Raw genomic sequence first — 49,947 nt, 5'->3', positions numbered from 1 at the left:
GGGAGTGCGGTACTGGGTGCTAATAATTCGGCGGTTGCTTCTTTCAGTTCTCCCGGAGTATGGGGGTCGGCTTTCTCATTGCAGGAGTCGGGTTTTGTTTTCCGCTGGACGGACAATGCATCATCCGGTTCGGTATCGTTGTGGGATGGAAGCTGGAGTGATCTGAATGAGGGGCGGTCTCTGAATGAAGTCTACCTGACGACCATGCCAATGGGCGTTATGACATCACAGGGGTTGGTCTGATGCTGACAGGACATTCGTTAGCAGATGCGGGTGATGGCGCAGCCATTGCCCGGCTTCGGGCTTTGGTTGACGATCAGCACTATGAGCACCTGCTGCAACAGGTTAAGGGCTTGTTACTGCAGGCACCGGACGATGATGCCTTGCAAGTACTGCAGGCGCTGGCCTATGCACAACTGGGGAATCACTCCGAGGCGGAGCGTTTGATCGCTGGCCCGGCTGCTCGTGTTGCGAGTTTGACGGAAGATGTTCAAACGGATCTGGCGGCAGTGTGGTTGCTGTTGGGCCATATTGAGGTTGCTTGTGAACGTCTGGAGTCAGTGCTTGAGCAAGAACCACAACAGGATCTGGCATTGGCCCGGCTGGCCTTTGGTCGGGTTCAGCAAGGTCGTATGGAAGATGCCATTGCGTATTATCGGCAATCATTGCTGCTCAAACCTGGGCGTTTTTCGTTATGTCAGGCACTGGCCTCGTTGTATTTGCAACAACAACAGTGGCCGGAAGCCCAGCAGATGCTGGATCAGGCCATTGCCGGATTACAGGCCGCTTGTGAGCGCTTGCCGGATAGCGCTCTGCATGGCACAACAGCCCGTTTGCGAGGGCTTCAGCTTGAGCTGTGGCTGGCCAGTGGTGAGCCACAGCGAGCCGAGGCCTGGCTGCAACAGGCGGGACAGGATCTGTCGGAATCAGAATGGCTGGTGCTGGTATCGGGCTATGCCCGTTTATTGGCTGGTCAAGAACGCCATGATGATGCCGAAGCCCAGTTACGTTTGGGGCTGAAAGTTTATCCTGAAGCGTTGACACTGGTGTCGCAATTGGCGGAACTGCTCTGTGTGCGGGGGCGTATTGCCCAGGCCGGATGGCTGCTGCAGAAGGCGTTGCGGGTGGCGGCGGACAAGCAGTTACCACGGGCGGGGTTGTGGGTTCAGCTGGGGCAAACCCTGTTGATGACGGCGCCGGAGAAAGCACATGAAGCGGCCACTAAAGCTCTGGAACTAGTGGCCGTGGAAGAGCCAACCGAGTGGTTAACTGAGGTGGACGGGGCCGTCGAGTCGTTGCATCACACGGCATTACACTGGCGAATTCCCTTGATGGGACGTGCCCGTCATTTGCAGGCGATGGCAGATTTACAGCGGCAGCATTATGACGAGGCAGAACATGCGTTGCGCCAATTGTTGCTGGATTTTCCAGACTACACTGCGGCCATGCAAGGGTTGGCGCAGCTGGCGATGCAATTAGGGCGGGTCGATGATGCCATTGACTGGTATGAGCGTATCCAGCGGTTTGACCCGGCTGCGGGTTTTGCCGGGCTGGTCAATGCCCACCGTTTCCCTGAAGACGAGAACACCTTGCACCGGCTGGAGAAGCTGGCACAGCGGCCCGGTCTGTCTGGGTCGGTATCAACGTCCTTGTTGTTCCAGCTGGCTACGGCCTGGGAAAAACGGGGTAATTACGACAAGGCATTGGCGTTGGTTCGACAGGCCAACGAAGCCAGCAAGCTGCATATTCCTTACGACCCGGTTGCCCATCGGCAGCAGTGCGCACGTATTCGTTACGCTTTTTCGCGCAGTTTTTTCCAGCATCGGCAGTTGTATGGTGGTCAGCCTTATGGGCACCCCTCTTCGGCGCCGGTGTTTGTGGTCGGTATGCCGCGCTCTGGTACCACTCTGGTTGAGCAGATGCTGGCCAGCCATAGTGAAATCTGGGGGGCGGGTGAGTTGGGGGTTATTCCCCAGCGTATCCGGGGGCTGAATAATTGGGAGCGTCATATCGGTTCTGGCAGGCGCTATCCGGATTGTGTTGATGATCTGACGCCTTATGTTTGCCATGGTATTGCCGAGGGTATTTTGCAAGAACTGTTCGATCTGGCTCAGGCTGACAAGCCGGATGCCCGGTTTGTGATCGATAAATTGCCACATAATTTTGAACATATTGGTCTGATCAAATTCCTTTTCCCTAACGCCCGTATTATTTCGGTACGACGAGACCCGCGTGATATTGCTCTGTCCAACTATTTTATTGATTTCCAGGCCAAGCACGGTGGTATGGGCTTCGCCTATGACCTGCGTTGGATTGGCGAGCAACTGGCAGACCATAACCTGCTGATGCAGCACTGGCATGGGCTGTTTGGAGATGGCATTCTGGAGCTGCAATACGAACAGCTGTTGCAGGACCCGGAAGGACAGGCGCGGCGAATGCTGGAATATATTGGTGTGGCGTGGGAGCCACAAGTGCTGGCGTACAGTGATCTCGAACGGCCGGTGAAAACCGCCAGTGTATGGCAAGTACGGCAACCGATTTATCAGACCTCAAAAGCCAAATGGAAACATTACGCCAATCAGCTTGGGCCTTTGACTGAAGGCACCAATGCCAAAATCATCTGGGATGAGATTTCGATGCTGTCGTTGCCGGAGCCGGGCTTTTTGAGCGCGGCAGTGGCGTTGTATCACGCAGATGATCTGGATGGCGCAGAAAGGAGCTGCAAAAAAATGCTGTACCATAATCCACAACATGCGGCCTGCCAGTACCTGGTGGGGCTGATTTATTGCCGCAAGGGCCATCTTCAGGACGGTATCGGTCTGATGCGTCAGGCGTTACAACGGGTGCCATGGCAGCGGGCCTGGCAACATAACCTGGCTCTGGCGCTGACGTTGTCGGGCCAGAAAGAAGAAGCGGCTGCTATCCGTGAACAGCTGGGGCGTCGCTCATTGTCGCCGTTTGGTCCGTTGGATGAACCCCAGGACTGGGTTGATGGCGATTTGCCGGAACAGGCTTGGTAATGGCGGATACATTCAGAAAATATCGTGCCCTTTTACTGATTTGCAGTGGGCTGTTGTTCGCCGTTACGCATTCCGTGGCGGCCGAAACCAGCCAGTATCGCGGTATTTGGGGGGCGATTGAAGCGGCGCTGAAATTTCATCCGGCCATTGCCGGTCAACAAGCCTCGCTGGAAGCCAGCAGCTGGGGTGAGCAAGCGGCCAGGTCCGGGCGCTTACCCAACCTGTCGCTTTCGGCCGATAACCTCTATGACGATGATCTGGCCACGGTGACGCTCCAGCAGCCGTTGCTGACTTTTGGCAAGTTGAGCAGTGCCATTGAGCTGGCGCAGGCCGAAAGGCGAGCTGAGGATGTTGGCCTGTTGCAGATTCGTCGAGATCTGGTTGAAGCAACCAGTCAGGCTTATATTGCGATTGATGCCTTGCGTCGGCAGTTGCACATTGCCCAGCAGAACACCCGAGATCATCAGCAGCTGTACGACCGTATTGAACGACGTCGCGATGGCGGTCTGGCATCGGATGCCGATGTGCAGCTGGCGTTGGGACGTTTGTTGTGGGCGCAGTCGACGGAGCAGAATTATCAGGGGCAGCTGGCCGTTGCGGAGACGTCATTGCTGGCATTGACCCAGGTGCCGGTAGATTCGACGGAGGCGGTACCGGAACAGGGCTGGCTGCCAGGGAATGAGCAGCAGATCCAGTACGATGCCTTACAAACCAGTGCCGATCTGCAGTACCAGCGAGAGCAGGTTGTGATTGCGGACAAGACAGCCAATCAGCAACGTTACAGCTCGATGCCGACCTTGTATCTTCAGCTTGAGCGCGATATGCCTAACCAGACCAGCGATGAAGATGATGACCAGATGCGCTCGGGGTTATCGCTGGAAGCCAGTTTTGCCGGTCTGGGGGTCAGCAATTATGCCCAGACCAAAGCGGCGGTGGCCAGTAAACGGGCGGCCGAACAGTCATTGTATGTGACCGAAGTGAATTTGCGCCAGCAGGTGAGCTCGCTGCTGCTGAACCGGCAAATGCAGCAGCTTTTGCAGCATTCTCAAGAGCTGACGGTCGATGCGTTGAAACAAACTCTGGATTCTTTTGTGCGTCAGTACGAAACCGGTCGCAAGACCTGGCTGGAAGTGCTTAACGCCCAGCGGGAATGGGTTTATGGGCAGCTGGAGCTGGCAACCATTAAATCGACCTTGCTTGATGCATCACTGCAGCTGGCCAGTATGGCGGGTTATCTGGATGAGCGTAGCGGGGTTCCTGCTCTGGCACCAGAGCCCGTCACGCCGGTACCGAAACCGATGCCAATCAATAGATACCACTGATTTGTTTCAGACTGCTCTGAGGGCAGCCCGGAATGCCAAAACATTTGAAAATAACGCGTGGACACGATGTCAGATATTGAACAATCTACAGGGCCTTCTGCGGAGGACGATATAGGCAAATCCTTGCCTCTCAGTCTGTTGCAACGGCTGTTGTTGTTAATCCAGGTCAGTGTTGCACCGGGGAAGCTGGAGCAGGCCTGGAGTGCCAATACACAGGGCATCATGGGGCCGGTGTCGCTACCTCAGCGCATTCAGTTGTTGGCGCAAGCATTACAACTACGAGGGTTGCGGGTGGCGCAATTACGCTGGGCGCGGATGGATCAGCGGCGGCTGCCGGCCTTGATGCATTGGCAAGGAGAATGGTGGCTGGCAGAACGCCAGTTGCTGGAACAGCCAACCACCAGCGCATCGTCTCAGGCAGAGGATTCCGCTCCGGTCGACTGGCCAGAGGATGGTGTGGTACCGGCAAGCCATGAGATTTCTCTGACCGGTGTGGACGGTGTGGCGCATTTGCATGCACCGGAGGTGCTGGAAGACGGGGTGGTGCTCTGGCTGGACAATCCCGCCGCCAAGGCGCAAGAAAAAATCTCGCTGACGGGGAGTCGGTCCATCCGTCTGGTGGTGGCGGCGCTGTTGCGCCGTCGTCGCTGGATTGGTCATGTGGTGGTTGCCACTCTGGTAATCAATCTGATGGCGGTTGCGACATCCCTGTTTGCCATGCAGGTGTATGACCGGGTGGTACCGACCCTGGCCTGGGCCACCTTGTGGACTCTGGTGGTCGGGATGGTGATTGTGCTGTTGCTGGACTGGGGCTTGAAAATTTTGCGTGGACGGGTGCTCGACAGCGTCGCCTGTGAGGTCGATCAGAGGGTCAGTCAACAGGTGTTTGATCACCTTTTACACTTGCAGATGGATACCCGGCCACGCAGCCTGGGAACCATCGCTGCGCAAGTCAGTGGCCTGGAGTCGGTGCGTCATTTCTTTTCATCCGGGGTGTTTTTTACCCTGGTTGATACGCCGTTTGCACTGCTGTTTATAGTGTTTATCGCCATGATTGGCGGTCCCGTAGCCTGGGTGTATACGGCGCTGTTACCGGTGGCGGTGTTACTGGGCTGGCTGGGTCAACGCAGCATGCGGCGCTTGATGAAAGACGAAATGCAGCGCAGTAATGAGCGTCAGGGGTTGCTGGTCGATAGCATTCAGGGAGCCGAGACCATTCGGGCTGCGAATGCCAGTTGGCGTTTTTCTGAAATCTGGCAATCCATCAGTGAAACCGTGGCCGGGTTTGATATTCAGCATAAAGCGCTGAATAACCTGATTCAGCTGACGACTGCCAGTCTGTCACAAGTCGCTTATGTGGCGGCTGTTGTGGTCGGGGTTTATGAAGTGGCTGAGGGACATATGACGATCGGGGCGATGATCGCATGCAGTATTCTGGGCGGGCGGGTGATTGCTCCGGTCAGTCAGGCGGTGCGTTATATGGCGCAGTGGGAAAATGTGCAGCAGTCGCTGAAAATGGTGGATCAGGTGCTGGATCTGGATACCGAGCGACGGGCGGAGCAATCGCTGCTGATGCCGTCGGAGCCTCCGGCGGAGATCGCGTTGCAAGCGGTGAGTTTTTCTTATCCGGATTCGCCGGTGTTGCAACTGGATGTCGGCTCATTGTCGCTCAAGGCCGGGGATCGGGTGGCGGTGGTGGGTCAAATCGGTTCGGGCAAGTCGACCTTGCTGAAAATACTGGCCGGTCTTTATCGGCCGTCCGCTGGTCGGGTGCGGCTGGGGCAAGGTGATCTGTGGGAAATGGACCCGGCGATTGTTGCCCAACAGGTCGGGTATTTGCCGCAGTCGGTGCATTTGTTCAAGGGGTCTTTGCGTTCCAATCTGATATTGGGTGGTGCCATCGCCGATGGTCATTTATTGGAAGTGGCCCAGCAACTGGGGATTGATCGTATTGCCGCCGATAGCCCCTACAGTATGGACTTGCCGATCAGTGAAGGTGGCGATGGTCTGTCGGGAGGTCAGAAGCAGCTGGTCGGTATGGCCCGGGTGGTATTGGCCCGGCCAACCATCTGGTTGCTGGATGAGCCGACGGCGTCGCTGGATCCGGATACCGAACAACAGGTATTAACAGCGCTGGAATCCCATCTCAAGCCTTCTGATATTCTGGTGGTATCGACGCACAAGCCAGCATTGGCCTCACGGCTGGCGCGTCGCGTGTTGCTGATGCAGCAGGGTCGGATTGTCCGGGATGACAGCCCGGAAGCTATTTTCCAGCGCCAGCGAGCGCCATCCGGTACGGCTCGTCGACCACCGGCAGGGGGCCCGATCAATGTTATCTGATAGCTTGATGGACGATCGTGATGCCAGTCGTGCCCAGCGGCTGGCGCGTTATCACCTGGATCGTAGTGGCTGGATCGTTTGGTTGATTGCGGCCACCTTTGTGGTGTTTATTGGTTGGGCCATTAAATTCCAGATCGATGAGGTAACCCGTGCGAATGGCGAGGTGATTGCCTCCAGCCGGGTACAAATTATCCAGTCGGTTGATGGTGGTGTGATCCGCAGCATCCAGGTGCGTGAAGGTGACCGGGTTCAGGCTGGCCAGGTGATTGCCGAGCTGGATGAAACCCGGGTTCGGGCCAGTGTGGGGGAAATGCGGGCACGGCTGGCGGGCTTGTTGGCCAAAGCAACCCGGTTGCGGGCAGAAGTGACCGGGAAACCTGAATTGGTCTTCCCACCGTTTCTGGAAACGTTCGATGAACAGAAACAGGTTGAACTGGCATTGTTTGAGCAGCGTCGTGATGGCCTGAAAGCCGAACTCGCCAACCTGACCCGGGCAGTGGAGCTGGCACAGGAAGATGCAGCTCTGGTGGCTAGGCTGCAGCACAGTGGCGATGTAAACCGCTCCGAGGTGATCCGCACCCAGCGTGCAATCAACGAGGCAGAGAACAAATTGCTCAGTCGTCGTAATCGCTTTTTTGAAGATGCCAGCGAAGAGTTGACGACTGCCGAGGACGAAATGGCACAAACCTCCGAAGTGCTGACCCAGCGACAACAGCAGTTGAATGACAGTGTGTTTCGGTCCAAGGTCGACGGTATCGTCAAAAACGTACGGGTCACTACCATCGGTGGTGTGTTGCGCGCCGGTGAGGAGTTGATGCAAATCGTTCCGGTGAATGACGAACTGATTGTGGAAGCCAAGATCAGTCCGACCGATATTTCCCGCGTTGAAATAGGGCAGCTGGCGACGGTGCGGTTTGATCCGTTTGATTACACGATTTACGGCGGCGTTGAAGGCAGCGTGGTGTATGTCAGTGCGGATACCCTCAAGGAAGAAAGCGGTGATAACGTTGATATTTATTATCGGGTGCATGTGCGTTTGGCAATGCATGACGGCAAGGTGCGCAGTTTGATTGGGCGGCAGTTGGAAATTCTGCCAGGCATGACTGCTCGCGTGGATATTCGTGCGGGTGAACGTAGTCTGATGGAATACTTGCTGAAACCGTTGCGTAAAACCTTGACCGAATCCCTGGGTGAGCGATGATTCGCCATTGGAATGGGAATGGATAGCCTTGATGGCAGCCTGCATCGCCCGGCTGCTTTGCAGTGATCAACCACAGTTTGGTACGCAGGGTGCCACCCGGTCACTGTCTATTGATTTAAAAAACTGAATAAAAGTTTTGAATAATTGATTTAAAAAATCAAAAGACTTGATACAAACTGCAAATCTACCCATAAATAATCGAACATGACAGCAGAGGCAGTGCATGATTATGCTCTGCTGCCGTGGTTATCGATGCATTGCCCGGCCACTTCCCAACGATGAAGCAAGGAGAAAATAATAATGGCAGGTTTCGATAAAGTCGTAGGCAGCTACGAAGAAGCAATGGCAGGGCTCGAAGATGGCATGACCATCATCGCCGGTGGTTTTGGTTTGTGTGGCATCCCTGAAAACCTGATTGCGGAAGTCAAACGCAAAGGCAGCCGTCATCTGACCATCGTCTCCAATAACTGTGGGGTCGACGGATTTGGTCTGGGTGTGTTGCTGGAAGACAAGCAGGTCAAAAAAATGATCTCGTCATACGTTGGCGAAAACGCCATGTTTGAACAGCAGTTGCTGAACGGCGAACTGGAGGTTGAGCTGACGCCACAAGGCACATTGGCTGAAAAAATGCGTGCCGGTGGGGCTGGTATTCCGGCGTTTTATACGGCTACCGGGGTGGGTACTCCAGTAGCCGAAGGCAAGGAAGTGCGTGAGTTTAATGGCCGTGAATATTTGTTGGAAGAATCCATTCGCGGCGATTTTGCCATCGTCAAAGGCTGGAAAGCCGACCGTTATGGCAATGTGATGTACCGTCATACTGCACAGAACTTTAATCCGATGGCAGCCACTGCGGGAAAGATCACTGTGGTTGAAGTCGAGGAATTGGTAGAAGTGGGTGAGCTGGAGCCTTCGCAGATACATACACCGGGTATTTATGTGAATCGTCTGATTGTTGGCAGCTTTGAAAAACGTATCGAAAAACGAACGCTATCTGACAGCTGATTCGACGACTTAACCCATTAATAACAGGTGATGATCATGGCCCTTACTCGTGAACAAATGGCACAGCGTGTAGCCCGCGAATTGCAAGATGGATTTTATGTCAACCTGGGCATCGGCATTCCGACGCTGGTGGCCAACTATGTCCCAGATGGGATGGAAGTGATGCTGCAATCCGAAAATGGCTTGCTGGGCATGGGACGCTTTCCGACTGAAGCCGAGCTGGATGCGGATATGATCAATGCCGGGAAACAAACGGTAACGGCGGCGCCCGGGGCGTCTATTTTCAGCTCGGCGGAATCCTTTGCCATGATCCGTGGTGGTCATGTGGATTTGACGGTGCTGGGGGCTTTTGAAGTGGATATCAATGGCAATATTGCTTCCTGGATGATCCCCGGCAAGCTGATCAAGGGAATGGGGGGCGCGATGGATCTGGTGGCTGGTGCGGATAACATCATTGTTACCATGACCCATGCTTCCAAACATGGTGAGTCCAAGTTGTTGCCTGAGTGCAGCTTGCCGCTGACGGGCAAGGGGTGCATCAAAAAAGTACTGACTGACCTGGCCTGGCTTGAAATTGAAGATGGAGCCTTTCATTTGAAAGAGCGTGCCCCTGGCGTGTCGGTAGAAGAAATTGTTGAGAAAACGGCGGGCAAGCTGGTTGTACCAGACGACGTGCCGGAAATGCAGTTTTAGGCACTGCCGGATTCTGGCTGGAGCGAACCGGCTGGCCGGTCTGTGACGATCATCCGTATCACTGCTATCAGTAGTAACACCCAGCTCGGCATATGACCGGGCTGGGTGCGTATAGACATTGCTGTCTCTGCCGGGTATTAACTGACGGCCAGAATCACACTGTCGGGGCTGAAGGTCGCATAAACCGGCAGGTTCATGGCCAGTGCCAGGTCGTCAGCCTGCTGGTTGCTGACGGCGGCAACCACACTTTTTCCACTGGGTAAATCAACCCGGACTTCCGTACTTTGTTCTCCGCGGATCAGATCTGCTACCACCCCGGCAAAACAGTTGCGCTGCTCGACAGATTGGGTGTGAACACTGGCATAGGAGGTTTTGACCAGTGCAAACAATTCGAGACCAAGCCGCAAGTCGAGGTTTTCTGCACTTTCGTTGGTAACGATGGCGACGATCTCGGTGTGATCGTCAAGTCTCATCCGCACTTCACAATTAACCATCCCTTGTATCAAGGCTGTTACGACGCCATGAAACTGGTTGCGGGCACTGGTGCGCATCGAGAAACGGTTCATCATGCGGTGAAACTGCTGCATATCGCCGAGGCTGCTGTTCATCCGATCCAGCAGGCTCTGGTACTCGGCTTCAACAGTGCGATAGAGCGTGATTAATGCACGACCTTGTTCGGTCAAATGGCTACCACCACCACGACGGCCACCCACCTCCCGAATAACCAGAGGTTCATCGCACAGGTTATTCATGGCATTGACAGCATCCCATGCTCCTTTGTATGACAACCCCATTTCCTGGGCGGCTTTTTGAATTGTTCCATGGCGAGCAATGGCCTCGAGCAATATCACTCGTTTTTCTGCCAATAACGAGCCTTCATCAGTATCAAGCAGGATTCGTCCAACCAGTTGCATGCTGGATCTCCTTGTCATTTGTATGGTTATTTCTCGAGTATACCTCTGACGGAAAAGAAAAGGAGTGCCGTTGTAACACGGATGCCACTTTTAGTGGCAGTGATGGCTAGATTGAGGGGATGTTTGATTCCGTTAGGTAGCTTGTCTATATACAGACACAGTCAGTACCAGGCTCAAGCTGTGAGTTTTCCGCCCTTGCCCCGCATGTTGAGCGCTAGCGGCCGTTCTTGCCGTCGATATCAAACCAACTACTGACTGTTACTGGCTTTTTGTTGATTTTGTTTTATATAAAAAATCATAGTGTGTATTTTTCATGTTATTGATTTTAAATGTAATTATTTGTTTTTGATATTTTTATATGGTTTTGAACTATTGATTACAATTGTCAGCTATTGAACAACCATGACGTTTTGAAGTCGGCTGCTGTGAGCTGTTGCTATCTGAGTGCTTTTGAGAAATATCTTTAAAATCAAATAGTTATGCTTGGTGTTGAAGGATGGCTCGTTCTGCTTTTCTCTGGTACGTGCATTGCTCCTGGTTTTCGTTGTGTAGTTTTAGGTTATTTATTGTATCCGGTGCTGACTTTGCTGATTATTTTTCAATTCTCGTGATGTGTATGGGGATGCCAATGGTGTCCCTGGGCGAGAACCTGGTTCTGTTTGGCTGTCGGCTCTGGTTTGGCGATAGATCCCTGATGCGACTTTTTCACAGTGATTAATCAGGAGTCATAAGATGAATGTTTCAGATGGCGGTACGTGTTTTTATCGTGTTACCAGCCCGGTGTCGGTACCGCTTGCACCGCTGACCTGGGCTGTACTGATGGTGCTTTCAACCCGGTGTGCTCTGGTGGTGGCAGAAGATAAAACAACCGCGGATGCCCACTTGCCGACTGAAGTTGAAGACGCGATTGTGGTTGTGGGGCAACAGGAGGCCGCTATGTGGTATCCGTCAGATCAGGCGGCATCACAACGAACCGTAAGCCAAGAGGAGCTGGATATGTTTGCCGCACCGGGGGCAGGCAGCCCTTACAGTGCTGTGTCGGCATTGCCGGGAGTACAGGCAGAAACCGTCGACCCTTTTGGCTTTGGCAATCTGATGGGAGGGAACAAGGGGTTAAGGGTGCGCGGGGTGAATGCCTCTCATGGTGCCAATGGTACCGTCGAGGGAGTGGCGGTGACCGGCATGGGACCTGGACCTGGTTACTTGTGGATGTTCGAGCAGGAAAATATCGCCAGTGTGTCGCTGCACCAGGGGCCGGTACCTGCCGATCAGGTCGATCTGTTTAATAATTTTGGGGCGCTGGATACCCGGCTGTATTGGCCCAATATCGATCCTGAGGTGCAACTGTCCTACAGTGCCGGTAGTGACGATCTGGCACGCTGGTTTGCTCGGGCAGACTCGGGTGCCATGAATTTTGGTGGCCGGGTGATGGCATCGCTATCAAAATCCAGTGCTGATCAATGGCGAGGCCCAGGTCAGGCTGCTGACCAGAATAATATCAGTCTGGCCGGAGAGCAGCAGTTTGGGGCCTTGACTGCCCGGCTGTGGTACACCCGGAGTGAGGGAGAGCAACATGCTTACCGGGCCTTGAGTGCTGAGCAGGCGAATGATTTGGAACAGTGGTATGACTATGCCTATAGCTCGGACCTGGAAGACCTGCATCTTTATTACGATCATAACCGTCAGCAGTTCAACAGCGACCTGTGGCTGCTGGAGGCTCGTTATCAGCTGTCTGACCAGAGTTATATCAGTGTCCAGCCTTATCAGAGTAACGAAGAGGGTGATTATTGGTCGGCGACCAGCTCCGGCATGATCCGGAACTGGTCGATTGATCATAAGGCCCGCGGGGTGCGGACAGAGTGGGTCCGCGAGGTGAAGGATACGCGTCTGAGTGTGGGGCACTGGTATATGACAATGGAACCGCCGGGGCCGCCAACAGCCTGGAAAATGTACCAGCCACAAGCGGATGGCAGTCTGATGTTTAGCAAGTGGTCTCTATTGGCCAAGGTGACGAATGAGCACCAGATGAACAGTGTTTGGACTCAGCTGGATCGCTCGCTGGGGAATTGGCACTGGTCAGCCGGGCTGCGCTATGTGCGTGAAACCCTGGTCAGCCTGGATTACTACAATACCGATGGTCTTGGGGATGTGTCTTATGCAGCAGCACTGCAACAATCGAGTGGCCCGATGGCGGATCGTAGTGTTGATGGTTTTGATCTGGATGTCTGGTTGCCTGTAGCCGGATTGAGTTATCGCTGGAATGACGACTGGTTATCGAGAATTCATGTTGGCCGTTCGATGGGAGCGCCGTCGTTTTCATCCTGGAATCAATTCCAGTCCAATTATTCCACTTTTGCTGCCGCGGGGTTGACGGCCCAGGACGTGATGGATAAGCAGCGTATTGAAACCCAGGACGGGATTGATCTGGGGCTGATCTGGACGTCGCGGTATCACTATATGGATCTGACGGTGTATTACGCCCGCTTCCGCAATAAAGGCATCAGCTATTACGACCCGGATGTAGCTGTTGTGTATTCGCAGAATGTGGGGGATGGGCATCAGCAAGGATTGCAGTTCGCCGGTGGTCTGGAAGTGACACCAGAGTTGAATTTATTGGCCAATCTGGCCTGGACACACGCCGTTCTTGATAAGGATGTGCTGGGCAGTGGCGGCACGGTGATGGATGTGTCGGGTAACCAGTTGCCCGATGTACCGGTATGGACTGGTGCACTGGGCGCCCGTTGGGAGCAAGACCGCTGGTTTGCGACATCGATGCTGCGTTATGTCGGCCAGCGTTATGCTGATTCCGGTCATGAAGAGTCGGTGCCCGGTTATGCCCGTGTCGATATGGGTGCTGGTTATCAGTTGCCATTGGCCAGTGGTGATCTGTCGGTGGATGTAAATGTGGTCAATCTGACGGACAAGCGCTATATCGGCCGGATTAATGCCTCGGATGTGCAAAGTACTGGCTCATATACCTATTACTCTGGTGCGCCGCGTTCATATCTGATGACGTTGGCTTATATCTGGTAATTACTGGCAATAGCGGATCTGGCTGGCTGTCTTTGGATGGCTGGCCAGAGAGGCCTGGTGGCTGTTTCAGGTATTGCCCCAGGCCATGATGATAATGCGGCTTGCTGGTTAGCAAACAAGTGTATTGTGGTGTTTGGTTTATTCTCGTTAGGTGGTTTGTCTATATGATTACAGGTGGTGGGTTTTGTCACAGAACACCTTGGGTCATCGAGTTTATAAAATAAATAAAAATCAATAGCTTAGTATTTTTTCCATGATGGTATCAGCCTTGCTCTGTCTTTATATATGAAGTTTGTATTAATATAAACATGAGCAGTAGGATGACCAGTGTCTCACCTCTTGTGGGCTGGCTTCTTGGTGTTCTGACAGGAGGCAAGCGATGAATAAACAAAGTGTTGACCAGGCCGTCTCGCTGATGGCTGACCGGGTAGTGGCCATCCATCATGATCAATGCAATATCAGCTGGCTGGCCAGTAATGATGGATGTTGGTTTGAGCAACAGGTATTGGCAGGGAAATGGTCGATGTCTCAGAGCAGCCAGCCTTGCAGTCATCAGTCTGTCTGTGTACGGAGTGATCTGGTGGCACGCTGGACCGACGTTTTTTTCTGAGGCCAGCGGGATCTTGCTAACCGTGACGTTGGGTTGGCGGAGTGACCAGAGTGAGCGATAGCGCTGTTACCGGTCTGCTGTGATGGTCTGGTTGTTGATGGTTCGTGACATTTTCAGGTGTTGGTCATAGCATGCCTTGGCATTGACGCGAGGGCTGAATGTCACAACTTACTGATTATCAACAACAGGTTGTTCAACACGTCGACGGCCACGCCCGAGTGGTGGCCGTTGCGGGTGCGGGTAAAACCACCACACTGACGCATTTTATTGCTGCGCGATTACAGGCCGGCGTATCGTCTCGCCGTATGCTGGTGCTGATGTATAACAAGGCGGCCCAGCAGGAGTTTCAACAGCGTTTATTTCGCCGTTTACCGGATCAAGCGGTACCGGAAGTACGCACTTTTCACTCGTTGGGATTGCGTATTTATCACAAGTTGATTGAACTGGAACAGTTGCCTGCTTTTGAGCGTAAATTGTTGGGAGATAGCGAAGTTGAAGGTCAGGTGTGGCGTTTGTTACAGCAATTGGCCGACGGTGACACCCGGCAGGAAATCCTGTCGCAACGAAAAAAATGGGTTGAGCCAGCGGTCGGTTTTATCGACCTGGTGAAATCCGGGCTGGCGCCTCCTCAGGCGGTTTATGAAGAGCTCGATTTACCCCCTCAGTGTCGTATGTTTATTGAGTTGTTTGAACGTTTTGAAGACTGGCGCAAACAGCAACGGCGTATTGGATTTTCCGACATGCTGTACGACCCGGTGATGCATCTGCGGCAAAATCCGGAAGCGGCGCGTTATTTTGGCGGCCATATGCAATGGATTCTGGTGGACGAATACCAGGATATCAACGGTATTCAGCAGCATTTGCTGGAACTGCTCCATGCTGGCCGGGGGTCGATGATGGTTATTGGTGATCCAGACCAGACGATTTATGAATTTCGTGGCTCACGGCCAGAGTTTATTGTCAGTGGCTTTGCTAGCCAGTTGGAAAACGTCACTACGTATCAGTTACCGGAAACCTTTCGGTATGGACATCGACTGTCGTTGATGGCGAATCATCTGATTCACCATAACCGGCAGCGAGACCCGGTGATGGGGTTGTCCCACATATCCACTCCGGCCACCCAGGTACAGTTGCACAGCTGCTCTGCCAATGCGGAAGCGCATCAGGTTCTGACGCTGGTGCGGCAGTGCCTGGAAACCATGCCAGCCCATCAGATTGCTGTGATCCATCGTCTTTGGGCTTTGTGTGCGCCGATTGAACTGGCCTTGTTGCAGGCGGGTATTCCCTATCAGCTGGATCATTCTCTCTCGGTACTGGAGCGCTGGGAGCTGGAAATCTTCTGGCTGTTACTGGAAATTGCCGCAGGCCGTTTTGGGGATCGCAGCCGGGAGCAGCGCCGCTCGGGCTGGTTGCAGATACTGACTACGCCGTTTCCCAAAGTACGCAGGGCGGTTCTGGAAGATATGGCCGATACGCTGGCGACGCACCGCGAGCACTTTGGCATTGCGTTACAGCAAGCGATTCCCGATACCCTGAGCCACTGGCAAAAAGCGCAGCTGCACGCACGGGCCGAGGTGCTCGACAGTGCCGAGCATGTGGTGGTACCGGTGCAGCGATTGCTGAACGCTTATATCGATACGACTGAATTGGAAAAAGGCATTGAAGACAGTGCTTTTTCTGCTCAACAGGTGGAAGACCGGTTACAAACCATCCGGGCGTTTGTGCGTTTTATGGCCGACTCCGGCGTGAACTCGAACGAAGCCCTGGAATTGCTGTTGGAACTGAGAGATCGCGCCCGGGCCCAGTCCCGTGAGCGACACGCCGGGGTCAGGCTGACGTCTATCCATAAAAGCAAGGGGCTGGAATGGCCGGTGGTGATTATTCCCGGCCTGAATGGCCATTACTTCCCGTACCGGCCAGAAGGCGAATTCAGCACTCCGGCCAGCGAGGAAAGTGAGCGGCGGCTGTTGTATGTCGCCATGACCCGCGCCATTCATCAATTACATCTGCTGGTGCCACTGCGATTGGTGCCGTCATCTTCGGGGCGTAAAAGGTCAGATGAGCGCCCTTCGTTACGGGAAAAGCCCAGCCCTTTTACGAGTGAACTGAATGTCAGTTGCAGTGATCAAGTGGCCAGTGCCCTGGAGCAAGGGCAATCCCGCCTGGTGTTGGAAGGCGAGGTAGCCAGCTGGCTGCCGGCGTATCTGGCAGCACAACCGGCGCCGGTTGTGCTGGAGGTGAAGCCGTCCCGGGTACAACCTGGGGTTCGCGGTGGTAACCGGTCGTTGCGCGATCCGGCCAAACCCACTGTGACCGGACAGCCACTGCCACGACTGGTGCATGCCCGCCTGGGAGCCGGTACGGTGATGGAGCAGGATGAACAGTATCTGATTATTCAGTTTGATGGTGAACGGACAACCCGGCGCCTGGATCGGGTATTTGCCGAGCCGCATATCCAGTGGTTGCATTGATAATCAGATCCGTCGGGTGGCGTTGCGGGCTGATGGAATCTGTGCTTTTGGCGGCCACCCCCGTCACCGACTGGCACTCAGCGGGGCAGTTGTTATACTGGGGGCCCATTTCGTAGAGAACGACTTTGGTCGCCGCTGGTTTCCAACGTCGCATCCTGTCGCCTTTGCGTAGAATTCACTGCCCTTAATCAGGGACAAAAAACGGACAATCATCATGACAATTGCCCAGCACAAAGTCGTTTCCATTCATTATAAAGTGGTTGACGTTGCTTCTGGAGAAACTATTGATTCTTCTGAAGGCGCAGCGCCAATGACTTACCTTCACGGTGCCCAGAACATCATTCCTGGCCTGGAAGCGGCGTTGGACGGCAAAAAAGTCGGCGACGAACTGGAAGTCACCGTAGAAGCCGCGAATGCTTACGGTGAATACAGCGAAGACCGTGTGCAGAAAGTTCCGCGTGATGCTTTTACCGGTGTTGATCAAATTGAACCTGGCATGGCATTTACAGCACAAACTGCACAAGGCCCGGTTAATCTGATTGTTACTGAAGTGGAAGAAGCAGAAGTAACGGTTGATGCCAACCACCCGCTGGCAGGCAAGGACCTGGCGTTCAGCGTAACGGTTGAATCCGTACGTGATGCCAGTGAAGAAGAACTGGAACATGGCCATGTACATGGCGCAGAAGGCCACCAGCACTAAGCTGATGCATTCTGCAACATAAAAACGGGCTGCCTTGGCAGCCCGTTTTGCTTTTCTGCTTTTTTCCTTCCTGGTATTGCCTGTTTCCTTCCTGGTACTGCCTGGCCTAGCGAGTCAATGCAGTCGACATGGAAAAGTCGAGCGGTTCGGGTGACCAGATCGCCAGCTCTGGCGCATAGTCCAGGGTACCGGCAACGCCGATATCAACCGCTTCCTTGCTGGTCAGCAAAGACATCAGGCTGCTGGCCATATCCGCAAAGCTCAGTGACAGTGGAATAACCAACTGCTGCTGACTGTTTTTTTCCAGGTTGGCTGGCTGCACCGAGCCGGATGCCAATGCGCTGTTGGCGGCAGTTACCTGATAATCCAGCCCTTTCAGATCAATCCCGAAGCCATTGGGGTTTTCAACATCAACGGTCAGTTGCAGCTCCATGCCACGCCAGCTCAAATCCGCAACACTGGCGCTGGCCAGGCTGATTTTAGGGCGTTGCGGGATCGGCAGGGTCGTGGTGTAGCTGGCGGGCAGGCTGATGTCTCCCAGTACCGGCAAATTAAACAGCAGGGCAGTATCAATTTGACAGGTTACTTCATCCTGGTCGGCAACCGCTTTGACAGCGTTATAAAGATCGCTGTAGCTGAAGCTGATGGGGAGCTGGGTGGTTGTGGTTTCGTTGGCGCTCAGGGTGAGGTCGGTGTCAGTTTGGTTGACGGTGGCCAAAGCATGATCTTCTACCGACATGGTCATGGTCAGACCGCTGGCGGGAATTGAAAAGCTGTTCGGGTTGGTAACATCCAGCGAGACCAGCAAGTCGGCTTGTTCCAGCCCCAAGGACTGGATCGACAGGCCACTGATCGTGGCGCTGGGTTTGTCGGCGGCGGTCAAGCTCTCTTTCAGAGCGGCACAGCCACTTAGCAGAATCAGGCCAGTGGCGGTCAGCGTAGGTAAAATCGGGTTCATAGGCACTCCAGTCTGCACATATTCAAGAGGTGCAGTGTAAGGCAAACCGGCGGTTAATGCAGGATCCCGATAGCTTTATGTGCTCTGGGGTATGATCGAAAGCAAATCAGAGGCAGTGTGAATAAAAATCACCTGAAAAAATGCTGATTGTTTTGTTGATAGGCTTGGTGAATGACAACGGAGCTGCGACAATAACCGGTCATTTGCTGCCGGATTGCTGTCGTGAACCTTGATCGCATAGATTTGAACCTGCTGGTGTATCTGGATGTACTGCTGCGTGAGGGCAGTGTGACCCGGGCGGCGCAACAGCTTGGTATTACTCAGCCAGCCATGTCCAATGGTCTGCGCCGCCTGCGTGATCTGTTTAGTGATCCGTTGCTGGTGCGTACTTCCGATGGTATGACGGCAACGGAACGGGCTCGTGAGCTGCAGCCGATGATCCGCAAAGCGCTGGCGGAACTGGAAGCTGCGCTGCAACCGCTGGGCGAATTTGATGCCCACAGCAGTAATCGGGTTTTTCGCCTGATGGTCAGTGATTATGCAGAGTCAACGCTGATTCCTGAGCTGGTCAAGCGCCTGCGGGAAGTAGCCCCGAACGTGATTCTTGATGTGTTGACGCCATCGGATGTGACCTTCAAGGATGTCGAAGCGGGCAAGGTTGATATGGCCATCAACCGTTTTGATGATATGCCGCAATCGTTCCACCAGATGACGCTGTGGCAAGACGACTTTGTCTGCCTGGTGAATCATGGCCACCCGTTGGCCGAAAAATTTGATCTGGAAGCCTACGTCGCCAGTAATCATATCTGGGTGTCTAAAACCGGTATGGGCGCCGGGGTAGGGATAGATCCTGAGAAAGTGGTTCGCCTTGGTTGGGTCGATAACGCGCTGGCCAAGTTGGGTTATAAACGGCGCATTTCGGTATTTACCCGCCATTATCAAATGCCCGCCTTGCTGGCTCACAATAACGATCTGGTGGCGACCTTGCCGCGTAAAGTGGCGGATATGCAGGCGGAATCAGCATCCTTGCTGGTGGTGCCACCGCCGTTCCCAATCCCGCCATTTGAGTTGAAAATGGCCTGGTCACCGCTGGTGCAGCATCATCAGGCGCATCGCTGGTTACGTCGTATTATTGTGGATGTGGCCCAGCATTGCTGAATCACATCCGTCGCAGATAGCCTCAGACGGCGCTTAAACGCATGCTCAGGCAGTGGCTTTCCCCAGTGGCCAGATTGACCCAGTCATCGGCGGCATTGGCTGTCTCAATACAGAGCATGGTTTGCCAGGCAGCATCGTCAAACTGGCTCAGGCGTTGGGCTTTTTCAATCCAGGGGTTCCAGACAATGGTGCTGTGGCTGCCACGGCTGTGAATCAGTAACGTGCGCTGCGGTGTAACCAGACGCAAGGGCGTTGCCTGCTGCAGATAGATACGGTCGGTTTCTCCCTGGAAGACGACTGCCCCTTGTTGCTGCTTGCGTTGCCAGCCAGTCATGGTGTCAATATACGAGTGTCCTGCCAGCCCGTCGATACGGGTGGTATGGATGTCTGGTGTCGGCAAGTAGGTGTGTAACGCCTGACTGAACGCCAGGGTGGAGCGTCCGGTGTTGGTGGTGATCAACTGCATTTCCAGGCCGTCGGGGGTCATAATCCAGCGCGCTGTGAGCTCGGCGTTGCCTTGCCAGACCGACTGGATGCAATGGCTTTGGGGTAACGTCAGTTCGATTTCGATACGGTCGGCGGCTTCATACAGCCGGGACAGCGTCCAGCGATTGGTTCGGGCAAAGCCGTGAGCGGGTGGTTGTCTTCCGGCGATGGCATCCCGGACTTCGGGCGGGTTTTTATCGGCGTTGCCAAACCAGGGCCAGCAGATTGGAATACCGCCGCGCAATGAGACTCCTTGCCGGTATTCTGCGGTTGGGCTGAGCCAGATCCAGGAGGTATCGTCCGTGGGGCAAAAGGAGAGCAGTTGCGCTCCTTGTGGCAGCAGGCTGGCACTGAACCCGGGGTGTTGAATTACGATGCAGGGCAGCTCGCCGCGTTGCTCGAAATGGCAAAAGGCACTGGTTGAAAGACGTTCTTTTAATGACCGGTTCTGATGTTGGCGCATGGCTTACCTTGCAGAAATCGCTAGAATGGCGGGTTGCACCCAATAATGAGTGTGATTTCTTTCTACTGTACCGGATTATTTTGTGTGAACAAAAGCCAACTTAAGCCCTGTTTGCTGGCGCTGCTGGATCAGGAAATCGAGGTTGCCCTGGCCGCTGCCCGGACAGCCCAGGAAAGTGCCGCACATGAGGGTAACAAACCCGAAAACCAGTACGATACCCTGAGTCTGGAGGCAGCATATCTGGCTCATGGGCAGTCGGAACGTATTCTGGCGTTGCAGCAGGAGCGTATCCAGATCGCTCGTTGGGTGGTGCCGCTGTTCGGCAATGGCGAGGAAGAAGATGCACCGTTGGCGCTGGGAACTCTGGTCGGGCTGGAACCCGCTGATTCGCTGGGCAGCACGACGGCAGACAGACGCCGCTGGTTTTGGCTGACCCCTGTCGGTGGCAGAACCTTGTCGCTGGAGGGCGAGACGGTGCAGTTGTTGTCGATCTCGGCGCCACTGGCCAAACGCTTGCTGAGCCTGGGGCTGGAAGATGAGCTGCTGTTGGGCTCGGGTCGCTGGCGTATTGTGGTGCTGAGTTGACATTGTTGCTGTTACGGGAATCTTGGTTCTGAGAATCATTCTCGTGTTTTTCAGGCAGGGCGTTACACTGTTTGTCTGTCACCTTGGTTGGATACACTGATCAAGTCCGTCTGTTTTTTATCTGGAGCGGTAATGTCTCGTCCTTCTCCCCGTGAATTGGTGGTTCATTCGTCATCACGCCTGACGACTAATATGCAACGGCTGGTCTTTTCCGGCGATGCGCTGGCCGATTTTCCGGTCGACAGTGCCAGTGGTTATATCAAATTGATGTTTACCGCCGATGGTCAGCCGCTGACCCCGGCAACGGCGCTGGAAGGCCAGCGGCCTCTGATGCGGACCTATACGGTGCGGGCCTTTGACCCGGACAAGCTCCAGCTTACGGTTGATTGCGCCTTGCATAACCATGGCCCCCAACCGGCAGGACCTGCCGCCAGCTGGGCTGCACGTGCCCAGCCAGGTGAGCGGATTCTGGTGGGTGGCCCAGGCCCAACCAAGCTGATTGATAACAGCGCCGACTGGTATTTCCTGGCTGGAGATATGACGGCTCTGCCAGCAATCAGCTGCAACCTCGAGCAATTGCCAGCAGAGGCTCGGGGTTATGCCGTGATTGAGATTGCCTCTGCCGAAGACCGTCAATCACTCGAATGTCCGGCCGGGGTTGAGGTGATCTGGGTTGTGGATGAGACAAGCCCGGAACTGGCGCAGGCTGAATCCATGGCAACGTCAAGCGCTCTGCTGCAGCGAGTGGTGGCGGCTGAATGGTTGCCCGGTCGTGTTGCTGTGTGGGCGGCGTGTGAGTTTCATAAAATGAAGGCATTGCGGCGGTATTTTCGGCAGCAACGCCAGACTGGGCGCAAGGAAACCTATATCAGCAGCTATTGGAAGTTGGGACGTAGCGAGGATGAGCACAAGGTCGACAAGCGTGCCGACCAGGCTCTTGTGGATGCGGCAGGCACCACACCCTGATACTTGGCCATGCGCCGTGTGAACGGTGGCTAACGGCTGTAATATAGCGTAAAGCTTGCCTTGTCGATGGCATGGGCATTCAGCATAAAGCCAATCAGCGCAGCACTGGCATCCGCCGGGATATCGAGGCTGGGCTGGTCGAGGGCAAACAGGGTAAATTGATAACGGTGGGGCTGGTCTCCCGCTGGTGGGCAAGCACCACCGTAAGCATGGCTACCGTAGTCATTACGCCCTTGCTGGGCAGAGGCCGGCATCAAAGGTGAATGCATGCTGCCAGCCCCTGCTTCCAGGGAACGACTGTTGGCAGGCAGGTTGAATACTTGCCAATGCCACCAGCCCGAGCCTGTCGGGGCGTCCGGGTCGTACAGGGTGATGGCGAAGCTTTGTGTCTCTTCCGGTGGATGAAACCACTCCAATGGCGGGGAAATATTGTCGCCGGTGCAGCCAAAACCAGAATACAGGTGTTGAATATCGAAGCGAGACTCCGGTTCTATGGTCGGGCTGCGAAAGTCAAAATGGCTGCCATCAGATCTGGCTGCCAGTGATGTTGCTGCGATGCTCAATCCGCCTATCATCGCCAGTGCTACTTTTTTCTTCTTATAGTTACTGGAATCACTCAACATGGTGTTCTCCCTTCGTTGAATCCATCGACAAGGCAATTGGCGTGCCTGTTCCTTTGATCATATGTCATCAAGCATTTACATACTATTTCGGTAAATGGCATAGACAAACTCGATTTTTTCGAAAAACAGTCTACTTTAGGAGGAGTGAGGTAAAGAAATAGCGTACGAAAGTCGCTGATTATTGTGATCGTGACAAAAATCTCAGAATAAATGACCGATTCCGCTTGAACTGTCACGTAGTATTACTAATATGCGCCATAAATTGTAAAGAACACACACATTGTTCACTTTGGAGAGAAATATGTTGACCAAACCACTATTGGTAGCCATGGCTGTTGCGAGCGCAACAATGGCACACGCCGACAAGGAAATGTACGTTACGGGTGGTATCGGATACGTTGAAAACGAAATTTATGACGAGCTGACTACCAGAACCGGTCATAACGTCAATGATTCCTGGACCAACGAAGTATCCCTGGGTTACATGGTTCTGCCTGCGCTGGCAGCAGAAGCATCCCTGACTTTCCCGTCGTTCTTGCAAGGTGATATGAAACCAGATGTATCACAGTATCAACTGAAAGGGTTGTACTTCTTTGGTGAGCGTCCCCTGAAACCTTACCTGACAGCAGGTTATGGTATCGAAATCCTTGATGTACCACAGGATGGTGCACTCGACCGTAAAACCCATGTATTCAGCTGGGGTGGTGGTGTGCAGTATGACCTGAATGACGAGCTGTTTGGCCGTGCCGAGCTGCATATTGATGAAATGACCGATGAAGGCAATGAGCACGGTGTGTTCATGATGGAAATTGGTTATCGCTTTGGTAGTGGCATGACTCGCACCAAAGAAACCATCGTTGAAGAATTCAAGCCAGTTGAGCCCGTTGTCGTAGAGCCGGTTATCGAAGAGCCAGTCATTGAAGAACCTGTGGTTGAAGAAGTAAAACCAGTGGTGATTCCTGAGCCAGCAGATAGCGATAACGATGGGGTTATCGATGACAATGACGAGTGTATGGACACGCTTGCCGGCGCCAACGTGAATGCCAAGGGTTGTGCTGTATTTGAAGGCAATCTGCACGGTGTTAACTTTGAAAGTGGCAGCACTCGTTTGACTGCCAACGCCCGTACCATTCTGGATAACGCAGCCGCTGAACTGCGCAACTACCCGGATGCCATGGTAGAAATCGCGGCATACACAGATAGCCAGGGTGCTGAAGCATTCAACCTGCGTCTGAGCCAACAACGTGCAGACTCCGTTCGTAACTACCTGATCGGTAAAGGTCTGAGCGCGGATCAGTTGACTGCCCGTGGTTATGGTGAAGCCAGCCCGATTGCCAGCAATGTGACTGCTGCTGGTCGTGCAGAAAACCGTCGTGTTGAACTGAGCGTCAAGTAAGTCTGAAAGCACCAGTGGCATTTTGCCGCTGGTGCTTGTCTGTTTTTCTCCTGCCTGTATCCGGCCTGTTCTGGCTGCTGTTTTCCTTCTGACTGTTTTCTTGCCAACGATACTGTTGCTGATGCTGGATTCTGTTTCGCCAGATCTTCCTGTTTGTTTTGCTTTTGCTTTTATGGATCACGACAGTTGTTCGTTATTGACCGGACGTTTTCTGTGCGATTGTGGTGGCAGGGGGTGTGCTCCGTTATGTAGCTGTGAACATTGTGAGCCAGCATTGGTGGAAATATTGACCCCCCGGAATCGTATACGCATTCTTTGCGGCGCCCGAATCCGGAAAAACAATAACAAGACGGGGGTGACCATGTCTGATAGAGCCTTTCAGTGGGCTGGGGCAGAGTTTTGGCTGCTGGAACAAGTTCAGTTTTGTCTGCAACATCAACTGAATGCTTCACTGCAAACTTCCCACCATGGCGAAATTATTGTCGCGGGTGGTGCGCAGCGTTTTATTGAACATGATATTCCTGAGTGCGTGACCCGTCATTTCAGCCCATCCAGTAGTTTCAAGCACCGCAGCTTGTCTGCCGATGACCCGATGGCACTGCAAGCGCTGATTGGACGGCCGGTCAGGGAACTGCTCTGGCGTTGTGGCTGGCAAGCCTGGCATGGTGAGCCACTGCCTGGAGCTTGTCCTGATTGCTGTGGACGCATGGTGCTGATGCCTGATGACAGCCTATTTGATGCGGTGGTTGAGACAGAAGGTCCTGTTATTCGGCAGCTGGCCTGGTTGTTATCGCGTCAGGCGATGACTGCTCGACAACTGGCCAACCGGTCTGGCGCGCCCACAGCTCTGGCAGAGCGTTTTTTTGCAGCTGCAGAGTGTGCCGGGCTGTTGGAATAAATAAACCTGGCTGTTCGCTTGCTGTTCGGTATTGTTCCCGGCGCCGTAGTGAATGGCCATCCTCGCCATATTTCCCTGTTCTGTTTGTGACTTTGCTGTCAAGGTTGTAAATAACGACTGGCAGTGGTGTGTTTCCTGATGAATTTCCTCTGATAACAGCACGGCGTGAGTGCCGTTATTCATGGCGCTTGATTATCGCCGACAGGGTAGCTCCGTGTTCTGACGACTATTACCGGCAATACCTGTGGGTGGATGTTGGGGTATTTGTTAGCATCGGCTGCGGGGTATTCGCTGGATCGACAGTAACAGATAACGGGAGTGGCAGGTGCAAGTGATGGTTAGGTATTCAGAGCGTATAACAGCGATTCTGACTCTGTTGGTTATCCTGGCAGGAAGTAGTGCTTTGGCGGGTTGCATGACCACGACGGTCAGCAGTCGATCCGGTTTTGAAGTGCCGACGGCCGGGCCTGAAACCCGTGGCATCGTACGTATGCTGTTTGCTGGTGATATTCAGCCGGCCATCCGCATTTTGCCTCACTACCCCGACAAGGAATTCAGACGTGGCAAAGAGGGGCGGGTTGTCATTGAGTTTACGATTCTGTCAAACGGCCAGGTTGGCCTGTTGCGGCTGATTGAATCCAGTGGCGAATCCTTCGCAGAAGCCGCCGGGCAATCCATGAGCAGCGTGCTGTTTCAGCCCCGATATGCGGGTCAGGTAATCAGAGTTGAAGTGCAGTTTATGATTCTCAGAACGGATACCTCAGACTAGGCTGCTTATGAACAGACACGGCCGATGGCCATTGTTTTTAACGTTATGGATTGCGTCTCTGAAACGGTCGTTTGCCGGGATGATTGGCGTGCTGCTGGTCGGTTGCTGTGGTTATGCTTCGTGCCAGGCGGACTCAATCCGGCCACTGGATGCCAGACAACAGCAGGCCGTTACCGATGAAATCCTGATGATGTTGTACCAAGGAAAGGATAAGCAGCTACAAGCCGCCAGCGATAGCCTGTTGGCGCAAGGTCCCCGGTTAACTCCACCGCTGCAGCGGCTGGCGCAATATGCCCGTGTCCGGTTTCTACTGGCGGAAGGCCAGCCGGATAGCCTGAGTGATGCCATGGATGTGTCATCAGGAATGGCGATTACCCATGGCGACCTGGCAGAAGGCCAGTTTGGCTTGGGCCTGTTGGCCCGACTGGATGTGATCCTGGCTGCGAGACAGCTGGGCGTCAAACCGGAATTACAGGTGTTTCTGCTGCAGACTTTGCAGCAGGCACTGGCGGATGCTGGCGGAGTGACGGAGCGTGAGACATCCAATCTGATGGCTTCTGTGCAAGTCATGGTGTGGATGGCGCAGTGGCAAGCCGGTGAGACGGTCGAAATGGAGAGGTTGTCGCAGCGGATTCCCCTGGATTCTCCCTGGTATGTGACGGCTCTGGTGTTAAGGGCGGTGCAGCCTTTGCTGCCGCTTGCCAGTGGCAGCAGAGATTGGTTGCAAGCGCTCTCTGCCACCACGACTGGATGGGTCGCAGATCCGGCCAGACTGGATCTGTTCCATCTGGATCAGGCGATGTTGCAGTTGCAGGTGCTGAATACCATGGGGGGAGCGTCGATGCGGCCGGTGTTGTTGCAGGCGTTATCCTTGCGATTACAGCAGCATATTGACGCTGTGCGGCAATGGCAGCACCCCGAACGTCTGGAGCAATTGTTACAGCACTGGTTGGGACAAGGAATGATGCCGGACAGCGCCGAAGCGGATGAACGTTTTCGTGCGTTTGTGGGGTGTCCGGCAGCCGGATTGATTGCTGCTGGGCGTCATGACAGTGGGCACTGCCAGAGTCTGCCGCTCCGTTATTTGAACCAGGCTGTACGGTCCCAGACGTTGCGTGCAGCCTGGGTCGATCGTCAGGAGTCGCAGGGGTTGCGAACACGCCTGGCAGCCCTGGCAGAGGTAACACAGCGGCTGGTGCCTGACGCTCGGGTATTGGTGGCCGGAGCGGCAGATGACAGCCGCACTGAGACGGTCAGTGAAGACAATGGCGAAGGGCTGGAGGATGAGACCCTGTTGCGTGGCAGGCAGGCGGCCTATCAGTCACAGGCAGATTACTACTATCAACTGTCACAGCGACACGTGTATCTGAGTTTGTTGGTGTACCTGGCAGAGGAGCATCAGCGTTTGGCCAGTTATCTTCAGGTTGTGCAACAACAACAGGCGGAGCTGGTACAGTAAAAATCGGAATTATACCGTTATCTTTCTGGCGCTGGTCTTGAAGTTCTTGTTTTGCTTGTTCTGCTATTATTTGTTTGTTGCCCGGGATTGGGGCTATGGGGCTAAGTGCTCTGCAAAGGCATACCGGACCTGTGTGGTATGCCGATGCAGAGCGACCGCCTGTTACTGGCGGTCGGTCAAATCAATAACCCACTATTTGCCAGCTGGCTGGGTGATGGTGATTTCTGGCAGATCCGGCATGTCGATGGTCATTTTTTCGCTTGGAGCCAGGATAAAAGCTTCTCCGGTTACGACCGCTTTATCATTCTGGTTGGTGATGGTGGTATCGATAACAACCTGGTTACGATCCCGCTTTTCTTTTACCGTCAGTGTCACGGTGACGGTATCTCCAATCATGATCGGGCGTTTGAACTGGGCATTCTGGCCCAGATAAATTGTGCCTGGCCCTGGCAGTTCCATTCCCAGAGCGGCTGAAATCAGAGCGCCGGAGTACATGCCGTGGGCGATTTGGCCTTTGAACTGGGTGGTCGCGGCAAAAACCGGATCAAGGTGGAGAGGGTTGTGGTCACCAGAGACGATGGCAAACAGCTGCAGATCGCGCTCATCAATGGTGTGGGTGCGCTGGCAGCTGTCGCCGATGTTCAGTTCTTCGTAGGTGCGATTGGTGATGGTTTCCATGATATACATCCGATGTCAGAGGTGAAAAATGACCAGTTCTGGTCGTTGGAATATAAGTGGACGGCAAGAGTGTAACGTGAAATCCAGCGCTCAATGCACCATTCACAGGTCATTTGCCATGCTATTGATCAGGATCACTTACTGCTGTTGATCCCGGTAGAATGGATCAACCCAAGTGGTTTTGTAGCCATGCCAGCAGGTCAGACTGCACTTGCCCGGCATTGGTTTCATTCAGCATTTCATGGCGTCCGCCAGGGTATAACAGCGTGCTGATCTGATCATGGCCGCTGCGATGTAAGGCATGGTCGAGCGCTCGGATACCTCGGCCATATTGACCGACCGGGTCCTGATCGCCAGATAACAATAAGACAGGCAGCTGCGGTGGGATCGATGCCAGTGCGTTCTCCCGGGTGATGTTTGTCAGAGCGGTGAACAGGTTTTGCCAGAAGCCGGCGCTGCAATCAAAGCCGCACAAGGGATCGGTACGGTATTGCTGGCGCTGGTTGGCGTCGCGTGTCAGCCAGTCCCAGCGGCCAGAAGCCTGTTTTATCTGCTGGTTGTATCCGGCAAATGCCAGTGCCCCGAGTAACGCTGAGGGTTTTTCCGCGGTATGCCAGTGTGCAATGACAGAGGCAACGATGTAACCCAGTTGGCAGCGCCAGCGTGCAGGGTAACCACTGCCCGATAATACCAAGCCTGCCAGACCTTCCACAGGGTGCATCGCTGTTGTTAATACCACAAACGATCCCATGGAGTGACCCAGCAAAATAACCGGGGTCGATTCCGGCAGTGTGGCCAAAGCTATCTGGCGAGCCTGGTTGGCATCGTTGATCAGTTGTTGCCAGCCGGTGCTGGTGTGGTGATGGCCGACGGGCAGGTGGCCGAGCGGCTGACGTTCTCCATGACCTTGATGATTATGTGCCAGCACAGCGTAACCGGATGCAGCCAGTTTGCGGATCAAGGGTTGATAACGACGCCAGTGTTCTGCCATGCCGTGATATATCTGGATCAGGGCCGTTGGCTCAGTGCCCGGCATAAACAGCTGGGCAGCAAATGTCTGACCGCTATCACTGGCTATACTGAAAGTATGCGCGGGGCTGACATCGTTCATGAAATATTCCTTTCCGTCGATAGTTGTCCCGGTTCGTGATTGTGTGGCAATCAAAAGCGGGGCGAAATGGTCGTGCAGGCGGCTGCAGGTTGTCTATATTGTACTATCCACGGGCCAGAACGGTATCGAATCGGTAATTTGGCATTGATTTGGGAAACAGTTTTTTGCCTGAAATTCAAAAGATGGTTACAATTCCAGATTCTGACTCACTAATTGTTTATGACGCGCTCCGCATTCTGAGCGTTATCGCGAAATAAACGAGCAGACAACGACGTATAAGAATAACCAATGTTGGGGTGTAAGGGGGCGGTATGAACGAGCAGTTCTTCCAGGAACGCTATCCGGAAAATTATCCAGGCACGATTGATGCCGATAAATACAATTCAGTCATCGAGCTGTTTGATCGCTTTGTGAAAAAATTTGCTGATCGTCCTGCTTTTATGTGCCTGGGACATACGCTGAGCTACCAGGACTTGGATGTATTGAGTGCACAATTTGCCAGCTATCTGCAGCATGAGCTGGGTTTGCAGCCTGGTGAACGTATTGCCATTCAATTGCCAAATATTTTGCAGTACCCCATTGTGGTTTTTGGTGCCATGCGGGCAGGGCTGGTGGTTGTGAACACCAATCCACTCTACACCGAGCGGGAAATGGAGCACCAGTTCAACGACTCTGGAGCCAAGGCGCTGGTGGTGCTGGCTAATATGGCCGACAAGGCCGAAAAGATACTCAGTGATACGGGGATCCAGCACGTTATTGTCACGGAGGTGGCCGATTTGCATCCAGGGTTAAAACGGATGCTGATCAATGGCATGGTGAAGTACGTCAAGAAACAGGTGCCGGACTATCATTTGCCCGGTGCGGTGACATTGCGGGCGGCCCTGGCGAAAGGTGCAAAGCGCCCTTGTCAGCCGTATCCGTCTGCCGGCAATGATGTGGCGGTGCTGCAATACACCGGCGGTACCACCGGGGTGGCCAAAGGTGCGATGCTGACGCACCGAAACCTGATCGCCAATATGTTGCAGTGTCATGGCTTGTTTGTGATGGCATTGGATGAAGGGGTGGAGAGGGTGGTAGCACCGCTACCGCTGTACCATATTTACGCCTTTACGGTGCATTGTATGGTGCTGCTTGAAACCGGGAACTGTTCTTTGCTGATTCCTAACCCCAGAGATATTCCAGGGTTTGTCAAAACCCTGCAGCAGCACCGGTTTTCAGCGTTTGTGGGCTTGAATACCCTGTTTGTGGCCATGTGTAATCAGGAAAAATTCCGGCAACTGGATTTTTCTGGCCTTAAATTGACGATCTCCGGTGGCATGGCGTTGACCACAACCGCTGCCGAACAATGGAAAAAAGTCACCGGTAATGATATTGCCGAGGGTTACGGCATGACAGAAACGTCACCGGTAGTGTCGTTTAATCCGCCAGGACATATCCAGCTGGGCAGTATTGGTATGCCGGTGTCGAGTACCCTCTGCATCACCGTGGATGATGATGGCCATGAGTTGCCGTTGGGAGAACGGGGCGAGTTGTGCGTTAAAGGGCCACAGGTCATGAAAGGCTACTGGAAACGGGAAGTGGCGACCGATGAGGCATTTTTGCCAGGGACTGATGGTTTGCCTGCCCGCGAATGGCTGCGCACTGGGGATATTGCCGTGATCCAGGATGATGGCTATATGCGTATTGTGGATCGCAAGAAAGACATGATTATTGTCTCCGGCTTTAATGTGTATCCGAACGAGGTTGAAGATGTTATTGCCGATCACCCCGAGGTGATGGAAGTGGCTGCTATTGGTGTGCCGGATCTGAAAAGCTCAGAAGCCGTCAAGGTCTTTGTTGTGGTGAAGTCTGAACTCAGTGAGGCGGATTTGCGCCACTGGTGCAAAGAGCGTCTGACCAATTACAAGGTACCTAAATATGTGGAATTCCGTACTGAATTACCAAAAACCAATGTTGGTAAAATACTCCGGCGTGAGCTGAGAGCAGAAGAGCTTGCCCAGTCCCGCTGAATAAGGTACTCGGCTGGTATGATGGCTAACTAAAAAAGCGGATAAGGGAGAAACCCTTATCCGCTTTTTTATGCGGGTCTGAGCCGCGATGGAGGCTTCAGAACGGCTGGCTCAGGACTGGTCCGGGCGTTCTTCCCCAACAATAATCGCTTCATACTGGCTGGTGATCTTATCCAGCTTTACCAGTAATGTTTCAGTCACTTCCTGAATATGTGGCACATCCTTACGCTTGTCGGCACTGTCCTGAAACAGTTTGAACGTCGCTTTGGATGCCATCCAGAAGGATGCAGCGGCTTCCAGCGATGCCGCCAGTTGTGGCGTGGTCAGACGGGAATGCATCAACTCACGCAGGGTGTGATCAAACAGCGCAATGGTGGCGTCGAGATCGTAATGGATCCAGTCGTTGTCATAGCCCCAGTAAATAGCCACACAGTTTCTGGCAATTCGCTGGGATAGCATACGCTGTCTGCCTGCGAGGTAGGCCATTTTGGCGATGTTATCGCCTTCATGTTCTGCCTTGCTGCGGGCAATATCATCACAGAGGGCGAGCAAGCGGTCATTATCTTGCATCAGGTTGCCAACCAGATTGAGGTCTGGCTGTGCCAGAATCTGGGGTTGGTGGATATCCCAAATGGCCTGCGTGTTGGCCAACAGCTTCTGCATCGCTTCGTCGTGATCTTCTTTTTTCAGTTGTTCCAGGCGCTGGTTAAACAGCATGACGCTCACATCGCGCTGGCTGTGGGCCGAACGAGTACTCACCCCTGCGCCAAGCATCAGATGATCTTTCATCATCCTCTGGCTAAGCATGATCAGACTGCCTGTTATAGCCACAACACTATTGGCTCTGTTAGCGGTGTAGTTGTTCTTTTTAGGTCGTTTGATCCAGAAAAACCAGATCAACACAACAATGAAGATCAGAAGCATTTGAATTCCTCCGCGAATTCTCTTCATGTGCCGTTTGGTCTTGACTACCAGGAGGGCTGGCGTTTGCCAACCTGGAGAAATAACAGTCAGGTGGTTTGATTGCTCTACAATGCAGCAAAAAATGATCTTATCGAAGGCCTGAGTCAATGAATGATTTCATCTGAGGTCATTTCGAACGTTAACTTTTTTTGTGGCCTGCCTTCTATCGCAACATGGCGGTATAGGTCTGATTTTTTGTCTATTACATGACCGACCCTGGTGCAAAATATCACTTTACATCAGGATGAGTAGGCCTGGATTGTTACATGCACCTGAGACGCTGGAATATCCCTGTTGTTTCTCAGGATGGATGTAATGCCTTGTTTTACATATCTTTACTGTATTTTGATACTTGTTGTGTCTCTTGTTGGGCAATGGATTTCTTGTCAGAAACCACCTTGCCAGCGGCGATGTATCGATGCCCAAAAGAACCTTTGCTGCTTACAAGGATAGTGGAATTATTCACCAGTCGGCTTAATTTTGCACGAAATGAGTGCTGGGTCTGATTTTGTAATTATCTTTGGGTGATGTGGTATTTTTCTGCTACCAGTAGCTGTAAAGAAGCTTCAACTGTTTGTTTTTTAATTAAAACTTAATAATTTTTATATGTTTTTGTCATATTTTCAGGTTTTTCCGGCTGTTTTATACAGCATCGAAATTAACAGAGTAAGAATTATAATAAGAATAAGACGCCTTTTTGGTTGGTGTTGTCTCGATGTGGGTGTTTTCTGTTGCTGTACTGAGAAGGCAGGGAAATCCTGCCGTGATTGGCGCGGACTGTTTGTGGCGAAGCAAGGCGGGATGACCGGTTGCGTCATGAAATGTCAGTGTTGACTGCTGTGAGGCGATGTGACGCGCATCGCCATAATGAGCGGTAACGCTGTGGCAGGTGATGACAGGTGATGCTGCAAGTGGATGGTAACTGGCTGAACCCCTGAATCGATTCGCTATCGTATGGTTTTTGCTTTGCTGATATAGTCCGGCGCTATCAAACAGGTGTTGGGCTGCTCTGGCGGCTTAACGTAATTGGGAATCCGGTGTGAGTCCGGAACTGTACCCGCAACTGTAATTCTGTGGCCGTGATGGGCCAGGAAAAGTCAGATACCTCCCTGGAATGGTTCTCTGCCCTGTCTCGACTAACGTCGTGCACGGGTGAATGAATGATTCAGTCTCTTGAATTTTGTTCGTGCGGGAAGACACGAACCATCTCCTTTCCCTGTGGATGCACATGTCGGCACGGTGTTGATGGTCTTGCTTCGTACGGCTTACTTTTGTCGGATATCTCCATGGTTGGTTGTTCCGGTCTGGCGGTCAATAAGCTGGTGCTCACGATTGATCAACAGCCGATTCTGAAACAGATCTCTTTTGCGTTAAAGCGTGGCTCGGTACTGGGCGTGCTGGGCCCTAACGGGGCGGGCAAAACCAGTTTGCTGCTGGCGTTGTCCGGTCAGTTGTCTGGCGCCGGTACTGTGTGCTGGCGTGACCAATTGGTCGCGGATTACCGCTTGAGTCAACGGGCGCGGCGGATTGCTGTTGTGCATCAGCTTAATGATACGGTGTTTGCGCTCAGCCTGCGGCAAATGGTACGCATGGGATTATTGCCGCATCAGTCCTGGTTGGGGCGACAGACCCAGGAGGACGACCAATGTATCGAACAAGCGTTAGATCGTGTTGGTCTGGCGACAAAAGCCGATCAGGTGTTTGCCTCTTTGTCTGGTGGTGAACAGCAGCGCGGCTTGATTGCCCGGGCACTGGTGCAACGGGCAGAACTGATTGTGCTCGATGAACCGGTCAATCATCTGGATGTGTATTACCAGCACGATGTGCTGGCTTTGCTGGGGCAATTGGCTCGGGATAACGGCCTGACCGTGGTGATGAGTTTGCACGATCTTAATCTGTCGGCACATTACTGCGACCAGTTGTTGTTATTGGATCATGGCGAACAAGTGGCTTATGGCACACCGTCGCAGGTATTGGAGCCTGAGCGTTTGCAGCAGGTATTTCGTTTGCCTTGTGCGGTACGTCACGATGCCGGAGCGTTGCGGGTCGATTTTTCACCACCAGCACCGATGGCTCAGACCGTCGCACCGACGGAGCAGGATCAAGCCATATGAGATATCGCTGGATAATCCTGATCGCGGTGGCGTTGTTGTCGCCGTTGGCGGCGTTGTTTTTTGGGTCTGCCGACCTGCCTTTTAATACCGTTTGGCGTTGTCTCGCCGGTTTGCCGGTCGATCCTCTGGACCAATTGATCTTTACTGACCTGCGGTTGCCGCGGGTTGCTGCAGGCATATTGGTTGGTGCTGGATTGGCCATTGCCGGTGCCTCATTACAGAACGTAACCCGTAACGGCCTTGCCGATCCTTATCTGTTTGGTGTAGTCGCCGGTGCCGGCTTGGGGGCCAGTGTGGTCACCGTGTTGATGGGTACGATGCTGTCACAGCAGCCGTTGCTGGCCTGGCTGCTGGGTTGGTTGCCGGTCGGCACGGCCTTGCCGTTGGCCGCGTTTGGTGGTGCCTTGTTTGCGGTGATGCTGGTTCAGGTTCTGGCTATTACTTCGTTCGCCCGCAGTTCCGAGCAGTTGTTGTTGGGCGGGGTGGCGATTTCGTTGATGCTGGGTTCACTCACCCATTTTATTCTGTTTATCGGTGAGCCTTTTGCTGCCAACAAGGTGCTGTTCTGGCTGATGGGCAGCCTGGGGCGGGTTGAAAGCAGTCAATTATGGCTGTTGTTCCCTGTGGTGTTGGTCAGCAGTGGTGTACTGCTGCTGCTTGGGCGTCATTTTGATGCCATGTTGCTGGGGGATGACAACGCTCGCACGCTGGGAGTGGATGCCGTACGCCTACGGGCGCTGGCACTGGTGATCTGTGCTGCCTTGACCGCTGCAGTCGTGGCGTATTGTGGTGGTATCGGTTTTGTTGGCCTGATGATTCCCCATATTGTGCGACGCTGGCTGGGCGTTACGACCCGAACGCTGATCGCAGGCTGTTTGTTGCTCGGCAGTACCTTTCTGGTTTGGGTGGATGTGATTGCCCGTTCGGCAGTTGCCAGCCAAGAAATTCCCATCGGTATTATTACCTCTGCTTTGGGCAGCGTCTTTTTTCTGTTGGTTATGCGTCAGCGGCTGGCCTGATCAGAGCTGACTGGAGTTTCGTTTATTTATGCATACGGTTTCTTTTGATATTCCAGCACTCGGACAGGCTGGTCAGGCGCAGATACAACAACGGATTGATCAGAAAACCAAACCTCCGGGGGCGTTGGGGGCGTTGGAAGTACTGGCCGCCCAACTGGCCCAGATCCAACAACTGGATGGCGGCGACGAGGAAATCCGGATCACCCGGCCAACCATGCTGGTGTTTGCTGCTGACCATGGTATTGCTCGTCATCCCGTCAGTATTGCCCCTCAGGCTGTCACCAGACAAATGGTGCTGAATTTTCTGGCTGGTGGGGCGGCTATCAACTGCTTTTGTCAATCCAGTGATATGGCCTTGCAAGTGATTGATGCCGGAGTGATTCAGCCGCTGGACGCTGATCATCGGTCACTGTTACGGCGTCGGGTTGGCCCGGGTAGTGCCGATTTTTCGGCCCAGCCAGCCATGACGGCAGAGCAGTACCAGCGCGCGTTATACCTGGGTGCAGACGTGGCCCGCGAGGTGATTGCCCAAGGCAGTAATGTGCTGGGGCTGGGTGAGATGGGTATTGGGAATACCAGCTCCGCCTCTGCGTTACTGGCACTGGCAGAAAACCTGGCAGTCGAGCAAGTCATTGGCCGGGGGACGGGCATTAATGATGATCAGCTGTTGCTCAAGAGTGAACTGGTGGGCCGGGGTGTGCAGCGGGTTCGGGCAGCGTATGCCGATGCCAGTCCGGCGGTTGCATTGCAGGAAGTGGGTGGTTTTGAAATCGTCCAGATCGTTGGAGCCATACTGGCGGCGGCGGCGCAACGGACGGTCATTCTGGTGGATGGCTTTATTGTCACGGTTGCAGCGCTGCTGGCCTGTCGGATGGAACCCGGCTGTCGGGACTATATGGTGTTCTGCCATCATTCTGCGGAACCGGCACATCGTTTGGCGCTGCAGGCCCTGGAAGCCAACCCCTTGCTGGATCTTGGGCTGCGACTGGGCGAAGGCACCGGCGCCGCTTTGGCATTACCCTTGTTGCGGGCCGCGGCAGGTTTTTATAACCAGATGGCCAGCTTTGCCAGCGCCGGGGTCGAGGTCTGATGTCGAGTCTTCTGATGCAGTTACGCCAGCATTGGCAGTTATTACAGTTGGCAATCAGGTTTTTGACCCGTTTGCCAATGAGTAGTCAGTTGCTATATAGCCCTGACAGAATGCACAGTGCCTTGGGTTACTTTCCGTTGGTGGGGTGGCTGCTGGGGTTGTTATTGATGCCGGTGTATCTGCTGGCAGAAGCCGGGTTAGGTATGGCTCCAGCGGTATGTGTGCTGTTGATAACCAGCCTGTTATTGACCGGTGCCTTGCACGAAGATGGCCTGGCGGATTGTTTTGATGGCTTTTATGGGGGCCTGGATCAGCCTCACAAACTTCGTATTCTCAAAGACAGCCGACTGGGCACGTATGGCAGCAGTGCGCTGTTGTTGGCGTTGCTGTTCAAGTACCTGTTGCTGGTCGCCCTGGCAGAACAGGGTGAATTACTACTGGCGTTATTGATTGGTTATCCCTTGTCGCGGGCGATGGCGATTACCCATGCCCAGGATTTGCCGTATGTATCGGCACCGGGAACCAGTAAAAGCGACCCGCTGGCGCACCCCATGAACACCGCCTTGTTGATGCAGGTACTGGTGACGGGAGCGGCGGGACTGTTGTGGTTGCCGTTCTGGTCGGCATGGGTGCTGGTGATTGCTGTTGTGGTCATGCGATGGTGGCTGAAACGTTGGATGAGCAAACATCTGTACGGTTTTACGGGAGATAGCCTAGGTGCTGCCCAGCAATTGCAGGAGTTGCTGATTTATAGCGTTTTGCTGGCCCTTGCGAATGGCGGACAACTGGCATGATTCATTTGATACTGGGAGGAGCTCGCTCGGGCAAATCCCGCTACGGCCTGTCTGTTGCCAGTGATCTGGCAGCCCGGCAACAGGTAAACAAATATTTTGTCGCCACTGCCACGTCATTCGACGATGAAATGCAGCGTCGGATTGAGCGGCACCAGCAGGAGCGAGGAAAGGATTGGCCGTTGGCCGAAGTCCCGCTGGCGTTGCCTGAGTATTTGGCGCAGCAGTCCGGCCCGGGTGTGATGCTGGTGGACTGCCTGACGTTATGGCTAAACAACCAGTTTTATCATTTTCCTGAGCAGGATTTCCCCGCCTTGTTTCAGTCGTTGACCGAGGCATTACAACAGTGCCCGTTGGATGTGGTGCTGATTGCCAATGAAATCGGTTTGGGCGTGATACCGGCTGGCGATGTCAGTCGAAGGTTTGTCGATCAGGCAGGCTGGCTAAATCAGGCAGTGGCGGCAATCGCCGACCGGGTCACGCTGGTGGTGGCTGGTATTCCCGTGATTGTAAAGGAGGTGCAAGCATGACAACCGATATAACAACAGGCGATACGATTATTGACCTGGTTCGACACGGTGCCGTGGACGGTGAGGCGGCCTTGTATGGCCGTTTTGATATTGCACTCAGCCCCGTCGGTTGGCGGCAGCTGGAGCAGGCATTGGCCGCGATTACTGCTGCGGATACAAGCATAGACGCGATCATTAGCTCTCCACTACAGCGATGTCAGGCGTTTGCTGCTCACTGGGCGCAACAACAAGGAATGGCGCTGGATATTGTTCCGGCGTTGCGGGAGTACGATTTTGGCGATTGGGACGGTATTCCATTTACCACCCTGTTTGGTCCCCCGGAAGATAACCCGGATGGCTGGAGCGAACTGGAAGCCTTTGCCCAGTTTCCGGCCGGTAATCCACCACCGGGAGGCGAACGCATCGAACAGGTGTACGAACGGGTGGTACAGGGCTGGCAGCAAATAACGGAGCAGCATGGGGGGCAGCATGTGGTAGTGATGTGCCACGGTGCTGTGATTCGCCTGATTCTGGGTTACTTGCTACCGGTCGACTGGCGGGATGGCAACTGGTATTCCTCGCTGGCGATTCATTATGGCAGTCGCACCCGTATCCGCCTTTCGCCGCACCCTGACGTGGCACCGGTGGTGGAGTGTATCGGCTGGTTGCCTGCGGGCAGTGAGTCGTGCTGAATCATACCTGGCGATCCCCGGACACACTGATGGTGCAAGGCACCACCTCGGATGCCGGTAAAAGCTTGCTGGTGGCGGGCCTGTGCCGTTGTTTCCACAATCTTGGTATCGCGGTGGCGCCGTTCAAACCACAAAATATGGCTCTGAACAGTGCCGTGACCGCGTCCGGAGGTGAAATTGGCCGGGCTCAGGCACTCCAGGCCAAAGCCGCACGACTGGTACCCCATGTCGATATGAATCCGGTGCTGCTCAAACCCCATTCAGACACCGGAGCCCAGGTCATTATTCATGGCAAGGCCATTACCGATATGGAAGCCGCGGCCTATCACGATTACAAGACCAGGGCGATGACCGCGGTACTGGCATCCCACCAGCGCTTGCAGCAGCAGTACGAACTGATCGTGGTGGAAGGGGCAGGCAGTCCGGCAGAAATCAACTTGCGCGACCGGGATATTGCCAATATGGGGTTCGCTGAAGCCGTTGACTGCCCGGTGATTATTATTGCCGATATTGATCGGGGCGGCGTGTTTGCCCAGCTGGTGGGGACATTGGAGCTGTTATCTGAGACCGAACAGCAGCGGGTGGTGGGCTTTGTGATCAACAGGTTTCGCGGAGATATCGGGTTGTTGCAACCGGGCCTGGACTGGCTGCAACAACGCACGGGCAAACCGGTGCTGGGTGTCTTGCCTTACCTTATGAACCTTGGTGCTGCGGCAGAAGATGCCATTGACACCGAGCAGCAACTTGATCACACCGACATTCGCTTGCGGGTACGTGTGCCGGTGCTGTCGCGTATCAGTAATCACACCGATTTTGACATGCTGCGCCAGCACCCGCAGGTAGACTTTGCTTATGTCGGGCCAGGGCAGCCATTAACCGGCGCTGATCTGATTATTTTGCCCGGCAGTAAAAACGTCCGGGCCGAACTGGACCTGTTACGTAAGGGGCGTTGGGCCGGCGATATCGCCCGCCATCTGCGATATGGCGGCAAGGTGATGGGTATTTGTGCAGGCTATCAGCTGTTAGGGGAAGCCATTCATGATCCCGAAGGTGTCGAAGGCCCGGCGGGCAGTGCAACAGGCCTGGGTTATCTGCCGATTGCAACACGGCTGTTCCCGGACAAATCCCTCACCAACGATCATGGCCAGTTGCTGTTGTATGACGACCATCACCAGATTGTAGCGCCGCCGATGCGGGTGCCAGTGACCGGTTATCAAATACACGTCGGACGGAGTCATTATCTTGAGCCATCGACGGCCCGGCCATTTGCACAACTGGATTCCGGCAAGAGCCAACTGGACGGCTGTTATAGCGCCGACGATCAGGTGGCTGGAACCTATCTGCATGGGGTTTTTGATACGCCATCTGCCTTGCAGTCCATTCTGGCCTGGGCCGGTGCCAGCACTGACCGGATTGACGATTATCAGCAACAACAGGAGCAGGCGCTGGATCGTATTGCCGCTTCCTGTGCCGAACATCTTGATATCCCGGCGTTGCTGGCGTTTAGCTCGGCATCCAGGCCCCAAGTACCCACTCAAGAAAACAGCCAAGAAAACAGCCATCATCCATTATCAGGGAGCAACCCGTGAGCCAGCCACTCGATAAAAATGCAACACACAAAGCCAAAATGCAGCAACAGCAAGCCACCGTCGCCGAACGGGTCAAGGCTGCACAGGAAAAACGCGGCACACTGATCGTGATCACCGGTAATGGCAAGGGCAAGTCCACGTCCGGTTTTGGCACCATTGTGCGGGCACTGGGCTACGACTATAAAACAGCCGTTGTACAGTACGTTAAAGGCACCTGGCCCTGTGGCGAACGAGATCTGCTACAACAACTGGGGGTGCCGTTTCATGTGATGGGGACCGGGTTTACCTGGGATACTCAGGATCGGGAAAAAGACATTGCCGCGGCACAAGAAGCCTGGGCGGCCAGCAAGGTATTTCTGGCGGACCCGGATATTCATGTGCTGTTGCTGGATGAACTGACCTATATGCTCAGTTTCGAGTACCTGGATATTGACGAGGTTCTCGGCGCTCTGGCCAATCGTCCGGTTGAACAAACCGTGGTGATTACCGGTCGGGATGCGCATCCCCGGTTGATTGAACTGGCCGATACCGTCAGTGAAGTACAGCCGATCAAACATGCGTTTGACGCCGGTATCAAGGCCCGTAAAGGAGTCGATTGGTGAGGTTGGTTCATGGTATTGGCGGGCTCTGGCTGGCCACGGTCTTGGCGGTGCAGACAGCACCCGCCATGTCAGTCGGGACAGCACCTCAAGCTGCTTCGGTGACGCCTGCCACTGCTGTGGCCGCCGACCGTCAGCGGTTACGTATTATTGCGCTGGCGCCACATATCGTAGAGCTGCTTTATGCCATTGGTGCCGGTGAACAGATTATCGGCACCACCGAATACGCCAACTACCCTGAGGCGGCCAATCACATTCCCCGAGTGGGGTCGTACGCTGGTTTGCAGATTGAAAAAATCCTGCAAATGAAACCGGATCTGATCATCGCCTGGGGCACCGGGAACCCGTTACCGGATCTGGAGCGACTGCGGCACTATGGTCTGCCCGTGGTGTATTCCGAAGTGACCCGACTGGATGATGTGGCCAGCGAGTTGCGCCACTTTGGCCAGCTCACCGGCCATGAAAAGCGTGCCGAGCAGCAAGCGCTGGCGTATGAGCAACGCTTGCAGCAATTACGCCACCGCTTTGCAGGTAAAGCTCCGGTGCGCGTGTTTTACGAACTCTGGTCGCGACCGCTGACCACGGTGGCGGGTAACGCCTGGCCACAGCAACAGTTGATCCTGTGCGGTGCACACAACCCTTTTGCCAGTCTGGATCAGGATTACCCCGGTGTTGGTCTGGAGCAGGTGATTGTGTCGGCTCCGGAAGTCATTATTCAGCCAAGCCACAATACAAACGACAACAGCAATATTGACGCTGATGCGGTTAACTGGAGTCGCTGGCCAACTATTCCAGCGGTGAAAAACCAGCAAATGCTTCATCCGAATGCCGACAAGTTACACCGCATGACGCCACGGGCGCTGGATGAAATTCAAGTGCTGTGTGAACAGATCGATCGTGCCCGATAAAACCGTCGGCATAAAAACACTTTTTCGTGATGACAGGCCTGATCACTGCCTGTCCCAGTCGTAGTAATCTCGGTCAGTCTGTTACTTATGAGAATGACTGCCTATGACCCGTTCCCACACTGAAGCACTGATTTTCAACTACTACCAAGCGTTTAATCAACGCGATATGACGACCTTTCTGGATTTGCTGACGGCGGATGTGATCCACGATATCAACCAGAGCGAACGAGAAATTGGCAAGGAAGCCTTTGCGCGCTTTATGGAGCGAATGAACCGGCACTACCAGGAAACGCTGAAAGATATTGTGATTCTCAGCAGCCCCGACGGCGAACGTGCCGCAGCTGAATTTGTGGTGCATGGCGAATACCTGCTCACGGATGATGGCTTGCCCGCCGCCAATGGTCAGCGTTATGTATTGCCTGCCGGGGCGTTTTTTGATGTTCAGAATGGCAAAATTGCCCGCGTCAGCAATTACTACAACCTCGACGACTGGATTCGCCAGGTCACCGAGGTGGCTGCAGACTGATGTGCTTCAGGGCTTGCTGCGCCTGGGGCGGGTCAGCCGGGTACGTTTGAGGCGTCAGTCAGGGATAACAGGATTCTGCCAGGAAGGCCCAAAATACGGCCAGAATGCAGCGGATATTGTGCTTGCATGAAAATATCCGCTGCGGTGCCTGTGCCGGTTTCTGAATCATTCCAGTGGCTGGCCGTGACAGGTTGGACTGGTCTCGATACAAGCGGCCTTGCTGGTTGAAATTACCGTCTGCCTTCTGGCGCTGACACGTCGTATAATGGCCGTTCGATTTCCCTCATATTCGCTGTTTTCAGGATCGCTTTTGTCTTCCGACCATTCTTCAGTCCCCACCTCTGACCAGGCTGTAACCGCCGATTCACACCCTGCTGCCATTGATGCGCGGGCCTTGCACCAGGCGATCGACCATTGTCTGATCCGGGATCGCCTGCGCTTGCGGCGGCAGTTGAAAGAGTTGCTGGCCAGTCAACGACGGCAACAGCCGTTTGAGTCTGCACTGGCGACATTGCTGTCACGTATCGAAACCAGTCAGCAGCGGGTGGCGCAACGCAGTGATCCGGTGCGCTTGAGTTATCCGGATTTACCGGTTTCGGAGCGCAAGGATGAGATTCTTTCAGCCATCAAGAACCATCAGGTGGTGGTGATTGCCGGTGAGACCGGGTCGGGTAAGACCACACAGTTACCCAAAATCTGTCTGGAAGCCGGACTGGGGCGTTATGGTCGTATTGGCCACACCCAGCCGCGCCGGCTGGCGGCCCGGTCGGTGGCGCAGCGTATCGCGGATGAACTGAGTGTCGAGCTCGGGTCGCTGGTCGGCTTCCAGATTCGTTTTACCGATCAGAGCAGCGACCAGACGCGCGTCAAGTTAATGACCGATGGCATTCTGCTGGCGCAAACCCAGCATGACCGCTTCCTCAATGAATACGATGTCATCATTATCGACGAAGCCCATGAGCGCAGTCTGAACATCGATTTTCTGATGGGCTACCTGAAAAACCTGCTGCCCAAACGGCCTGACCTGAAGCTGGTGATCACCTCGGCGACCATTGATGTCGAACGCTTCTCGGCTCATTTTGGCGATGCGCCTGTGATACAGGTGTCCGGTCGAACCTATCCGGTCGAGACCCGTTACCGGCCATTGGTACGGGAATCGGAAGAGGAGGCTGATCGCACCCTGTTCGAAGGGGTGCATGATGCCTTGACCGAATTGCGTAACGAGGACAAAAAAGGCGGTGCTCCTGGGGATGTCCTGGTGTTTTTACCCGGCGAGCGAGAGATCCGGGAGTGTGCTGAATATTTACGGCGTGCCAGTTTGCCCGCTACGGATATTTTGCCGCTGTACGCCCGTCTGAGTGGTTCCGACCAGCAGCGGATATTCAAACCCCATGGTGGGCGTCGAGTGGTATTGGCTACCAACGTTGCTGAAACCTCGCTGACGGTGCCAGGTATTCGTTATGTGGTGGATGCCGGTGTCGCCCGTATCAGCCGCTACAGCTACAAAAGCAAGGTACAGCGTTTGCCGGTGGAGGCGATTTCGCAGGCCAGCGCCAATCAGCGTGCCGGTCGTTGTGGCCGAACCTCGCCGGGCATCTGTATCCGTCTGTATGAAGAGAGTGACTTTTTGGGGCGGGATGAATTTACCGACCCGGAAATTCGCCGCACCAATCTGGCGGCAGTGATTTTGCAGATGTTGCATCTGGGGCTGGGGCGGTTGCAGGATTTCCCGTTTGTCGATCCACCGGATGAGCGGTTTATCAAGGATGGCTTTACCCTGCTGCAAGAGCTGGAGGCAGTTGATAAACAACACAAGCTGACTGCTTTGGGGCGGCAGATGGGCCGTTTACCGACCGATCCGCGTTTGTCCCGCATGATGCTGGAAGCCCAGAAGCAAGGTGCATTAAAGGAAGTGCTGATTATAGCGGCGGCACTGACAGTGCAAGACCCGCGTGAGCGACCGCAGGATAAACAACAGCAGGCCGATGAAAAGCATCGCCTCTGGCAAGATGAAGACTCAGACTTTGTGGCATTGGTGAATCTTTGGAATGCCTACGAAGAGCAACGCCAGGAGCTGACCCAGAACCAGCTTCGCAAGTGGTGCAGCAAGCATTTTCTCAACTATATGCGCATGCGCGAGTGGCGCGACACCCATCGTCAGCTGCATTTGCTGTGCAGGGATCTTGGTCTGACCGAAAACAGTCAGGTGGCCAGTTACGAGTCGCTGCACAAATCGTTGTTGGCGGGCATGTTGAGCCAGATCGGTTTTAAAAGTGAAGGCCAGGAATATCTGGGTGCCCGTAACCGCAAGCTGTTTGTTTTTCCGGCGTCGAGCCAGCACAAGAAAAAGCCGAAATGGATGATGGCGGCGGAGCTGGTGGAAACCAGCCGGTTATTTGCCCGTACCGTGGCCAAGATCGAACCGGCCTGGATTGAGGAAATCGGCAAACCCTTGCTCAAATACCAATATTTTGAGCCGCATTGGCATGAGAAGCGTGGCCAGGTGGTGGCGTTTGAACAGAGCACCCTGTATGGCCTGATCGTTAATCCGCGCAAACGGGTGAATTATGCCCTCAGTCATCCACGGGAAGCCTGGGAAATACTGATTCTGGAAGGTCTGGTCGGACAGAAGATCCGTACTCGGGCGGATTTCTTGCAGCACAATATCGACCTGATTGCCGAGGTGACCGAATACGAAGAGAAATCCCGCCGTCGTGATCTGGTGATTGATGACAACTTCCTGATCGACTTTTATCAGGCACGTTTGCCCGAAGAAGTGGTGACTACCCGGCATCTGGAACGCTGGTACAGCAAAGCGACTGAGGCGCAACAAAGCGCTCTCAAACTGACCCGGGAACAACTCTTGAGTGATGCCGCCGCCGGTATTACTGATCGGGACTTTCCGGCGGAGCTGGAGTGGCAGGGGCTGCAATTTCCACTGAGTTACAAGTTTGCACCCGGTGCCATGGATGATGGGGTCTCGCTCAGTGTTCCCGTGGCGATGTTACAGCAGGTGCCTTCCGCTCAAGTGGAGTGGCTGGTGCCCGGATTTATTGCCGAAAAAGTAGCGCTGATCATCAAGGGCCTGCCCAAAGCCATCCGCAAATTGTTTGTTCCGGTACCGAATACCGTCGAAGATTTCCTGCAAGGGGCGCATGCCAGCAAAGGCAGTTTGTATTCTTTGTTGTGTGCCTACCTGAACCGGACAGCCCGGCCTCGTATTGAAGTAGATACCTTGAGGGCGATTGAGTTACCTGCGCATATGCTGATGAATATCCAGGTGCTGGAAGACGGCAAGTTGATGGCGGAGAGTCGTGATCTGGAGGCATTAAAAACCGATCTGAATGAACTCAGCAAGCGTCAGATGCAAGGCATGGTGAAGCATGAGCTGCAGCGGGAAAACGTCCAGCGTTGGGATTTTGGCGATTTGCCCGAAGCCACTCAGTCTGAGATCAACGGTTTGCAAGTGCGGGCATTCCCGTGCCTGAAAGTGGACAACGAGCAGCTGCAGCTGACCGTGGAAGCGGATGCCGATGCTGCCCGGCGCAGTCATCGGCGTGGGTTGGTGACCCTGTTCCGGCAATCGCTGAGCGAACAGGAGCGGCTGTTAAAAAACCGCATCCAGAAAAGTATGAACAACCGCTGGTTGCAGGCCAAGGGAATGGGTACCCAACAGTCCCTGACCAACGAGTTGGTCGAAGCCGCTTTCCAGCAGGTGTTTGTTCCGTTGGATGAGCCATTGCCCTATAAAGAGAGTGATTTTCAGCAACGCTTGTTACGTCGAGCGACATTGGTAGAGCACGGTGAGCAGCTACTGGCGCAATTTATCGAATGGCTTGCCCTGCGACATAAAATCCTCAAGAGCATGAGTGGGGCTGTCAGCCTGGATCGCGCCATGGCCTACAGCGATATCAAGGTGAATCTGGAGCGTTTGCTGCAACCCGGCTTTATGCTCGATGCCAGCTGGAAGCGACTGACATGTTTTACCCGCTACCTTAAAGCCATGGAATATCGCATCGAGAAACTGCAGGGCAACTTGCCTCGTGATCGTCTGGGCATGAAAGAATACGCCTCGGTTTATGAGCCTTTTGTGAAGTTCACTGAAGGTATGGTGCTGGATGAACCATCGGAACTGACGGATTTTCGCTGGTTGTTGGAGGAGTTCCGGGTGTCGCTGTTTGCCCAGCCGCTAGGCACCCAGGAAGCGGTGTCGTTAAAACGGCTTGATAAACGTTGGCAAGAGTTGACAAGTTAGTGGCTGGGCGCTCTGGTGAGGACAGCGATTGGTCATTATGATGGTTGTCTTTGTTTATGGAACAGGCCGGTATTGAGATGCGGCTTTTTTCCATGCCTGCAAGCTGTTTTAATACCGCCCAAATGGATTGAGGGGATCATGATGAAGCTTCTTCTTGCGACGTTGCTCTTGACGTTGGCCAGCACTGGCCAAGCGGCCAGCGCTGATGACAATCTGGACCCGTGGGAGGGCTTTAACCGTCGGGTTTTTGCATTCAACGAGGTGATGGATAAATACGTGCTGAAGCCGACAGCTCAAGCGTACCAGTATGTGACACCACAAAGTGTGGATGATTCGGTGAGTAATTTTTTCTCCAACATTGGCGATGTGCTGGTGGTGGTGAATGACCTGGGCCAGCTCAAATTGACTCAGGCGGCGTCGGATACTGGCCGTTTTCTGGTTAACAGCACGGTCGGTTTCTTTGGCTTCTTTGATGTCGCAACCCATATTGGCCTCAGAAAACACAATGAAGACTTTGGCCAGACGCTGGGGTATTGGGGAGTTGGCACCGGCCCGTATCTGATGCTGCCGCTCCTTGGTCCAAGCAACTTGCGCGATACCGGTGGTTTGGTGATGCACTGGGGGAGTGGCCTGACCAGTTCCAGGATAGGTGACAGCGTCACTGAAGACTACTCGATGATCGCCTTGCAGGCTGTTGATTTGCGCGCCGACCTGATTTCCTCAGAAGGCCTGATTACGGGCGATCGGTATATATTCTTGCGCAGTTTTTATGTGCAACGGCGGGAATATCTGGTGAATGACGGTGTGGCGGCCGATAGCTTTGAAGATGATTTTGACGATTTTGACGACGAAGAATGGGATGACGATTGGGATGAAGACTGGGACGAAGGTTGGGATAAGGAAGACCAAGACCCGGCATCCACTGGCGAAACCTATTCGATGTGATTTTGAGTTGATGTGATGGATCGATAAAACCAAAAAGCCCCGGTGATAGATAAACACCGGGGCTTTTTTTATGCTCGACTTTTTACATCTTTACATCGTTTTTCCAGCGCTTTGCAGGGCGCTGTTTTTCGGTGCCGTCTTGCGAGCAAGGCATGACGGCGGAATTATTGCCCGCGTTTGGGTAATACGTTTTTAAGCTTGTCGTACATGGTCAGGATCGCTGTTTCGGTTTCGTCCCAGCTGATGCAGCCGTCAGTGACGGACTGACCGTATTCCAGCTCATCCAGGTTGGCCGGAATATTCTGGCGACCGTGCTTGATGTTGGATTCCACCATCAGACCGATAATGGACTGGTTGCCATCCAGGATCTGGTTGGTGACGTTTTCCATAACCAGTGGTTGCAAGGCCGGGTTTTTGCTGGAGTTTTCGTGCGAGCAGTCAATCATGATGTTTTGTGCCAGCCCGGCTTTTTCCAGCGCCTGTTCAGCCAGGGAAACATTGACGGAATCATAGTTTGGCTTGCCACCACCACCGCGCAAAACAATATGGCCATACGGGTTGCCCTGGGTCGTCACAATGGCTACCGAACCTTGCTGGTTAATACCGAGGAAGCGATGCGGATTGGCGACCGACATCAAGGCGTTGGTCGCGACTGACAGGCTGCCATCGGTGCCGTTCTTGAAGCCGACCGAAGAAGACAGGCCGGAAGCCATTTCGCGGTGAGTCTGGGATTCCGTGGTGCGGGCACCAATGGCAGACCAGGTGATCAGGTCTTGCAGGTACTGCGGAGAAATCGGATCGAGTGCCTCGGTAGACAGCGGCAGACCCATTTCAGACAGGTCTTGCAGCAAGCGCCGGGCAATGTGCAAGCCTTCTTCAATCTTGAAACTGTCGTTCATGTAAGGGTCGTTGATCAGACCTTTCCAGCCAACGGTTGTACGGGGTTTTTCAAAATAAACCCGCATCACCAGATACAGGGTATCGCCGACTTTTTCAGACAGCGCTTTCAGGCGTGTGGCGTAATCTTTGGCGGCATCGACATCATGGATTGAGCAGGGGCCAATAACAATAAAAATGCGATTGTCCTTGCGATCCAGAATATCACGAATCACCTGGCGGCCTTGTTGTACACAGCTGACGGCGGCTTCGGAAATAGGCATTTCCTGTTTGAGCTGATCGGGGGTGATCAGGGTGGTAATCGACTCGATGTTCAAGTCTTCGACACGGTTGTCTGTCATAAAAATCCTGATGATGGTTGACGCTTGTATGTTGGGCCAGATCGCTCGACGGTCAGTATAGCCAGCTCTGCTAAAGCGGGCGGCATTTTGGGCGGTGGCGCTGTTATAATTGAGTGATTATGACAAATACAGCTCAAAAAGCACATTCAGCAAATGAAACAGGTGTATTACGCATGGGGCTGCCGATGTGGTTTTTGCCGCAATGGAAAGGGCAATTGCTCTCAGCCGATCAATCCAGCGCCAGTGCCCTGGCAGAATACAGCCAGGTCTTTCGCTCGATTGAGGGCAATACGACGTTTTATGGTTTGCCTGAGGCGGCGCGGCTACGGCAGTGGCTGGACCTGACAACAGAAGACTTTCGTTTTTGCTTCAAGCTGCCTCGGGCAATCAGTCATGCAACGGATATTCAGGCGGCTTTGCGAGGCTTGCCAGGACGAGACCTTGCAGCTTTTCTGGAAGTGATCCTGGCCCATGCTCCCGACAAACTGGGTGTGTTGATGTTGCAGCTTCCCGGACGCTTGGGTGCCGACCGTGCCGGAGCGGTTCTGGAGGCTCTGGATTATTTGCTGGGTGGTCATTTCAGTGGCAGTCAGGGCAGTGGACTGGCATTGGATATTGCCGTGGAATGCCGGCATCCGTCGTTTTTTGACAAAACCCATCATGAGCCCCGATGGTTGCGGGCGTTGGCCGATCGCCAGATTGACCGGGTCGTGTTTGATACTCGGGGCCTGATGGCAGATAAGGGCTCGTCTGCAGCGCTACTGGATGCCCAGCGTAAAAAGCCAGCCATGCCAGTACACCCGATCGCGACAGGGCGTTGCCCGGTGGTGCGCTTTATCGGCCATCCTCGTTATGAAGACAATCAGCGCTATTTCCAGCAATGGCACAAGAAGTTGAGCCAATGGCAGCAGCAGGGCAAGTCGCCCTATGTTTTCTGGCATACCGTGGGTAATCACGATGTGCCGCAACTGCATCGGCGTTTGCTGCAAGAGTACTGGCAGCAGTCAGTTGTTTGGCCCGGAGCAAGTGGCATTCATCAGGCCGCGGATTTATGGGGCTGATGTGCAGGTACAGGGTTTGGCCCAGGCCTGGCAAGGCTGATGGTTCAGAACAGCGCGTATTTAAGGCCCAGTCCAAACAGCAGGCTGGCCAACAAGCTGCGCAAAACATTTTCCGGGATATGTCGGGCCAGACGGCTGGATACCTGAATCGCCGGGATGGAGCCAATCAGCAGAGCGCCCAACAGCATAAAGTCAACATGCCCCATATACATATGTATCAAACCGGCTGCCAGTGTCAGGGGGACAGCGTGGGCGAGATCCGTACCCACCACATTGGTTGAGCGCAGCGCAGGGTACAGAATCATCAGGATCGCAGTACCAATGGCACCGGCGCCCACCGACGACAAGGTGACCAATACACCAAGAATAACCCCCATGGCGATGGTTAAATGACCAATGCGGGCAGGGTTGTCGCCAAGCAGGCGGTTGGACCAGTACTGGATCGTGGTGCGAAAAACGATGGCACAGGCCGTGAACAGCAGCATGGCACCCAGCACGCTGGTCAGAATATGGCTATATTGCTCTGGGTTATCAAAGAGCTGGTTCAGTATTACACCGGTGATCAAGGCGGAGGTTATACTACCCAGTGCCAGTTTGCGCATAATGCCCCAGTTCACATGGCCCTGCTTGTGATGCGATATTGCGCCAGAGACCTTGGTGATTGAGGCGTACATCAGATCGGTACCAATCGCGATATGGGCAGGAAAACCAAACAGCAGCAGCAGAGGAGTCATCAGCGCGCCGCCGCCGATGCCTGTCAGGCCAACAATAAAACCAACACCA

Annotated in this window: 41 protein-coding genes and 1 riboswitch (1 of these 42 cut by a window edge); of the genes, 32 read left to right on the top strand and 9 right to left on the bottom strand. The window is 54.0% G+C overall.

The genetic code is table 11. The features are described from left to right. From Q8W24_RS10960 to Q8W24_RS10930, 7 genes are all read left to right on the top strand, one after another. The coding region (locus Q8W24_RS10960; protein ID WP_305475283.1) for a hypothetical protein at positions 1 to 243 on the top strand (243 nt) is incomplete at its 5' end. Next, the gene (locus tag Q8W24_RS10955) at positions 243 to 3,020 is read left to right on the top strand and encodes a tetratricopeptide repeat-containing sulfotransferase family protein (RefSeq protein ID WP_305475282.1); all 2,778 of its coding nucleotides are present in this window, start codon (positions 243 to 245) and stop codon (positions 3,018 to 3,020) included. The genes Q8W24_RS10960 and Q8W24_RS10955, both read left to right, overlap by 1 nt. Continuing rightward, positions 3,020 to 4,342 (top strand): TolC family protein, encoded by a 1,323-nt coding sequence (locus Q8W24_RS10950; RefSeq protein ID WP_303431399.1) that lies wholly within the window; start codon positions 3,020 to 3,022, stop codon positions 4,340 to 4,342. Before Q8W24_RS10955 ends, Q8W24_RS10950 begins: the two co-directional genes overlap by 1 nt. A 66-nt stretch (positions 4,343 to 4,408) precedes the next feature. Then, entirely contained in the window at positions 4,409 to 6,682 is a 2,274-nt protein-coding gene (locus Q8W24_RS10945; protein ID WP_305475280.1) for a peptidase domain-containing ABC transporter, read from the top strand. Continuing rightward, positions 6,672 to 7,883 carry an HlyD family type I secretion periplasmic adaptor subunit gene (locus tag Q8W24_RS10940; RefSeq protein ID WP_305475279.1) on the top strand — a complete coding sequence of 404 codons (1,212 nt, stop codon included), beginning with the start codon at positions 6,672 to 6,674 and terminating at the stop codon, positions 7,881 to 7,883. The genes Q8W24_RS10945 and Q8W24_RS10940 overlap by 11 nt, the downstream gene beginning before the upstream one ends. A gap of 300 nt (positions 7,884 to 8,183) precedes the next feature. After that, positions 8,184 to 8,885, top strand: a complete 702-nt coding sequence (locus Q8W24_RS10935; protein ID WP_305413421.1) for a CoA transferase subunit A — start codon at positions 8,184 to 8,186, stop codon at positions 8,883 to 8,885. Between the two features lie 36 nt (positions 8,886 to 8,921). Continuing rightward, positions 8,922 to 9,578, top strand: coding sequence for a CoA transferase subunit B (locus tag Q8W24_RS10930; RefSeq protein ID WP_305475278.1), 657 nt, complete (start codon positions 8,922 to 8,924; stop codon positions 9,576 to 9,578). Positions 9,579 to 9,715: 137 nt separating this feature from the next. On the opposite strand, the gene Q8W24_RS10925 is transcribed toward Q8W24_RS10930, so the two are convergent. Beyond that, the gene (locus tag Q8W24_RS10925) at positions 9,716 to 10,492 is read right to left on the bottom strand and encodes a TOBE domain-containing protein (RefSeq protein WP_303431404.1); all 777 of its coding nucleotides are present in this window, start codon (positions 10,490 to 10,492) and stop codon (positions 9,716 to 9,718) included. A 732-nt stretch (positions 10,493 to 11,224) separates the two neighbouring features. Here Q8W24_RS10925 and Q8W24_RS10920 point away from each other — a divergent pair. From Q8W24_RS10920 to slyD, 4 genes are all read left to right on the top strand, one after another. Then, positions 11,225 to 13,525, top strand: coding sequence for a TonB-dependent receptor (locus Q8W24_RS10920; RefSeq protein ID WP_305475277.1), 2,301 nt, complete (start codon positions 11,225 to 11,227; stop codon positions 13,523 to 13,525). A 379-nt stretch (positions 13,526 to 13,904) separates the two neighbouring features. Next, the gene (locus Q8W24_RS10915) at positions 13,905 to 14,135 is read left to right on the top strand and encodes a hypothetical protein (RefSeq protein WP_305451865.1); all 231 of its coding nucleotides are present in this window, start codon (positions 13,905 to 13,907) and stop codon (positions 14,133 to 14,135) included. A 158-nt stretch (positions 14,136 to 14,293) separates the two neighbouring features. Next, a complete protein-coding gene (locus Q8W24_RS10910; RefSeq protein ID WP_305475276.1) occupies positions 14,294 to 16,606 on the top strand; it encodes an ATP-dependent helicase in 2,313 nt (770 codons plus the stop codon). Positions 16,607 to 16,820: 214 nt separating this feature from the next. Beyond that, a complete protein-coding gene (gene slyD / locus Q8W24_RS10905) occupies positions 16,821 to 17,306 on the top strand; it encodes a peptidylprolyl isomerase (protein ID WP_303431410.1) in 486 nt (161 codons plus the stop codon). A 106-nt stretch (positions 17,307 to 17,412) separates the two neighbouring features. On the opposite strand, the gene Q8W24_RS10900 is transcribed toward slyD, so the two are convergent. Then, the gene (locus Q8W24_RS10900) at positions 17,413 to 18,264 is read right to left on the bottom strand and encodes an LEA type 2 family protein (RefSeq protein WP_305413416.1); all 852 of its coding nucleotides are present in this window, start codon (positions 18,262 to 18,264) and stop codon (positions 17,413 to 17,415) included. 222 nt (positions 18,265 to 18,486) lie between these two features. Between Q8W24_RS10900 and Q8W24_RS10895 the strand changes: the two genes are divergently transcribed. Then, positions 18,487 to 19,422 (top strand): LysR family transcriptional regulator, encoded by a 936-nt coding sequence (locus Q8W24_RS10895; protein ID WP_303431413.1) that lies wholly within the window; start codon positions 18,487 to 18,489, stop codon positions 19,420 to 19,422. A gap of 22 nt (positions 19,423 to 19,444) precedes the next feature. Here the strand turns inward: Q8W24_RS10895 and Q8W24_RS10890 are convergent, their stop codons facing one another. Then, positions 19,445 to 20,371, bottom strand: a complete 927-nt coding sequence (locus Q8W24_RS10890; RefSeq protein WP_305475275.1) for a D-hexose-6-phosphate mutarotase — start codon at positions 20,369 to 20,371, stop codon at positions 19,445 to 19,447. A gap of 84 nt (positions 20,372 to 20,455) precedes the next feature. Here Q8W24_RS10890 and Q8W24_RS10885 point away from each other — a divergent pair, with 84 nt between their 5' ends. Then, positions 20,456 to 20,956, top strand: a complete 501-nt coding sequence (locus Q8W24_RS10885) for a hypothetical protein (protein ID WP_305475274.1) — start codon at positions 20,456 to 20,458, stop codon at positions 20,954 to 20,956. A 132-nt stretch (positions 20,957 to 21,088) separates the two neighbouring features. Next, positions 21,089 to 21,922, top strand: coding sequence for a siderophore-interacting protein (locus tag Q8W24_RS10880; protein WP_305475273.1), 834 nt, complete (start codon positions 21,089 to 21,091; stop codon positions 21,920 to 21,922). A 29-nt stretch (positions 21,923 to 21,951) separates the two neighbouring features. On the opposite strand, the gene Q8W24_RS10875 is transcribed toward Q8W24_RS10880, so the two are convergent. Continuing rightward, positions 21,952 to 22,545 carry a YbhB/YbcL family Raf kinase inhibitor-like protein gene (locus tag Q8W24_RS10875; RefSeq protein ID WP_305475272.1) on the bottom strand — a complete coding sequence of 198 codons (594 nt, stop codon included), beginning with the start codon at positions 22,543 to 22,545 and terminating at the stop codon, positions 21,952 to 21,954. A 301-nt stretch (positions 22,546 to 22,846) separates the two neighbouring features. Between Q8W24_RS10875 and Q8W24_RS10870 the strand changes: the two genes are divergently transcribed. The 4 genes from Q8W24_RS10870 (at position 22,847) to Q8W24_RS10855 (ending at position 27,067) form a co-directional block, all read left to right on the top strand. Beyond that, a complete protein-coding gene (locus tag Q8W24_RS10870; RefSeq protein WP_303431420.1) occupies positions 22,847 to 23,941 on the top strand; it encodes an OmpA family protein in 1,095 nt (364 codons plus the stop codon). 361 nt (positions 23,942 to 24,302) lie between these two features. Beyond that, positions 24,303 to 24,839: a hypothetical protein gene (locus Q8W24_RS10865; RefSeq protein ID WP_305451869.1), complete on the top strand. Its 537-nt coding sequence runs from the start codon at positions 24,303 to 24,305 to the stop codon at positions 24,837 to 24,839. A 334-nt stretch (positions 24,840 to 25,173) separates the two neighbouring features. After that, positions 25,174 to 25,608 carry an energy transducer TonB gene (locus tag Q8W24_RS10860; protein ID WP_303431423.1) on the top strand — a complete coding sequence of 145 codons (435 nt, stop codon included), beginning with the start codon at positions 25,174 to 25,176 and terminating at the stop codon, positions 25,606 to 25,608. A gap of 7 nt (positions 25,609 to 25,615) precedes the next feature. After that, a complete protein-coding gene (locus Q8W24_RS10855; protein ID WP_305475271.1) occupies positions 25,616 to 27,067 on the top strand; it encodes a hypothetical protein in 1,452 nt (483 codons plus the stop codon). Positions 27,068 to 27,259: 192 nt separating this feature from the next. On the opposite strand, the gene Q8W24_RS10850 is transcribed toward Q8W24_RS10855, so the two are convergent. Beyond that, positions 27,260 to 27,745, bottom strand: coding sequence for a MaoC/PaaZ C-terminal domain-containing protein (locus Q8W24_RS10850; RefSeq protein ID WP_305413408.1), 486 nt, complete (start codon positions 27,743 to 27,745; stop codon positions 27,260 to 27,262). A gap of 166 nt (positions 27,746 to 27,911) precedes the next feature. Then, positions 27,912 to 28,856, bottom strand: a complete 945-nt coding sequence (locus Q8W24_RS10845; protein ID WP_303431427.1) for an alpha/beta fold hydrolase — start codon at positions 28,854 to 28,856, stop codon at positions 27,912 to 27,914. Positions 28,857 to 29,167: 311 nt separating this feature from the next. Between Q8W24_RS10845 and Q8W24_RS10840 the strand changes: the two genes are divergently transcribed. Continuing rightward, a complete protein-coding gene (locus tag Q8W24_RS10840; RefSeq protein WP_305475270.1) occupies positions 29,168 to 30,865 on the top strand; it encodes an AMP-binding protein in 1,698 nt (565 codons plus the stop codon). 111 nt (positions 30,866 to 30,976) lie between these two features. Here Q8W24_RS10840 and Q8W24_RS10835 read toward each other — a convergent pair whose 3' ends face one another. Further along, the gene (locus Q8W24_RS10835; RefSeq protein ID WP_303431430.1) at positions 30,977 to 31,789 is read right to left on the bottom strand and encodes a type IV pili methyl-accepting chemotaxis transducer N-terminal domain-containing protein; all 813 of its coding nucleotides are present in this window, start codon (positions 31,787 to 31,789) and stop codon (positions 30,977 to 30,979) included. Between the two features lie 1,016 nt (positions 31,790 to 32,805). Next, positions 32,806 to 32,956, top strand: a riboswitch (cobalamin riboswitch). 158 nt (positions 32,957 to 33,114) lie between these two features. On the opposite strand from Q8W24_RS10835, the gene Q8W24_RS10830 reads away from it, so the two are divergent. The 12 genes from Q8W24_RS10830 (at position 33,115) to Q8W24_RS10775 (ending at position 46,865) form a co-directional block, all read left to right on the top strand. After that, positions 33,115 to 33,942 carry an ABC transporter ATP-binding protein gene (locus tag Q8W24_RS10830; RefSeq protein WP_305475269.1) on the top strand — a complete coding sequence of 276 codons (828 nt, stop codon included), beginning with the start codon at positions 33,115 to 33,117 and terminating at the stop codon, positions 33,940 to 33,942. After that, the gene (locus Q8W24_RS10825) at positions 33,939 to 34,961 is read left to right on the top strand and encodes an iron ABC transporter permease (protein ID WP_305475268.1); all 1,023 of its coding nucleotides are present in this window, start codon (positions 33,939 to 33,941) and stop codon (positions 34,959 to 34,961) included. Before Q8W24_RS10830 ends, Q8W24_RS10825 begins: the two co-directional genes overlap by 4 nt. Before the next feature lie 28 nt (positions 34,962 to 34,989). Beyond that, positions 34,990 to 36,051, top strand: a complete 1,062-nt coding sequence (gene cobT, locus Q8W24_RS10820; protein ID WP_305475267.1) for a nicotinate-nucleotide--dimethylbenzimidazole phosphoribosyltransferase — start codon at positions 34,990 to 34,992, stop codon at positions 36,049 to 36,051. Next, positions 36,051 to 36,845, top strand: a complete 795-nt coding sequence (cobS, locus tag Q8W24_RS10815) for an adenosylcobinamide-GDP ribazoletransferase (protein WP_305475266.1) — start codon at positions 36,051 to 36,053, stop codon at positions 36,843 to 36,845. The genes cobT and cobS overlap by 1 nt, the downstream gene beginning before the upstream one ends. Further along, complete coding sequence (gene cobU / locus Q8W24_RS10810; RefSeq protein ID WP_305451876.1) at positions 36,842 to 37,372, top strand: bifunctional adenosylcobinamide kinase/adenosylcobinamide-phosphate guanylyltransferase; 531 nt, start codon at positions 36,842 to 36,844, stop codon at positions 37,370 to 37,372. The genes cobS and cobU overlap by 4 nt, the downstream gene beginning before the upstream one ends. Continuing rightward, the gene (locus Q8W24_RS10805; RefSeq protein ID WP_303431437.1) at positions 37,369 to 38,043 is read left to right on the top strand and encodes a histidine phosphatase family protein; all 675 of its coding nucleotides are present in this window, start codon (positions 37,369 to 37,371) and stop codon (positions 38,041 to 38,043) included. The genes cobU and Q8W24_RS10805 overlap by 4 nt, the downstream gene beginning before the upstream one ends. Before the next feature lie 29 nt (positions 38,044 to 38,072). Then, the gene (locus Q8W24_RS10800) at positions 38,073 to 39,632 is read left to right on the top strand and encodes a cobyric acid synthase (RefSeq protein WP_305475287.1); all 1,560 of its coding nucleotides are present in this window, start codon (positions 38,073 to 38,075) and stop codon (positions 39,630 to 39,632) included. After that, the gene (gene cobO, locus Q8W24_RS10795) at positions 39,629 to 40,234 is read left to right on the top strand and encodes a cob(I)yrinic acid a,c-diamide adenosyltransferase (RefSeq protein WP_370693323.1); all 606 of its coding nucleotides are present in this window, start codon (positions 39,629 to 39,631) and stop codon (positions 40,232 to 40,234) included. The genes Q8W24_RS10800 and cobO overlap by 4 nt, the downstream gene beginning before the upstream one ends. Next, the gene (locus Q8W24_RS10790; RefSeq protein WP_305475265.1) at positions 40,231 to 41,139 is read left to right on the top strand and encodes a cobalamin-binding protein; all 909 of its coding nucleotides are present in this window, start codon (positions 40,231 to 40,233) and stop codon (positions 41,137 to 41,139) included. The genes cobO and Q8W24_RS10790 overlap by 4 nt, the downstream gene beginning before the upstream one ends. Before the next feature lie 103 nt (positions 41,140 to 41,242). After that, positions 41,243 to 41,665, top strand: coding sequence for a ketosteroid isomerase-related protein (locus Q8W24_RS10785; protein ID WP_305451879.1), 423 nt, complete (start codon positions 41,243 to 41,245; stop codon positions 41,663 to 41,665). 310 nt (positions 41,666 to 41,975) lie between these two features. Next, positions 41,976 to 45,920: an ATP-dependent RNA helicase HrpA gene (hrpA, locus tag Q8W24_RS10780; RefSeq protein ID WP_305475264.1), complete on the top strand. Its 3,945-nt coding sequence runs from the start codon at positions 41,976 to 41,978 to the stop codon at positions 45,918 to 45,920. 138 nt (positions 45,921 to 46,058) lie between these two features. Continuing rightward, complete coding sequence (locus tag Q8W24_RS10775; protein WP_305413398.1) at positions 46,059 to 46,865, top strand: VacJ family lipoprotein; 807 nt, start codon at positions 46,059 to 46,061, stop codon at positions 46,863 to 46,865. 164 nt (positions 46,866 to 47,029) lie between these two features. On the opposite strand, the gene Q8W24_RS10770 is transcribed toward Q8W24_RS10775, so the two are convergent. Next, on the bottom strand, positions 47,030 to 48,103 hold the full coding sequence (locus tag Q8W24_RS10770; protein WP_303431443.1) for a 3-deoxy-7-phosphoheptulonate synthase: 1,074 nt from the start codon (positions 48,101 to 48,103) through the stop codon (positions 47,030 to 47,032). 119 nt (positions 48,104 to 48,222) lie between these two features. Here Q8W24_RS10770 and Q8W24_RS10765 point away from each other — a divergent pair, with 119 nt between their 5' ends. Continuing rightward, positions 48,223 to 49,164 carry a DUF72 domain-containing protein gene (locus tag Q8W24_RS10765; RefSeq protein WP_305475263.1) on the top strand — a complete coding sequence of 314 codons (942 nt, stop codon included), beginning with the start codon at positions 48,223 to 48,225 and terminating at the stop codon, positions 49,162 to 49,164. A gap of 44 nt (positions 49,165 to 49,208) precedes the next feature. Here the strand turns inward: Q8W24_RS10765 and Q8W24_RS10760 are convergent, their stop codons facing one another. Then, positions 49,209 to 49,947, bottom strand: the 3' portion of a protein-coding gene (locus tag Q8W24_RS10760) for a sulfite exporter TauE/SafE family protein (protein WP_305451883.1). It continues 32 nt past the right edge of the window; only the last 739 of its 771 coding nucleotides appear in the window; its start codon lies beyond the right edge, outside the window; it ends in the stop codon at positions 49,209 to 49,211.

Source organism: Oceanobacter sp. 4_MG-2023 (assembly GCF_030689165.1).
Classification (GTDB): domain Bacteria; phylum Pseudomonadota; class Gammaproteobacteria; order Pseudomonadales; family Oceanobacteraceae; genus Oceanobacter.
This window is presented reverse-complemented; position numbering and strand designations above follow the sequence as displayed.

Bases quoted from the DNA above. Each gene is read 5' to 3' on its own strand.
- Q8W24_RS10955 (WP_305475282.1), top strand. From the start codon at position 243: ATGCTGACAGGACATTCGTTAGCAGATGCGGGTGATGGCGCAGCCATT.
- Q8W24_RS10950 (WP_303431399.1), top strand. From the start codon at position 3,020: ATGGCGGATACATTCAGAAAATATCGTGCCCTTTTACTGATTTGCAGT.
- Q8W24_RS10945 (WP_305475280.1), top strand. From the start codon at position 4,409: ATGTCAGATATTGAACAATCTACAGGGCCTTCTGCGGAGGACGATATA.
- Q8W24_RS10940 (WP_305475279.1), top strand. From the start codon at position 6,672: ATGTTATCTGATAGCTTGATGGACGATCGTGATGCCAGTCGTGCCCAG.
- Q8W24_RS10935 (WP_305413421.1), top strand. From the start codon at position 8,184: ATGGCAGGTTTCGATAAAGTCGTAGGCAGCTACGAAGAAGCAATGGCA.
- Q8W24_RS10930 (WP_305475278.1), top strand. From the start codon at position 8,922: ATGGCCCTTACTCGTGAACAAATGGCACAGCGTGTAGCCCGCGAATTG.
- Q8W24_RS10925 (WP_303431404.1), bottom strand. From the start codon at position 10,492: ATGCAACTGGTTGGACGAATCCTGCTTGATACTGATGAAGGCTCGTTA.
- Q8W24_RS10920 (WP_305475277.1), top strand. From the start codon at position 11,225: ATGAATGTTTCAGATGGCGGTACGTGTTTTTATCGTGTTACCAGCCCG.
- Q8W24_RS10915 (WP_305451865.1), top strand. From the start codon at position 13,905: ATGAATAAACAAAGTGTTGACCAGGCCGTCTCGCTGATGGCTGACCGG.
- Q8W24_RS10910 (WP_305475276.1), top strand. From the start codon at position 14,294: ATGTCACAACTTACTGATTATCAACAACAGGTTGTTCAACACGTCGAC.
- slyD (WP_303431410.1), top strand. From the start codon at position 16,821: ATGACAATTGCCCAGCACAAAGTCGTTTCCATTCATTATAAAGTGGTT.
- Q8W24_RS10900 (WP_305413416.1), bottom strand. From the start codon at position 18,264: ATGAACCCGATTTTACCTACGCTGACCGCCACTGGCCTGATTCTGCTA.
- Q8W24_RS10890 (WP_305475275.1), bottom strand. From the start codon at position 20,371: ATGCGCCAACATCAGAACCGGTCATTAAAAGAACGTCTTTCAACCAGT.
- Q8W24_RS10880 (WP_305475273.1), top strand. From the start codon at position 21,089: ATGTCTCGTCCTTCTCCCCGTGAATTGGTGGTTCATTCGTCATCACGC.
- Q8W24_RS10875 (WP_305475272.1), bottom strand. From the start codon at position 22,545: ATGTTGAGTGATTCCAGTAACTATAAGAAGAAAAAAGTAGCACTGGCG.
- Q8W24_RS10870 (WP_303431420.1), top strand. From the start codon at position 22,847: ATGTTGACCAAACCACTATTGGTAGCCATGGCTGTTGCGAGCGCAACA.
- Q8W24_RS10865 (WP_305451869.1), top strand. From the start codon at position 24,303: ATGTCTGATAGAGCCTTTCAGTGGGCTGGGGCAGAGTTTTGGCTGCTG.
- Q8W24_RS10860 (WP_303431423.1), top strand. From the start codon at position 25,174: ATGGTTAGGTATTCAGAGCGTATAACAGCGATTCTGACTCTGTTGGTT.
- Q8W24_RS10855 (WP_305475271.1), top strand. From the start codon at position 25,616: ATGAACAGACACGGCCGATGGCCATTGTTTTTAACGTTATGGATTGCG.
- Q8W24_RS10850 (WP_305413408.1), bottom strand. From the start codon at position 27,745: ATGGAAACCATCACCAATCGCACCTACGAAGAACTGAACATCGGCGAC.
- Q8W24_RS10845 (WP_303431427.1), bottom strand. From the start codon at position 28,856: ATGAACGATGTCAGCCCCGCGCATACTTTCAGTATAGCCAGTGATAGC.
- Q8W24_RS10840 (WP_305475270.1), top strand. From the start codon at position 29,168: ATGAACGAGCAGTTCTTCCAGGAACGCTATCCGGAAAATTATCCAGGC.
- Q8W24_RS10835 (WP_303431430.1), bottom strand. From the start codon at position 31,789: ATGCTTCTGATCTTCATTGTTGTGTTGATCTGGTTTTTCTGGATCAAA.
- Q8W24_RS10830 (WP_305475269.1), top strand. From the start codon at position 33,115: ATGGTTGGTTGTTCCGGTCTGGCGGTCAATAAGCTGGTGCTCACGATT.
- Q8W24_RS10825 (WP_305475268.1), top strand. From the start codon at position 33,939: ATGAGATATCGCTGGATAATCCTGATCGCGGTGGCGTTGTTGTCGCCG.
- cobT (WP_305475267.1), top strand. From the start codon at position 34,990: ATGCATACGGTTTCTTTTGATATTCCAGCACTCGGACAGGCTGGTCAG.
- cobS (WP_305475266.1), top strand. From the start codon at position 36,051: ATGTCGAGTCTTCTGATGCAGTTACGCCAGCATTGGCAGTTATTACAG.
- cobU (WP_305451876.1), top strand. From the start codon at position 36,842: ATGATTCATTTGATACTGGGAGGAGCTCGCTCGGGCAAATCCCGCTAC.
- Q8W24_RS10805 (WP_303431437.1), top strand. From the start codon at position 37,369: ATGACAACCGATATAACAACAGGCGATACGATTATTGACCTGGTTCGA.
- Q8W24_RS10800 (WP_305475287.1), top strand. From the start codon at position 38,073: ATGGTGCAAGGCACCACCTCGGATGCCGGTAAAAGCTTGCTGGTGGCG.
- Q8W24_RS10785 (WP_305451879.1), top strand. From the start codon at position 41,243: ATGACCCGTTCCCACACTGAAGCACTGATTTTCAACTACTACCAAGCG.
- Q8W24_RS10775 (WP_305413398.1), top strand. From the start codon at position 46,059: ATGATGAAGCTTCTTCTTGCGACGTTGCTCTTGACGTTGGCCAGCACT.
- Q8W24_RS10770 (WP_303431443.1), bottom strand. From the start codon at position 48,103: ATGACAGACAACCGTGTCGAAGACTTGAACATCGAGTCGATTACCACC.
- Q8W24_RS10765 (WP_305475263.1), top strand. From the start codon at position 48,223: ATGACAAATACAGCTCAAAAAGCACATTCAGCAAATGAAACAGGTGTA.